Below are 57,671 nucleotides of genomic sequence, written 5' to 3'. Positions count from 1 at the left end.
CAATTTGGACAACTAATGAATTTACGCAGAGTGCATTGAAAGATGGAAAAAGCGGACAGACGGTGCTGACTATTTCTATTACGGATAAAGGCCTGGAGAAGATGAATTATCCGGAACAGGGCTTTTCTGATTATTATATGGTGGTCTATTATACAGCAAAAGTCAATTCTGACAATACAACTGTACTGGGAGATGATGGAAATGAGAATGATGCTGTACTGACCTGGAAGCGTACGTCCGAGAAATACTTTAATACATTGGAAGATCGATGTGTGGTTTATGCCTTTGGTTTAAATTTAAATAAGACTTTCTCAGATGGCAAAGGAAATGCGGCAAAGGCGGCTTTTACACTTTTTAATAAGGACAATCAGGTCTATGTTGTGGCTGAAGAAGCTGCGGGCGGCACATATTATGTGACAGGAAAAACAAACATGAAGGAGCAGGCAACAATTTTCAGACCTGCAGAATCCGGAAAACTGCTGATCAATGGCATTGAAGGTGATAACTATCAGTTGACGGAGTGTTCAACTGATAACGGTTACAGTATTCTTAAAGAAGGCATTATGATCACAATCAATAGTACAACAGAGACCATTATTCCGTCAGTGGCCGGGACAACAGGTCTTGAGGCTGCGACGGATGCAGGGCAGGCGATCAATAAAAACTATAACGGCGGAATTGTGGATGCAGAGGGTGTCAATGTTTCTGAAAGCAAAGGTGTTCAGCGGCTGGAAAATGCCAATGGTCGGACAATTGGCAAAACAGATATGTATGAGGGGGATAAGATCAGTGCATCAGCCTCTGTAGATGGTATTGATGCAGCAATGAGTGATGCAGATGGATCCGTTAATGCACGTGTGAATCTGAACATCCTGAATAGTAAAACGTTTTTATTGCCGCAGACAGGCGGTACAGGTTTATATGCGGCAACCATTATCGGGGCAATTGCAATCGGATTGGGATTTGTACTGACAAGAAAGAAGAGACAGCAGGCTTAGAGATGCGTTATGGGACGAAAGAACAGAAAACGATTTGAATGGGTACCGTATTTGTGTATTGCGGCAGGTCTATTATGTATGCTTTATCCTTATTGCAGTGAATATATTTTTCAGAATAGAACAGCTTCTGTTATTTCGACCTATGAGCGTGCCTCAATGGCGTTGGAAGAAAGTCAACATCAGGAGATGCTTGAGCAGGCACAGCGCTATAATGAGTATTTGGCCGGCAGCCAGGAAAAATTGACAGATCCGTTTCAGATGAAAAAGGGTGAGGCCAATGATCTGATGTATGATCAATTACTGAGTACAGGCGGCTCGGATGTGATGGCTTATATCGAAATTCCAAAAATCAATGTTATATTGCCGATATACCATGGAACGTCATCACAGGTCTTGAGTAAAGGGGTCGGACATCTGGAAGGCACGTCGCTTCCGGTAGGCGGTCAAGACACGCATACAGTTTTAACCGGGCATACAGGGCTTGATCAGGCCAGGCTGCTCAGTGATTTAAATGAAATTGAAGAGGGGGATGTATTCTGCATTTATGTGCTGGGAGCGTGTTTAAAATATCAGGTGTTTGATGTTGAAACGGTCCTTCCGGATGATACAGATGGTCTGCAAATCATAAAAGGTGAGGATAGAGCAACGTTGGTAACGTGTACACCATATGGAATTAATACGCATAGACTTCTGGTACATGGGAGGAGAATGGAAGAAGGTTTTGCAGATGTTGAGGCTCCGGGTGAGAAGATCGAACACAGCAGAGATTCACAATGGCAGAAACGATATCAATACGCAGCTTTGATAGGAGGTCTTTTGATTATAGGTATTATTCTGCTTTTTTCACAGGATATTTTAAAAATTGCAGGCATTTGTCTGATGATATCAGGAACATTTCTATTTATATCACCTGAACTTATGCAGACCGCTCAGAAAGTGAAGATGCAGATTGTGATTCAAACCTATGAAAAATCAGAAGAAACGCAGAAACAACATCAGGAGGAAAGTGCGCTGTATCAAAAAATGGTTACCTACAATCAGACAATTTATCGTGAGCAGCAGAAAGGACTCGACAATTTAGGCGAGGATGGGGCAATGGAGAACTTTGAAAATGAAATGATCGGGGTCCTCGAGATACCTGCTATGAATCAGGATTTTCCGCTTTATGCGGGTGCAACAGCAGAGCATATGTCGGAGGGCGTGGCCGTGATGAAAGATACATCGCTTCCAGTTGGCGGAGAGGATACAAATTGTGTGATTGCCGGACACAGAGGATATAACAGAAGTAAGACATTTTTTAAAGATATAGAATACCTATCTGCGGGTGATCGGATATATATTAAAAATTCATGGGAAGAATTAGTCTATGAAGTGGAGAAAATCGATATTGTAACGCCAAATGATGTAGATGCAGTAAAAATTCGGCCCGGAAAGGATATGGTGACATTGTTGACCTGTCATCCGTATGGTTCGAATGGAAAATATAGATATCTGGTTTATTGCAGCAGAGTTAAGGACGCAGGGAAGGATGACCGTAAGAAGGAAGTATCTTATGCTTATAAAGATCATATTGTTGCTTCGGATGGACAGATTTATTCGTTATCATCAAAAGATATTCAGAAAGAAAAATATTTTAGATGGTTATGTGCAATTATTTTGTTTTTGATAATGGCAGCCATGAAAATAAAAGATATGTGGAGGAAAAGGAGGCAGACATAGATTGCGAAGAAAGAAAAGAACAGGAATATTGACTTTTTTGGTTTTTCTCATTTTTGTTTTTTCCATGGTTGTTTGGGCGTCAGATGGAATCGAAGGAGAACGGATGGATACAGAAGATACAGAGACAGAAAGGGTGATTCGGGAAAGTGAGGACAGGGAAAGTCAGATCCAGGAAGAATCTGAAGGCATAGCCGGTGAAACATTTACGGAAAACGATGTGGAAACAGAAACAGGGATTGAAGATTCCTATGTGTATGATGGAGAAGTTTTCTCGGAAGTGAATGAATACAGCGCACGTGCGGTGACAAAAGGTAAAATTGATTATACATATTGGGCGATTCATCAGGGAGCAGGTTTTGGAAATATTCTTGAGGATGGACGTGACCTTGATCATGTCGGATGTATTATGCTGAAGGTGGGAAATACCTGGAAAACGGCTTACTGTGTCCATCATAATGCTGATTTGAAGGGTGGCCATGAATATGCGGATACAGCGTCATATTTGACAGATTCGAATAAAAAGAGACTGACAGGTCTGGCTTTATATTATGGTTTTCGTTTTTCTGGTTGGAATCCGGATAAAAAAACTGTTCCGGGGGATAGCGATAAAGGAAAATATACAGCAACGCAGGTGATGATATGGATGATTGAAAGAGGCTGGTATACGTATGATGCGAATACATATGCTTTTCAATTGAATACAAAGGCAATCAATGCAGCAAAGAAAATCTGTGATAAATCGGATCAGAGCCCTGTCGGAAGTTCCTATGACTATTTTAAAACGATATATAGTAAAATGCAGACATTTGGTACAGTGCCGTCTTTTACTTATCGGAGTGAGAACAGTGCGCAGGTCAGGAATATGGGGTATGACTTTCAAACAAACCAATATGTTCTCAAACTGACGGATACGAATAACGTTTTATCCATGTATGATGTCAGTGAAGTGCCGAATGGTGTAACAGCCCAAAAGACGGGAAATACACTTAATTTATATTCATCAGTACCAATCACATCTGCGGGGGTGATAAAGTTGTCAAAGAAATCCTTCAAAGCGGAGAAAGCTGTGACTGTGTGGTCAGACCAGACAATAAGCGGTTATCAGCAAATTGGAACTTACAAAGAGCCGGAAACGGCAGATTTGAATACCTATCTGAAGATAACAGCGCAGTCTGTAACGATGACGGCTGAAAAAGTATGGAATGACAGTGATAATATTTATGGGAAAAGGCCATCAGAACTGATGGTAGATTTGTATCGAGGCCAAAGTAAAGGGGATAAAGCTGTGCTTGTAAAAACGGTCATATTAAATGCGGAAAATGAATGGCAGTTTACAGTTTCAGATCTTCCGCAGAAAGATTCCGCAGGCGGACATATTTATTATATGTTTACAGAGCGAGAGGCAGCGGGGTATACAGCGGAGACAACAGAGAGTACAGCCGGGACGCGTCATTGGAAGTTTACGTTCACCAATACATTAAATAGCGGTCATCTGCAGCTGCTTAAGAAGTCATCTGATGAGGCACTTACAGGTGGGAATCCCTGTTATACACTGTTAAATGCAGAATATGGGGTTTATACAGATAGAAACTGTACCAATAGTGTGGGTAATCTGATCACGGGTGAAAGTGGATGGTCCAATACACTGACATCACTTGCTGCGGGAACATACTATGTCAAAGAGAGAAAGAAGCCTTCCGGGTATAGAACAGATGATGCTGTTCATGAAGTAATGATAAATGAGGGTGAGACAACCGTGATAACATTGACAGATGAGCCAATCATCAGCTGGGGACAGTTTCGAATTGAAAAATCAGCATTGGATGGTGCATCAGTATCTGATACAATTCCATTAACAGGAGCGGAATTTACCATTGATTATTACAGAGAAACAGGGGTAACAAAGGAAAACATTTCCGATAAGGTACCATTAAAGACCTGGGTTGTTGCTGTGAAAAAAACATTTGATGGTCAGAACACTTCGTATAAGGCGGAATTAGAGGATACATATCTGATTGCAGAAAAGAGTGACGAACTTTTCAGGGATAGGATGGGGAAGGCGGTACTGCCTCTTGGAACAATTGCAATTCGAGAAACAAAGGCAGCAGAAGGCTATTTGCTGCAGGGGTATGTCGATGATGCTGATGGAAGACGGCTGAACAATTACCCTGGGGAATCAGTTATCATCAATCTGGCAGATGGCGGTGAAAGTGCATCGTTTTTGGGAGAAGACGGATTGAAATACAGTAATCCTGTTTTCAGGGTGACAAATGAATTGCATAAATGTAGTATACAGATTATGAAATCCTCCGCAGATGGAAAGCCGTTGGAGAATGTGATATTTGGTCTGTACGATGAAAGTCGACAGAAAATCCTGGAAAGTCAGACGAGTCAAGATGGTAGGATAATATTTTCGGGGCTGCTTCCGGGGAAATACTGGTTAAAGGAAGAAAAAACAGGAAACGGACAGCAGCTGCTGAAAGAACCAATGGAAATCGTGCTGCCGATGGTATTAACAGAGCAGGACGTTGAAAAACTAAAAATTGATAAAAGTCAGCTGGTCTATGATGAAAATCAGCAGGTATTTAAATTGTATGACAGAATTTTTGAGATATCAAATGCAGGAAATTTAGTATTACCGATGACAGGCGGTGATGGATTGGTCTTACCTGACATTCTGTTTTTGGCAGCCGCTCTGCTGCTGATCGGCGTCTGCTTGTTTGTATATCGTAAGGGGAAAACAACTGCCCGATGAGTATTCGACAATTGTAAGCGAATATGGTATGATTCTTCTATATCATCTGAAAATTCAGGCAATCAATGATGGAGGAAAGTATGCAGCAATATGATCGAGGATATAGAAGAAACGCTTTATGGCAGATGTCACCTGTGAATACATTGATTATTGTGATTAATGTACTGGTATTTGCGGGACTCAGTTTTCTGGGAGATACAACAGATGTCCGATTTATGTATAATCATGGTGCCAGTTTCTGGCCGGCAATTATTGAGGAACATGAGTATTACAGACTGCTGACATGTACATTTATTCATTTTGGAATCAGTCACTTGTTGAATAATATGCTTGTATTGGCCTATATTGGTGATAATCTTGAGAGAGCACTTGGGAAGATTAAGTATTTAATTGTTTATCTGGCAGCCGGTGTGGGATCAAGTGCAGTGTCAGCAGTCTGGAGTATGATGAAAGATGAATACAGTGTATCGGGAGGTGCTTCCGGGGCTATTTTTGGTGTTGTCGGTGCACTTTTGGTTATTGTTATAAGAAACAGAGGACAACTGGAAGATTTAAATAGTCATCAGTTGATGTTGTTTGCCGGATTCTCGATTTATCATGGTGTGATGAGTGCAGGTATTGATAATATGGCACATATCAGTGGTTTTGTGATCGGTGCTTTATTGGGCGGACTTCTCTACAGGAGAAAGCGGTATCGGAAGCAGAATACAAAACGAGCTGCCGGAACCTGGTAGGGATTTTACAGACAGGTGACCGTGATGGGCAGAAACGATGGATTGAACGATTGCAAGTCCAAGCCCGGTGCCGCCTGTCTTATAGGACACAAAAGGCTCAAAAATGTGGGCCTGCTGTTCGGGTGTCATGCCGTTGCCGGTGTCACTGACAGAAAGCATAAGATGATTGCAGTCATCGGAGAAAGCAGATAAGGTAATTTGACCGCCGTCAGGCGAAGCTTCGGCTGCATTTTTCAGAAGATTAATGAGTGCCTGTCGAATCAGTGACAGATCAGCCCGTATGGCAGGCAGATTGGGAGCAATGTGAAGATATAAGGCAATATGCTGTGCGTGCAGAACGGGCAAAAAGGATGTATAAAGCTCATTAAGCAGAGGCTGCAGACTGCATAGTGTCAGTTGGGGCTGACGTGCAGTCCGGTCGTAATTCAGCAGACGTTGGATATCTGAAAGATCATTCTGGATTTCAGTGAAGTCTGAATCTTCTTTCAAGAAATCGTATCGGGCTGCAAGCAGCTGAAGCCGGCTGGAAATCAGTGTCAGAGAATTATTAATTTCATGTCGAAGTGAAGCATTGCCTCTGGTGGAATCGTAAGTCATCTGAAAACCTCCTTTGTGATGATTTAATAAGGAAAAAGTATCTATAATAATAAAAGCCTGTTTCCGCTTTTTTGTGACAGAAAATTAAAAAAAAAGCTGTTAAGATTTTTCAGTCGTGGTAAAATGGAGATTAAGAGCATTGAAAATGCAAAAATATCAGGAGGTAATCAAGATGATCGACAGAGATTGTATTTTTTGCAAAATAGCAGGTGGTGATATCCCTTCATCGACGGTATACGAGGATGAACAGTTCAGAGTACTGTTGGATCTGTCACCGGCAACAAAGGGACATGCCCTGATTTTGCCTAAACAGCATTATGCTAATATTTTTGAGATTGATGAAAACATATTAAGAGATTTGATTGTTCTTGCTAAGAAAGTGGCATCTGCCATGAAAGAAACTTTGAATTGTGATGGCGTGAATATTGTACAGAACAACGGCGAAGCAGCAGGCCAGACTGTGTTCCATTTTCATATGCATATCATTCCGAGGTACAAGGATGATGGTCAGGTAATCGGATGGGAGCCGCATACTTCAGATCCTGAAGTACAGGCACAATTGGCAGAGAAGATTGGTCAGGCAATCCATTAAATAAAAATGAATCATTAGATATAAGCAAAAGCACGACAGAGAAAATGATAATCAGGAATAAACAGTGACTGATCATTTCTGTCGTGCTTTTTAGATTCGGTATTCAGGATCAGACAGAGGCTAACTGATCGATCAGATCAGCGATAATTGGAATTGCCTGATTTTGCTGACTTGATGCCATTTGCTTCTGATAATTCTCACGGTCGGAGTAGACCTGATGAATTGTGTCAAGGAATTTCTCGTTTGTAATCTCTTCTTCAGGGAGAAGATAACTAAAGCCCTGTTTCTGGAAAGATTCTGCATTCAGAATCTGGTCGCCTCTGCTGGCAGCTGCTGGCAGAGGAATCAGAATATTCGGTTTGCGGAGTGCGAGAATTTCACATATGGCATTGGCACCTGCACGGGATATAATGAGATCTGCAGCAGCAAGAAGATCGCGAAGTTCTTCTTTGATGAATTCATACTGCACATAACCGGTCACATTGTTGAGCGATTTGTCAGTTTTGCCTTTGCCGCATAAATGGATCACCTGAAAATCTTTTAATAATTCCGGAAGTACAGCGCGAACTGCTTCATTGACAGCAACGGCACCAAGGCTCCCACCCATAATCAGGATAACCGGTTTATCAGATGTCAGGCCACAGAAATGAAGTCCGCGGCTGCGGTCACCTTCAAAGAGTTCACTTCTGATGGGAGAACCGGAGAGAACAGCCTTATCGGAAGGCAGATACTTAAGCGTCTCTGGAAAATTGCAGCAAACTTTGGAGGCAACAGGGATACAGAGTTTGTTGGCCAGGCCGGGTGTCATGTCGGATTCGTGAATGATCACAGGAATCTTCAGGGCATGTGCAGCGCGGACAACAGGAACGGCAACAAATCCGCCTTTTGAAAAGACTACATCCGGATGAATCTTCTTCAATCGGGAACGTGCCTCGAAATAACCTTTGATGATTCTAAAGGGATCAGTAAAGTTCTTTAGGTCGAAATATCGGCGGAGCTTACCGGTGGCAATTCCGTAATAGGGTGTCTTTGTCTCCATGATCATGCCTTTTTCCATGCCTTCATAAGACCCGATATAGGAAATATCGTAGCCGCGTTTTTTCAGCTCCGGCATCAGAGCAATATTAGGCGTAACATGACCGGCCGTTCCACCGCCTGTTAAAACTATTTTTTTCATAATTCACGGCTCCTTTGTGATGATAATTTATAAAATTATGGTAACTGTTCAGAGCTAACCTCCAAATGCTTCGCATTTTGTCGGTGTGGCGTATCCGCCAAATGGATTTATGTTCAAGAGTGTTCATTCATGCAAGCATGCTTCGCACTTTTGAACATAAATCCGCTTGGCTCTGAACAGTTACAAATTATGCCTGATGGCTGGCTTTGTAAGCCTTTAAGGCCTGAGCAAGCTGATCCGGACATGATGTACCGCGATTACCGCAGTTGATGCCTTCAAGTGTCTTGATGACGTCGTCAACGCTACGGCCAACAACAAGACGTGCAACACCCTGTGTGTTTCCCATACATCCGCCGATGAATTCACAGCTTGTTACGATGTTGTTGTTATCAACTTCAAAATCAATTTCACGGGAACATGTTCTGCTTGTAGCGTATTTCATAATTAAATAACCTCTCTTTAAATATTAATGTATTTTTATTTGGTTTCTAATGCATTATATCAGATAATGGCGCAAATTCAAAGCGGTCTTTGCAGTTTTTGAATGGCCAGATTGTTCTCTTGACTTCCTGCACTTTCATAGTAAAATAGGATTGAAAGTTTGAAAATTTGGAGGATTTCAGAATATGTTAGGTATTATAGGTGCAATGGATCAGGAAGTGAACATCCTGAAAGAGAAAATGGAAGTGAAGAAGATTGATAAGAGAGCTTCCATGGAATTCTATGTCGGGATTTTAAACGGCAAAGATGTTGTTATTGTAAAATGCGGTGTCGGCAAGGTCAATGCTGCTGTCTGCACACAGATTCTTGCAGATTGCTATCAGGTAGAAGCGGTGATCAATACAGGTGTGGCTGGCAGCCTGAGAGCGGAGATTAATATTGGTGACATTGTTGTTTCAACAGATGCACTGCAGCATGATATGGATGCAACAGGATTTGGGTATGAACCGGCTGAGATTCCACTGATGGGTAAGAAGACTTTTGAGGCCGATGCTTCACTGCGCAGTCTGATCGCAGAAACATGTCGTGAAGTGAATCCTGAAATTGGTGTATTTGAAGGTCGTGTTGTAAGTGGTGACCAGTTTATTTCCGATGGCGATGTGAAGGACAGACTGGTCAGAATGTTTGCACCATACTGCACAGAGATGGAAGGCGCAGCGATTGCGCAGGCAGCATGGCTGAACCAGATTCCTTTTGTTATTATCAGAGCAATTTCAGATAAAGCTGATGGAAGTGCACATATGGATTATTCCGAGTTTGAAGCCAAAGCAATCGAACATACCGTGAGACTGGTGGAAGCTGCCGCTGCAAAGCTTGCATAGGTATTATTCCAGCTTCAATAATTCAGTCACGATTTGACGAAGTATTAGGCTTATGGACAGCAATGTCGGGAAGACGACAGGAAAAAGAAAGATTCCGTCAGGTTATGTTGATGAATTGCAAGTGGCAAAGGGCACAATATTGATTATAATTAAGTGCAAATAAAATGAAGGGGGCACTTAATTATGAAAGAATGGATCGTTTTACAGGGATGGCCATTGTATCTTATGCTTGGGATGACTGGATTAGGTCTGTTGGGAAGCATATTGAGCCGTATATTTTATGGAAGGCTTGCAAGAGAGGCACAGTTGTGTGGAACATCGGATTATCCGATGCTGCATTATATAAGGCAGAAGTACAGCAGTTATTATAAGCTGGGTATGCGTCCGGGCAATGCGGAGGCACTTGTAAAAAGATATCTTGCATTACATAGGGTTGGACCGTTGGCATTGTACAGCTGGAATGAAGCAGGGAACTTTATGATGGGTGCCGTTATGCTGACGGGACTTATCCGCGGTATTTACAGATTTCAGGCGACCATGCAGACGGGGCCTGCATTGATGGATATTGGCATAGGACTGGTTCTGGCATTGGGATTGCGGTTGACCGGGAAGATTTTTAGTGTTGAACGTCTGCAGGTGATCACGCTGAATGCGATTTGTGATTATCTGGAGAATTATTTGAAGAGCAAGCTGGACGGAGAATATGGTTATGGTCCACAGACAGAAACACCGGATCATTATGCCCGGGCTTTGAAAGAAACAGCAGCATCCCGAACAAAACCGGGACTGCGTCCGACAACTGTTCGACGGATGCCGGCTGAACGTTCGGAAACGGTCGACAGTACAGTGGATGCGAAGATTGTAGAAGATGTGCTGAAGGAGTTTCTGGGCTGAAAATATAGTCCGAATTATTGATAAATAGTATCTGATTTGGTATGATTAAATAGAATTAATTAAAGATAAAATTGGAGGAAGAAAAATGGCAAATAAGGTTACATTTGATTATTCAAAAACTGCCGAATATATTAGTGAGGGCGAGATAACAGCCATGAAGCGTATTGCGGAGGAGGCGAAGAAGCTTCTTCTGAGCCGTGAAGGCGAAGGCAATGATTTCCTTGGATGGATCGATCTTCCGGTGGATTATGATAAGGAAGAATTTGCACGTATTCAGAAAGCGGCGGCAAAGATACAGAGCGATTCAGATGTCCTGCTTGTTATCGGTATTGGTGGTTCATATCTTGGAGCTAGAGCAGCCAATGAATTCCTGGGACACAATTTTTATAATATCATTCCAAAGTCAATGAGAAAGACACCTGAGATTTATTACTGCGGTAATAATTTAAGCAGTGCGTATATTAAGGGATTGATGGATGTTATTGGAGACAGAGATTTTTCTATCAATATGATTTCCAAATCCGGAACTACAACAGAACCTGCAGTTGCTTTTAGAGTTTTCAAGAAGATGCTTGAAGAGAAATACGGCAAAGAAGAAGCTGCGAAGAGGATTTATTGCACAACAGATAAAGCAAGAGGCGCACTTAAGAGCCTGGCAACAGAAGAGGGATATGAGTCATTTATCGTGCCTGATGATGTAGGTGGTCGTTTCTCTGTTCTTACTGCGGTTGGTCTGCTTCCGATTGCAGTCAGCGGTGCAGATATTGAACAGCTGATGGCCGGCGCTGCATCCATGCGAAAAGTCTGCCTTGAGAATGCCTTTGAAGAAAATGATGCACTGCAGTATGCAGCAGTCAGAAACATCCTTTTAAGGAAAGGCAAGAGTATTGAGATCACAGCAAGCTATGAACCTTCCGTCCAGTATATCGGAGAATGGTGGAAACAGTTATATGGTGAAAGTGAAGGTAAGGATAAGAAGGGAATCTTCCCTGCCTCAGTTACATTGACAGCGGATCTGCATTCCATGGGACAGTTTATTCAGGATGGTTCTCGTCTGATGTTTGAGACAGTACTTTCAGTAGAAGATCCGGGAGCAGAGATTATTCTTGAAAAAGAGGATGTCGATCTGGATGGATTGAACTATCTGGCTGGCAAGTCTGTAGATTTCATTAATAAGAGCGCGATGAACGGTACAATTCTGGCACATACAGATGGACAGGTACCGAATCTGATGGTGAAAATACCGGCGCAGAATGAATTTTATCTTGGTGAGTTATTCTACTTCTATGAATTTGCCTGCGGTGTCAGCGGTTACATACTGGGTGTGAATCCATTTAACCAGCCTGGTGTTGAAAGCTACAAGAAGAATATGTTTGCATTGCTTGGTAAGCCGGGTTATGAAGACATGACAGAAGCTTTATTAAAGAGATTATAAATCATTTTTAAGAGGGCGCAGGGAATGATTTCTCTGTGCTCTTTTCGTGAAGAAGAGAGATTCTCTGACAGCAAAGAAAGTCGGATATTCAATGGAATCAGAGAATATATATGGGTGTGAAATGCAGGAGGACAGAATGAAGAAACTGATAAAAAACGGAACCATTGTATTGGAAGATAAGGTTATACAAGGGGATTTACTGATAGAGGATGAAGTGATCGCTGAAATCGGACAGAATTTAGAGGCGGAGGGCGGACAGATCATCGACGCGACCGGGCTGGTTGTATTGCCTGGCGGTATTGATGTGCATACACACTTCAATATTGATGTTGGTGTAAGAGCTGTAGATGATTTCAGTACGGGAACGATAGCGGCAGCTTTCGGCGGTACGACGACAATCGTTGACCATATGGGATTCGGTCCGAAAGGATGCAATCTGCATCATCAGCTGGGGGTTTATAAGGGGTATACGAATGGCAAGTGTGTAACAGACTATGGCATTCATGGTGTTTTCCAGGATATTAATGAGGATATTCTGAAAGAAACGGAAGTGATGATGGCAGATGGTGTATCAAGCTTCAAAATGTATCTGACTTATGACTACAAACTGGAAGATGCAGATACCCTCAAGGTGTTGAAGAAACTTAAAGATATTGGCGGCATTACAACCGTACACTGTGAAAATGATGCGATTATTCACTATCTGAGAGATAAGTTTGTTGCTGAAGGAAAAACGGAGGCAAAATATCACCCACAGTCCAGACCGCCATATTGTGAGGCAGAGGCTGTGGACAGAATGATCGCACTGGCAAAAGCAGCAGGAAAGGCTCCGCTGTATATCGTACATGTTTCGGCAAAGGAGAGTGTTAACCTGATCAGGGAGGCAAGAAAAGCAGGGGATACGGTCTTTGGAGAGACTTGTCCGCAGTATCTTGTATTAGATGAAAGCCGTTATGATGATCCGGTGGAAGGATTAAAGTTTATTTTGAGCCCGCCGCTCCGGGCTAAGGAGCATCAGGAAGCTATCTGGCAGGGAATCAAAGATGGGACGTTGCAGGTGATTGCAACAGACCACTGCAGCTTCGATTTCCATGGAGATAAACAAAACGGCAAAGATGATTTCACAAAATGCCCGAATGGTGCGCCGGGAGTAGAGACACGAATGCCAATTGTTTTCTCGGAAGGTGTATCGAAAGGCCGATTGAGTTTGAATGAATTTGCAGCAGTGACAAGTACGAATCCGGCCAAAATTTTTGGTATGTACCCAAAGAAAGGTGTTCTGGCGCCAGGCAGTGATGCAGATATTGTGCTGATGAATCCGGATATGGAAGTAACGATTACGAAGAATATTTTGCATGAGAATGTAGATTATACACCGTATGAAGGCATTCAGGTTAAAGGATGGCCGGTGATGACAATGGTTCGGGGGCAGGCAGTGGTAGAAAATGAAAGACTGCAGGTTCCGCTGGGATTTGGACGCTACATTAACAGAAAACCTGTTAAATATACGGAATTATTAAAGTGAACGGCCAAGCGTGCAGACGGCATTCCAGATAAAAGCATGAATGGTATATGGTAAGTGCAGCAATGGAGATATGAAAATGGCAGAAAAAAAGGAAAAAATAATTTATATAAGTGGACATAGAAATCCGGATACAGATTCCATCTGTTCAGCCATGGCATTAGCAGATCTCAAGAACAAGATTTCAGCCAGACAGGTGGCAGATGAGCATGCAGATAGAGTTGTGTATAAAGCTGTTCGGGCGGGACATTTGAATCAGGAAACCCGATATGTGATGAAGGCATTTGATGTGACGGCTCCAACCTATATGAGAGATGCCAGAACACAGATTAAAGATATATTTGATGATAAAACACAGAGCGTCAGCGGTAATATTTCCCTGAGACAGGCATGGAAGACAATGCGTGCAGTCAAAAAAGCGACCCTTGCAATTACAGACAGCAAGGGACACCTGGAAGGTCTGATTTCAACGGGAGACATAGCAAAGTCCTATATGGCTGTTTTTGATAACTGCATTCTGGCACAGGCGCATACACCTTATGTGAATATCATTGATACAGTTGAGGGCGAATTGCTGGCCGGTGATGCAAAACAATGTGTAACTTCCGGAAAGGTTGTTATTTCAACGGCCAATACAGAGATTATTAAGGACCATATTGATGCCGGTGATGTCGTTATTCTGGGAAATCGGTATGAGGCACAGCTGTGTGCACTGGAGCAGCATGCCGCCGTCATTATCGTGTGTGATGGTGCCCCGGTTTCACGAACAATCAGAAAAATTGCCGGAGACAATGGATGCGCGGTCATCAGTACGGCTTATGATACATATGCAGTAGCAAGACTGATCAATCAGAGCCTCCCGGTTTCTTACTTTATGACAAAAGAGAATCTGGTGGTTTTTAAAGAAAACAGTTATGTGGATGATATCAAGGATATCATGATGAAAGAAAGAATCAGAGATTTCCCTGTTGTGACGGAAGATGATTGCTATGCAGGGATGATCTCCAGGCGTAATCTGATTGATATGAACAAGAAAAAATTTATCCTGGTGGACCACAATGAGGCAGATCAGGCCATCAATGGCATTGAAGAGACTGAAATTGTGGAGATCATCGATCACCATAAACTTGGAACGATTGAGACGATTAAACCGGTGAATGTACGAAACCAACCGGTTGGATGCACAGCAACAATTATTTATCAGATGTATATTGAGAATGATATAGAAATTTCAAAGACAGTGGCCGGTCTGCTTTGCTCAGCCATTATATCGGATACGCTGCTGTTCCGTTCACCAACCTGTACACCGCTGGATGAGCTGGCGGCTGAAAAGCTGGCTGAAATTGCCGGATTGGATATGGAAGCCCATGCGGTAGCGATGTTTGATGCAGGCAGCGATTTGAAATCGAAGACGAATGAAGAAATATTATATCAGGATTTTAAGAAATTTAAATCCGGAGATACAACATTTGGTGTGGGCCAGGTGACATCGATGAATGCGGAAGAACTCAAGAAACTGAAGGATAAGATGAAACCGTTCTTGGAAAGTGCCCGGACAAAAGAGAATATAGATATGCTTTTCCTTCTGCTCACAGACATTCTGAGCGAAAATTCTTATGTGATTTATACCGGTGCGGAGGCAGAAAATATTCTTTCCCAGGGATTTAATCAGATGCCGGTGGATGGAGAAGCCCTTCTTGAGGGTGTTGTATCACGAAAGAAGCAGTTTGTGCCTGTAATGATGGGTATGTTGATGGCATAGGAGGAATCGGAAATGAGCAATGAAAAAGAAATATTTGTCATAGGTCATAAAAACCCGGATACAGATTCAATCTGCTCAGCAATCGCCTATGCATATTTTAAGAACCAGATTAGCAAAAGCAATTGTTATAAAGCAAAACGCGCCGGGGAAGTGAACTCAGAGACACAGTATGTTCTGGACAAATTTGATGTGAAGGCACCGGAATATGTGGATAATGTCAGAAATCAGGTCAAGGACAGTGGATTAAAAGAAGCTGAACGTGTCTCAAAGGATATGTCGGTCAAAAAAGCGTGGGAATTACTGAGCAGCAAGCGTGAATCTACATTGACGGTTGTGAATGATAATGGCGGCCTGGAAGGACTGATGACAATCGGAGATATTGCCAAGTCCATTATGGATGTGTCCGGTGGAAGGGCATTGGCGGATGCAAAGACATCTTACAAGAATATCGTTGAAACATTGAAGGCAGAAGTCCTTGCAGGCAATATTGACCATAAAACGGCTACAGGAAAAGTAATTGTTGCAGCTGCAAATCCTGATCTGATGGAGGAATCCATTGAAGCCGGCGATATGGTCATTATGGGGGATCGCTACGAATCTCAGCTGTGTGCGATTGAAATGCAGGCGGCGTGTCTGATCATCAGTATCGGATGTGAGGTTTCACCGGCGATTATACAGCTGGCAGAGGAAAAGAACTGCATTATTTTAAGAACTGCGTATGACACATTTATCACTGCAAGGCTTTTGAATCAGAGTATCCCGATTGGCTATTTTATGATCAAGAATAATCTGACTTATTTCAGAACCGATGATTACACGGAAGAAATTCGCAGTATCATGGCTAAGATGCGTTATAGAGATTATCCGGTCCTGGATAGTGAGGGCAGACTTGTCGGAATGATGACGCGTCACAGCTTGTTGGAAATGGATAAGAAAAAGGTCATTCTCGTGGATCATAATGAGAGCGGACAGGCTGTAGACGGACTGCATGAAGCAGAAATAGAAGAAATCATTGATCATCATAAGCTCGGATTTGTGGAAACTATTCGTCCGATTATGTTCAGAAATCAGCCGGTAGGATGTACAGCTACCATCATTTATATGATGTTTAAGGAGAAAAAGATGGAGATTCCTGAAAAGATTGCAGGTTTGATGTGCTCTGCTATTATTTCAGATACGCTTTTATATCGTTCGCCAACCTGTACGGCCATCGACAAGATTGCAGCAGAAGAACTGGCAGCCATTGCAGGGATAGAAACTGAGGTACATGCCAAGGCAATGTTTGCAGCAGGAAGCAATCTCAGCAAAAAGACAACAGAAGAAATTTTTTATCAGGATTTCAAAAAATTCAAATCCGGAGATATTTCTTATGGAATTGGTCAGATCAGTTCAATGGATCATGATGAACTGACGGCAATTGTCGACAGGTTGACAGAATTTATGGAGAAAGTACGTCCGGAGACCGGATTGAATATGCTTTTCTTCATGCTGACAGATATCCTTCAGGAGTCGACAACATTGATCTGTGTAGGACCGGATGCATTGACAGGCGTTGCATCTTACAGTGGTTGTCCGGTTCAGGGCAATACGGTCATTATGGAAGGCGTTGTATCGCGTAAGAAACAGGTAGTACCAACATTAATGCAGGCATTTCAATCTTAATTGCTGCAAGTGTTGAATGAAGTCACGAACAATAGAAAGGCAGAGAAAATGAGCAAACAATTGTGGAAGCCGGGAAATATGCTGTATCCGCTGCCGGCTGTTCTGGTATCCTGCGGGGATAAAGCCGGCAATTATAATGTGCTGACGGTTGCATGGACAGGAACAATCTGTTCGGATCCTGCGATGGTGTACGTTTCTGTAAGAAAAAACAGATATTCACATCATATGCTAGAGGAAACCGGAGAATTTTATATTAATCTGACAACAGAGGCATTGGCATTTGCAACAGATTACTGTGGTGTGAAATCAGGAAAGGATTTGAACAAATTTGAGGAGATGCATCTGACCCCTGAGATGGGGATGCTGTCATGGGCACCAATGATCAAAGAGAGCCCGGTATGTATTGCCTGTGAAGTTGTGAGAATAGAAGAACTTGGCAGTCATGATATGTTTATTGCCAATGTCAAAGGTGTTTATGCTGATGAGGCCTATATGGATGAAAAGGGCAAGTTTGATCTTATCAAAGCGAAACCGATTGTGTATTCACACGGGCAATATTACGGATTAGGACGTTACATCGGCAAGTTTGGCTATTCTGTGCAGAAAAATCCTGCAAAAGTCAAGAAAGCCTCAGTGCATAAAACAAAGGCCAAGAATAAAAAAGCATGATTGATTACAGGAGGAAAACAGTCATCAAAGGTCAGCAGGAATTAAGATGCGGCTATACAACCGGAACATGTGCGGCAGCTGCTGCCAAAGCCGCCGCGGTTACTTTGTTGAGCGGCGAAATTTGCAGGGATGTTTCCCTGCAGCTTCCGGGAGGCGAGCATATTATTCTTGAAACTGAGTTCCTGGAATGCAATGAAAATTGCGTGAAGTGCGGAATGATAAAAGATGCCGGAGATGACCCGGATATTACGAATGGACTGCTCATATGTGCAGCTGTTGAGAAAACAGAAGGAAAAACAATTCTCATAGATGGCGGAATGGGCGTCGGACGCGTGACAAAACCAGGGCTTGATCAGCCTGTGGGTGCAGCGGCAATCAATTCTGTGCCAAGGAAGATGATCCATGAAGCAGTGGAAGATGTGCGCAGGCAGTATGCCTGGGAAAAAGGACTGAAGGTCACTGTTTTTATTCCAAATGGGAAGGAAAAGGCAGAAAAAACACTGAATCCGATGCTTGGCATTGTAGGGGGGCTTTCTGTGCTTGGAACAACAGGTATTGTTGAACCGATGAGTGAGAAAGCATTAATTGATACAATTGCAGTGGATATCCGAATGCACCGGGCACAGAATGAAGATATTCTTCTTATGGCTCCGGGCAATTACGGACTGGATTATCTAAAGGCGGCTTATCATATCCATCCAGATCAGGTGATAAAAATCAGCAATTTTATTGGAGACAGTATTGATCTGGCGGTTTGTGAAGGGGCATCGGGGATTGTCCTTGCAGGGCACATTGGCAAGTTGATCAAAGTTGCCGGAGGAATTATGAATACCCATTCTCATCAGGCGGATGCCAGAATGGAGATAATGACAGCCTATGCGGCAATGGCCGGAGCGGGGAATGATATTTTGCGTCAGATTATGTCTTCAGTAACGACGGATGCCGGGATGGAAATTCTGCTGCAGTGCGGACTTTTAACAGAGACAATGCAGTTAATTCTTGAGAAAATAGAGGCACATGTGAAAAAAAGAGCCGGAAGCCAGATTGAGATTGGCATTATTATATTTTCAAATGTATTCGGGATGCTGGGACAGACAGAAAATGTACCGAATCTGTTTAAGAAGATGAATGCTGCACAGCATAAGGAGGAATAAGGGTGAGCGGCTGTTTGTACAGTGTGGGTGTAGGTCCGGGAGATCCGGAACTGATGACTTTAAAGGCAGTTAAGATAATCAGGAATTGTCAGGTTCTGGTTTTGCCGGCGGAAAGTAAAGAAAAATGTGTGGCCTATCAGATTGTGAGGCGGGCAATACCGGAAATTGAAGATAAGACAACTGTCTGTCTTGTCATGCCAATGACAAAAGACAAAGACAGGCTTGAAAAAAGCCATAGAGAGGGAACCCAAAAGGTGGCAGAGGTCCTGGATGCAGGGAAGGATGCAGCCTTTTTGACGTTGGGCGATCCGACTGTATATGCCACATCCATGTATATCCATCAGCGGATTGCCGGGATGGGGTATCGGACATCCATTGTCAGCGGTGTGCCTTCTTTTTGTGCTGCGGCGGCAAAACTTGGCGTTTCTCTTGGCGAGAAGCAGGAACAGATCCATATTATCCCTGCAAGTTATGATGTTGAAGCGGCGATACAGCTTCCCGGAACCAAAATCCTCATGAAAGCAGGGAAAAAGATGCCGGTTGTCAGACAGTGCGTCAAAGAACATCATGGATGGGCTGCAATGGTGGAAAATTGCGGCATGGAAGAAGAACATCTGTGGATAAATGTAGAAGATATGCCGGAACATCCGGGGTATTATACCCTTGTCATTGTGAAAGATCGGAAGGATGAAGAAGAATGATACATTTTGTAGGAGCAGGACCGGGAGCGCCGGATTTAATTACAATAAGGGGACAAAAGTTGCTTGCAAAGGCCGATGTGATCATTTATGCCGGTTCTCTGGTCAATCCGGCATTGCTGGAAGTAAAAAAGCCGGAATGTGCAGTTTATAACAGTGCCCATATGACCTTAGAAGAAGTTCTGGATGTGATGAAGAAAGCGGAACAGTCAGGAAAGACAACTGTCCGGCTGCATACGGGAGACCCAAGCCTTTATGGTGCGATTCGTGAGCAGATGGATGCTTTGAAAAAGATGAATATTGCATATGATATTTGTCCCGGTGTCAGTGCGTTCTGCGGCACGGCATCGGCACTGGAATTGGAATATACATTGCCGGGAGTGTCCCAGACGGTTATTATCAGCCGTACAGCGGGAAGAACGCCGGTGCCGGAGCGGGAATCTATTCCTCAGCTGGCAAGACATCAGGCAACGATGGTCCTTTTCCTGAGTACAGGCCATTTGCCGAAACTTCAGAAAGAGCTGATAGAAGGCGGCTATACAGCGGCTACACCGGCTGCAATCTGCTATAAGGCGACATGGCCGGAGGAAAAAAGATTTTTTTGTACGGTGGGGACGCTGGCGGAGACGGCAGAACGGGAAAACATTACAAGTACAGCATTGATTGTGGTGGGCAATATCATCGGAGAACAGTATGATCGGTCCCTTTTGTATGACCCTTCGTTTACGACGGCATTTCGAGAAGCAACAGAAACCACGAACGGATCTGATACAGATAAAGCCGGTATGGATCAATAACAGTATGAAAACAGCGGTTATTAGTTTTACACAGAATGGCAATGCCTGCAATCGGAGAATTATAACCGGCCTGAAGATGGCAGGCTATACGACGGAAGGGTTTTACGGCGGCCGTTATAAAGAGAATGACAGTTTAGCAAAAGAAATTTTGCGTCCTGCTGCCAAAAAGGTAGCTGAATGGACAAAGGATGCTTTTGAAAAGTATGATGCTATTGTATTTGTCGGGGCAGCGGCGATAGCTGTGCGCAGTATTGCCCCCTGTCTGAAAGATAAATTAACCGATCCGGCAGTCTTAGTTGTGGACGAAAAAAATCAGTATGTCATTCCGATACTTTCAGGTCATGTGGGAGGAGCCAATGCACTGGCAGTTCAGCTGGCAGCGTATTTGCAGGCAATACCTGTTATCACAACTGCGACCGATATTCAGGGTTTGTTTGCCGTTGATGTGTTTGCAGTGAAGAATCATTTGCTGATAACGGATCGAAGAAAAGCAAAAGAGTTATCTGCTTCGATCCTTGAATATGAACAGAAATTGGTTTATGCGGATGCCATGCTGACACATGAAGCGGTGCTACCGAAATACCTGAGTATAACAGATGAAGTTGAAAAGGCGGATATTATTATTGATTATCATCGGTTGTCCGGCAATATGAAAGGGCTGCAGCTGATACCTGAAAAGACAGTATGGATTGGGATCGGGTGCCGTAAAGGTACAGAGACTGACAAAATTAAAGCAGCAATCAGATATTTTTTGACGGAACATGCGATTGATGAACGGTCTGTTGCCGGGATAGCTTCAATAGATGTAAAAGCACAGGAACAGGGGATTCTTGATGCGTGCAGAGAATATAACTGGCCTTTTATCACATTTTCAGCAGAAAAACTGTGTGCTCTGGAGGGTGACTTTACAGCGTCTGAATTTGTTAAAAGTCATGTTGGTGTGGATAATGTCTGTGAGCGGTCTGCATTTTGTGCGGCCGGGGAGAATGAAGAAAACGGCATCATCGGACATGGAGAGACCATACTTCTTATCAGAAAGGAAATTATGCCTGGGATTACACTGGCTGCGGCCGGTACAGGCAGGAGGTTAAGATTTGAGTAAGTTATATGTAGTCGGCATCGGACCGGGCGGTTATGAACAGATGACAGTAAAGGCCGTTAAGGTGCTGGAAGAATGTGATATCATTGTGGGGTATACGGTATATGTGGATTTAGTTGCGGAGCATTTTGCAGGAAAAGAAATGCTGACAACACCAATGCGCCAGGAAGAGAAACGCTGCAGAATGGCATTTGACGAAGTCATGAAAGGTAGAAATACAGCCATGATCTGCTCTGGAGATGCTGGTGTATACGGCATGTCAGGCCTTATTTATGAAATCAGTCGTGATTATCCGGGGATTGAAATAGAAATTGTCAGCGGTGTGACAGCAGCCTTGAGCGGCGGTGCCGTACTTGGAGCGCCTCTGATGCATGACTTTGCGGTCATCAGTCTCAGTGATCTGATGACACCGTGGGAATTGATCCAGAAGCGCCTGGCAGCTGCAGCAAGTGCCGATATGGCTATCTGTCTTTATAATCCTTCCAGCAAAAAGAGAAAGGATTATCTGAATAAGGCTTGTCAGATTGTCATGCAGTATGCTTTGCCGGAAACAGTCTGCGGTATTGTCAGACAGATTGGAAGAGACGGAGAATTTTTTGAGGTCATGACGCTTCAGGAATTGTCGAATTATGAGGCGGATATGTTTACAACAGTATTTATCGGAAATAGTACAACTAAAGTCATCAATGGCAAGATGGTGACGCCAAGAGGCTATAAACTGAGTGAATAGCGGTAATCGGAGAGATTGAGGGGCGTTTACCTGCGGAGCAGGCCGCTGACAAGAACAAAGTAGTGAGGAAGTCGGCCTTCTTCCATCCATTCAAGGTCAATGCCCATGCATTGACTGAGGGTCAGACCGACATTGCCGCCAAGAGATTCGATGGAATAACGGAGTTTGTCGGGATAACGGCATGGCAGGCCGTCGGGACGTGTACAATTGTCATGGCACAGGCTACAGGAGCCGGCTGAAAGACTGACGGAGCCGGGGTATTTTTCTTCAAGTCGGAATAATTCCCGGCTGATACGGGCTTTTTCGACATTGAGGGATTGACGCATAATATCGGCAATTTTGTGTTCCGAGAATTGTTTTCCGGCATAGTCATCATTATAGAGGATTTTGACCGCAAATAGATCCAGTGTCTGAAACTGATTCCAGAAAGCCTCCACATCGAAGGTGTAGGAAGGACAGGACCAGAGTCTGTCATAATTGGGACAGGCTTTGCAGTATTCAGTGAAAGTGGGAATATCGATATATCTTTTTTTATAATCACTGACAGCGATGCATGTTGTGTAGGATTCGGTTGTGTACATGGCTGATTCCTCCTTTTTATCTATCATACCTTAAAAAGTGAAGAATGTATAGGATACTTTTGGTTAAGATGCCTATTTCACTTTTGAAAGCGGTAGGTTATACTATCACGAGATAAACGCAAATAAACAGTTACAATAATTGTTAAAACAATAGAAGATAAAGATACATACAATGAAGGAGATGCTTTGAAGATGGAAAAATCTAAAGTTTTTTTTACTGATTTCAGAACACCGGCTTATGGAGATGGCTTAACAACAAAACTGCAGAAACTGCTGAAAAAAGCAGGCATTGAGCAGTTGGATATGGACGGTAAGTTCGTAGCCATTAAAATGCATTTTGGTGAATTGGGCAATTTGAGCTTCCTTCGCCCGAATTATGCCAGGGCAGTGGCTGATCTGGTAAAATCTTTGGGTGGCAAGCCGTTTTTGACAGATTGTAATACGATGTATCCGGGCAGCAGAAAGAATGCCCTTGAACATATGGAATGTGCATGGCAGAATGGTTTTACACCGCTGACGGTAGGATGTCCGATCATTATTGCGGATGGTCTTAAAGGCACGGATGATATTGATGTACCTGTAGAAGGTGGTGAATATGTCAAAGCAGCCAAGATCGGACGTGCAGTGATGGATGCGGATGTCTTTATCAGTCTGACACATTTCAAGGGACATGAAACGACAGGATTTGGCGGCACGATCAAGAATATTGGTATGGGCTGCGGTTCAAGAGCAGGAAAAACGGAGCAGCACAGCAACGGTATACCAACAATTTCATCACGCAAATGTGTAGGCTGCAAGCGCTGTCAGAAGGAATGTGCCAACGGCGGACTTGTATTCGATGCAGAAACAAAGAAAATGACTGTAGATACAGAACATTGCGTAGGTTGCAGCAGATGCCTCGGCACATGTAATTTTGATGCTATTACATTCAGAAATAGCAATGCTAATGCTATTTTGAACTGCAAGATGGCAGAATATACGAAGGCGGTTATTGACGGAAGACCGAATTTCCATATTTCTCTGGTTCTTGATGTTTCTCCGAACTGCGACTGCCATGGAGAAAATGATGTGCCGATTCTGCCGAATATCGGCATGTTTGTTTCTTTTGATCCATTGGCCCTTGAACAGGCCTGTGTAGATGCCTGTCTGAAGGCAGAACCGATGCCGAACAGCCAGCTTTCGGATAACATGAGTCGACCGGATTTTGTCGATCATCATGATCATTTTACGAATTCCACACCGGAATCAGAGTGGCAGTCATGTCTGGAACATGCAGATAAGATTGGCCTCGGCAGCAGAGATTATGAGCTGATTGTCTGTTAATAGGCACAGAGATGATAAGGTTTCCGAAATTCCAGTCGGCGTATGCTGACTGGAATTTTGTGACAGGTTTTATGGATATTTGAATGACCTTGAGGGAGGATGAAGATGAGCAGAAATGCTACAAAAGATTTGACAACGGGTTCGCCGATGAAGCTGATTCTCGGTTTCGGCATTCCGCTTTTGTTTGGTATGCTGTTTCAGCAGTTTTACAATATGATGGACACGATCATTGTCGGAAAGTTTCTGGGTGTCAGCGCCCTGGCATCTGTTGGAGCTACCGGGTCTATTAATTTTATGATCATTGGTTTCTGTATGGGTGTCTGCAATGGTTTTGCTATTCCTGTGGCCCAGCGTTTTGGTGCAAAGGATGAGCATGGTATGCGAAAATTCGTGGCTAACAGTGTCTGGCTGTCGATCATATTTGCAGTGGTTATGGCTGTATTGGTCTGTGTTTTCTGCCGCCAGATCCTTGAACTGATGAACACGCCGGAGGATATTATTGATGGTTCCTACAGCTATATTTTTGTTATTTTTCTTGGTATACCGGCAACTTATATGTATAATCTCCTGTCAGGCATTATGCGTTCGCTGGGAGATAGCAAGACACCACTGTATCTGCTGATTTTTTCATCAATCCTGAATATTATACTGGATTTGCTGTCTATTATCGTTCTGAAAATGGGCGTGGCAGGTGCTGCATGGGCGACAGTGATCGCACAGGCCGTCTCAGGTTTTTGCTGTCTGGGTGTTATCTGGAAGAAATTCCCGATTCTGCATGTTCAGAGAGAGGAATGGCAGCCGGATAAATTTTGCATACTGAATTTGTGCAATATGGGTATTCCTATGGGATTGCAGTATTCCATTACAGCCATCGGAAGTGTCATTATCCAGGCGGCAGTGAATTCACTGGGATCTGTGGCAGTCGCTTCTGTGGCAGCGGCGGTCAAGATCAATATGTTCCTGTGTTGTCCGTATGATGCGATGGGTTCTACCATGGCGACCTATGCGGGGCAGAATGTAGGAGCCGGCAAATTTGACCGACTGAAGCAGGGAGAAAAATCCTGTACGCTGCTGGGACTTGTTTATGGTATTGCAGCCTTTATATTTATTCTGCTCTTCGGTAAATATCTGGCATTACTTTTTGTGGATGCCAGTGAGGAGGTCATTATCAATCAGGCACATCTTTTCCTGATGTGTAACTCTGCGTTCTATTTTCCATTGGCATTGGTGAATATTTTCAGATTTACCATACAGGGCATGGGATTCAGCCGTCTGGCTATTCTTGCAGGCGTGTGTGAGATGATTGGCCGAACAGTAGTAGCCTTTGTGTTTGTACCAATTTTCGGATATCCGGCAGTTTGTTTTGCCAGTCCGGTGGCATGGATATTGGCGGATTGTTTCCTTGTACCAGCTTTCTTTTTCTGTGTGCGCAGTCTGGAAAAGCGGGCGGCATTGGAAGATAGACAGGCGGTATTAGAAGATAAGCAGGAGGATAAAAATTGAAAAAGATATTAATGATCGCAACAGGCGGTACGATTGCGTCAAAAGGAACAGCAGACGGGCTGGCACCGGAGCTGACATCTCAGGATATTTTGCATTACATTCCGTCGTTGAAGGACATCTGTGAAGTGGAAACACTGCAGTTGTGTAATCTGGACAGCACCAACATTTCCATGGAACATTGGATGATGATGGCCAATGCGATTGAAGAAAAATATGAAAAATACGACGGCTTTGTGATCTGCCACGGTACAGATACCATGGCTTATACGGCTTCGGCTTTATCTTATCTGGTGCAGCATTCACCAAAACCGATTGTCCTGACCGGTTCACAGAAACCTGTGGATATGGAGATTACGGATGCAAGGGCCAATCTTCTGGATAGTTTTATCTATGCATCTTCAGATGATGCCTGCGGTGTTCAGATTGTCTTTTCCGGAAAAGTTATTCTGGGAACAAGAGCCAGAAAAGTCCGGACAAAGAGTTTTCAGGCTTTTACAAGTATTAATTATCCAAGTCTTGCAGTGATTCAGGATGGACGTAAGATTCAGTATATCCATCAGGTAAAAGCTGCAACGGCGGAGTTTTACCACAAAATGGACTCGAAAGTCGGACTGCTGAAGCTGATTCCGGGGATTGACGGGGACTATCTGAGGTATTTCCTTGAACGTAATGATGCCATTATTATTGAGAGTTTCGGTGTGGGCGGTCTGCCAATGGGTGAGCGTTATCATTTCGGTGAGGCGATTGAGTGGGGCATCAATCGGGGCAAGACCATTGTTATGACAACACAGGTGCCGAATGAGGGCAGTGACATGACCATTTATCAGGTGGGACATCATCTGAAGCAGTACGACAGTGTGTTGGAAGCTTATGATATGACAACAGAGGCTGTGGTCACGAAGCTGATGTGGATTCTGGGGCAGACAAGGGAGCCTGCGGGAATACGGAGATTGTTTTATACCACTGTTGCGCAGGACATTCTGTACAATGAAAGCAGATAGAAAAATGCAGCATGACTTTATTTGAAAAAATAAGATGTATAAACGGAAACAACAACTTAAAAAAGAGGAATCCTGTTTATACAAACGATAAAGTATAGACAGGATTCCTGCTATATTAGCTACAATAACTAAAGAAAAGATTCAAGATAAAATGCGACACCATCTTCGTTATTAGAACGGGTGACAGCCGAAGCGGCTTTCAGGAGATTGGATGTCGCGTTTTGCATTGCGACACCGCATCCGGCATAAGATAAAAGCTCGATGTCGTTATCACTGTCTCCAAAGGCCATAACTTGTTTCGGGGTAATATGAAACTGCGCAGCCAGCGCATGCAGGGCAGAGGCTTTGCTGACAGAGCCGGAGGCCATTTCTATGTAATAGCTTTCAGAAGATGTGATGTAGAGATTCGAGATTTGGGATAAGGCAGTGATCAGCTGCTGTTTCTTCGGCATATCAGGAACAATCATATCAATGCCTTCGATTTCGTTACAATGTTTCATCATAAAGTCCGGCATATCAGAAATCGGGGTGCGGGTTGTTTGGACATAATGATTCATTCGTTCGGGAACGCCGAAATCAGTTGGACAATCGTAATAAGCCTGCATCGTATAAGCATGACCGCCGATAAAAACTTCAAAGGGGAAATGTGTATCCTGCATAATGGCAAGGACGCTCATTACGACACCGGGTTTCATATCATTGGCATAAATTCTGCGGCTGTCCGGCAGTTCAAAAATACTGGATCCGTTGGAAGTAATGATATATTTTAATCCGCGAATGTTCAGAATATCCTCCGGAATGGCGGATAATGCACGTCCGCTGGCAATGACAACGAGAATGCCTTTTGAAAGTGCTTTTTCTAATATTTTTTTTGTATAAGGGCTTACTTTTCCCTGACTGTTCAAAGTGGTCCCGTCTAAATCCAGAGCAATTAATCGTAAATCCATAATATTTATTTCTCCGCAATCATTTTAAAATTCTATTTATTTCATTATAATTGAATCCCGGGTTTAAAACAAGTGCATACCTGCCCCATACCGCACATATGATTAAAAAGTAGTCAGCGATTTGCAGCGGGTATGGGAGGGCGAGTGTGTGGAAGAAAAAATCAAAGATGTTCTGGATGCTTATACGTTTCAGACAACCCGGGTCTGTCGTGGGAGAGGTGCATTTATCTGTGACACGGACCAGGGAATGAAAATTGTCAAGGCGTATCACCGGTCACCCCAGAGACTGGAGTTTGAACAGCTGGTCAAATATACAATCCGCGACAGAGGGTATTATTACGTGGATCAGTTGCTGCCGAATAAAGAGGGGCAGTATCTGAATAACAATAAGGACGGTCAGATGTACACCGTGAGAGACTGGTTTGAAGGACGTGAATGCGATGTGAAAAATGCAGCAGATGTCCTGGCAGCGGTGCGGCAGCTGGCCGTTTTGCATATGCTGATGCGACGGTGTGATTTGTCGGAGGATCGGGTGGAACAATTTAGTTTTCAGGATACCAGACAGATTTTTCTGAAGAGGAGAAAAGAATTGAGAGCTATTTACAGCTATATCCGTCAGAAAAAACAATGGAATGATTTTGAAAAATTGTATATGCAGCTGTATGGTGATTGCATGAAAGAGGCAGATGCGGCCCTTAGTGAATTAAATCAATTCGACTTTGATGGTCTGCGAAAGAAAGCTCTGGATGAGCGGACACTGTGTCACGGGGATTTTAATTATCATCAGGTGATCTTAAACCGAAAATATACGGCAGTGGTGAATTTTGATAAAATGCATTATGATATCCAGGTGAAAGATCTGTATCAATTTCTGAGAAAGGTTCTTGAAAAAAATAACTGGGACAGTTCCCTGGGAACAATGATCATGGATACGTATCTGTCTGTCAGAACACTGTCGGAGGAGGAAAGACGTGTACTGTATGCGATGTTGACTTTTCCGGAAAAATTCTGGAAAATATCAAATCGTTATTACAATTCGCGGAAAAGCTGGATTTCCAGCGTCAATTATGACAAGCTTTGTCGTTTTAAGAAAACGGAGGGACAGAGGCAGGATTTTCTGAATACATTCAAATATGCCTTTATTTTTTAGGCATCCTGGAGTATAATAAAACCAAATAAAGATAAAGGGAGGTCATTCCGATGGAGTATAAAGAAGTCTATGAAAGCTGGCTTGCGAATCCTTATTTTGATGAAGCAACAAAGCAGGAATTATTAAGTATCAAGGATGACGAGAATGAGATAAAGGAACGTTTCTATGCAGATCTGGAGTTTGGTACAGCAGGTTTGAGAGGTGTTATCGGAGCCGGAACCAACCGTATGAATGTTTATGTTGTCCGCAAGACAACACAGGGTCTGGCTAATTACATTATCAAGCAGAATGCGGCAGACAAGGGCGTTGCCATTGCATTTGACTCCAGAAGAATGTCCACGGAATTTGCCAATGAAGCAGCCTTATGTCTTGCAGCCAATGGCATCAAGGCTTACATATTTGATGCACTGAGACCAACGCCGGAATTATCTTTTGCAGTCAGATATCTTGGCTGTACAGCCGGCATCAATATCACAGCCAGCCACAATCCACCGGAATACAACGGTTACAAGGTTTACTGGGCAGATGGCGCGCAGATTACACCGCCGCATGATTCAGGGATTATGGCGGAAGTGAAGGCTGTCACAGACTATAATGAAGTAAAGACAATGAATCGTGATCAGGCAATTGCTGCCGGATTATATCAGGTGATCGGAAGTGATGTGGATGATGTTTATATCGCTCAGCTGAAGAAACAGGTGAAGAATCCGGAGCTCATCAAAGAATATGCAGATCAGATTAAGATTGTATACACACCACTGCATGGTACAGGCAATATCCCGGCCAGAAGGATCATGAAGGAAATCGGTTTCGAGAATGTTTATGTTGTACCGGAACAGGAACTGCCGGATGGTGAATTCCCGACAGTCAGCTATCCGAATCCGGAATCAGATGAGGCATTTGTCCTTGGATTAGAGCTGGCGAAGAAAGTAGATGCAGATCTTGTTCTTGCAACAGATCCTGATGCAGACCGTCTCGGTGTCAGAGTGAAGGACAGAGAAGGTATTTACCATACGCTGACAGGCAATATGTCCGGCTGTCTTCTGGCAGATTACACAATCAGCCAGATCAAGGAGAAACAGGGACTGCCTAAAGACGGCGCACTGATCAAGACAATTGTTACAACCAACATGGCGGATGCCATTGCGAAGTATTACAATGTGAATCTGATCGAATGCCTGACAGGCTTTAAATATATCGGACAGCAGATCCTGAAGTTTGAGACAACAGGTGTCGGTACGTATCTGTTTGGTTTTGAAGAAAGCTATGGCTGTCTGATCGGCACACATGCCCGTGATAAGGATGCGATTGTAGCCACAATGGCCCTTTGTGAAGCAGCTGCTTATTATAAATCCAAGGGTATGAATCTCTGGGATGCCATGGTAGATATGTATGAACGCTATGGCTACTATAAGGATGATATCAAATCTATCTCCTTATCCGGTATCGAAGGCCTTGCCAAGATCCAGTCTATTCTTGAAGTACTGCGCCAGAATCCACCGGCAGAAATCGGCGGTTATAAGGTTGTATCCAGAAGAGATTACAAGAAGGATGAGATTGTTGATCTGGCCACAGGTGAGACAAAGCCGACAGGTCTTCCGTCATCCAATGTTCTGTACTATGACATGACAGATGATGCATGGTTATGCGTCAGACCATCCGGTACAGAGCCGAAGATCAAATTCTATTATGGTATCAAAGGAACTTCCCTGGCAGATGCTGATGAGAAGTCAGAAGCACTCGGCAAAGCCGTACTGGCCATGATCGACAAAATGATGTAAAAGAACGCGCGATTCAGAACTTAAAGAAGGGATTCAAAAAAGTTATTCCGCACAGGAATAAGCTTTTTTGAATCCCTTTTCGTAGTTTTTGATTTCGCGCATTTCAGTTTGTTAATTTATAAAAACTTCTGAACCGCATTCGTAGGTTTATTGCTGCGTGTCTGTCTCAGGCCATGGCAGGAGTGTATTCTGAATTGCTGTCAGAGTATCTTCGGAAATGGTATATAGGCCGTCACTATTCTTTTCTAAGGGGATATCCAATGTTGTGGCTTCACCAAAGGTCATGTCTGCCAGATGACTTTCAAGGATGGTCAGTATCCCATCAAGATAAGTGTCGTAGTAGGCTTCTTCTGTCAGGTCGGCATAGGAGAAGTCGGCGTTTTTTTCGTTAAAAGAATGAACATAGACCTGAATGGCATCGTAATTGTCCTTCAGGATATTCAGCGGCCGGATGGACAACTGCACAGTCTGGGGACTGCCGTCTGAAGCGGGTGTTTCAGCGGTTACCTCATAGCTGGCATTAGCATAGAGCTGGTTCAGCAGAGCGATGATCCGGTCTGTGGTTTCTTCGGATGGCGTGCCGGCGCCAAAAGCTGTCATAAAAGCTTCCGCAGAGGATGTAAGCCATTGATCACGGTAAAGAGAAACATCCGAGCGGGAGACGCCGGTAAAATCCATATAGGATGTATAGTTACCTTTGTACAGGGTATCCATGATTGAAGTCACGTAGCCGCTGCTGTCAAAATTGTGCCCGCATCCTGTCAGCATCACAACCAGCAGAAGCAGACAGGGCAGAGAATATTTGAATTTCATAAACAACCTCCTTTATCATGCAACACTGCTCATTTTATCATAATTTTATGGGTGATGTGAATAAAATACCATCAATTTACATAAACTTGTCAATATAAGATAGTCTGACAGGCGTATCGGAGGGAAACATGGCGGGAAAAGTATGGAAGATAAGTATATGTATGATGCTGACGGTTTTATTATGTGCATGTACGGGAAATGACATGATGGAAAAAAAGGTGCGGGATTTGGATTTTACAGTTGTGAGTGCAGAGGATATCAGTGAGGAACTGAAGTCACATATTGATGAGCGAAAGGAAGAAACCTTTACACTGATTTACAGAGATGGTGAGAATATGTATCTGATTGTCGGATATGGCAGTCAGGAAGGCGGCGGTTACAGCATTAGAGTCAATGATCTGTATCTGGGAGAGCAGTCAGTCTGTGTCAGTACATCCTTGGAAGGCCCGGGATCCGGCAAAAACACGGAGAGCGAGATCGGAGCGGGAACTGTATCGTATCCGTACATTGTGATTAAGCTGGAGACATTGGATGCTCCCGTCATTTTTGACATATAGAGGCCGGGATATATAGGGAAAATGCTGTCGAATTTTGCGTATACGATGAAATTATGAAGAATAAAGTACTAAAAAAATCGTGAAAATCTACAAAATAAACACGTATATTGAGAAAAATAAGTCTTTTTACTGTGCAAATTGACTTTTGATGAAAAAAGAGTTAAAATTATTACAGGAGTTTTATACATTATTACCAAACAGTAGTGAAAGTCCTTTGAAAGAGGTGAACGGATTTGCAGCAGAAAGATATTATGAACGTCAGGAGAGCAGTAGATGCGAATATCGGACGCAGAGTACGTGTGAGAGCGAATAAAGGCCGTCATAAATACTCAGTTGCCGAAGGTGTGATACAGGAGAGCTATCCAAGCATATTTACGGTAAGAATCAATGCAGATGAAGATAACGCTGAGAGAGTGGTATCGTATAGCTATACAGATGTTCTGACCCGTGATGTGCAGCTGGTTATTTGCAAGTAATCCGCAGATTTCATATATAACGCATAAATCCTTTCTTACAGGCATATCAATAGGATATGGATGTGAGGAGGGATTTTTTATGTTGACAGATACACAGATGCTGCAGGCGATGCATTTCAGATCCTCAGTGGCTTTACAGGTGACACTGGATCAGGATTATAACGTGCCGGATAATAAATCGGACATTGAAAAAGTGATTGTGGAGAACGGCGAAATACAGATACAGAATATAAAGACGATGCCGGACAAAATGATTTTAAAAGGCAGTCTGTTCTGGAGAATGGCTTATTTAAAAGACCGCCAGAATTGTACACTGGATCATATGGAAGGTGAACTGCCTTTTGAAGAAGTTGTCAATATGGACGGTTTGACAGAAGAAGCGAGAATACGGGTGGATTGTGAGATGGAAGATCTGAGAGTGACCATGATCCACAGCAGGAAAGTCAGTGTCAGATCCGTTGTCAATGTAAAGGTCCATGCGTCTGCGGTGGAAGAGATACCTGTTGTCAGTGAAATATCGGATACAGAGAAACATTTATGTCTGCAGCGACGGACACTTGATGTCAGTGGGATCGCTGTACGGAAAAAGGACACAATCCGTATACGGGAAGAAATGACGCTCCCGGGTAATAAGGCCAATATGCTGGAACTGATCTGGGGTGAGGTCCAGAACCGACGCGTGGATATACGGCCCCAGGATGATAAACTGCTGCTGAGGGGAGAGGCTTCTGTATTCTGTCTTTACAGCGGGGAAAATGAAGAAAATCCTTTTGAATATGCAGAAGCAGATCTGCCATGGCAGGCAGAGCTTCCATGCAGCGGCATGAGAGAAGATATGATCGTCAATAGTCATTTACATAAAATCGCTCAGTCCCTGGAAATGAAAGCGGATATGGATGGCGAAATGCGTCTGGTGATGGCAGAGATGGTTCTGGAGATTGATCTTGAAGCGTATGAAGAGAAAAAACTGCAGACTGTATCGGATGTGTACAGTCTGAAACGTCAGTTGGTGCCGGTTTATCAGGAGGCAGCGATGCGCCGGGTATGCATTCGCAATCAGACAGAGTGTAAGTTGTATGAAAAGGTGCGCATGCCGGGAGAACATGCCGGGTTTCTGCAGCTTTGTCATCCATGGGCAGAAATCAGGATGGACCGTCTGGAACTGACGGAAGAAGGTATAAGGGCAGAGGGTGTGGCGGATGTGCATATTCTCTATGTTAATGAGGATGACCATCTGCCCCTGGATATTGCCGGTGTGATGATCCCTTTTGCCTGTATGATTGAGACCGGTGTATTGCCGAAGGATGTTTGTTTTGAAGTGCAGCCGTATCTGGATCAGATCAGTGCCGTGATGGCGAGCGGTGATACGGCAGAGGTGAAAATGACGGTTCGCCTGGATACCCTGGTCTGCCAATATATGACGCTCCATGTGATGATGGAAATCTCTGAGGGTGAGGCCAATGACGGATATATGGAATCTCTGCCGAATATGACAGGCTATGTTGTTAAAAAGGGTGATACATTATTTTCCCTGGGAAAACAGTTTTGTACAACAGCCCAGGAAATCCGGCGGCTGAATCATATTGAAAAGGAAGAGATCTCTGAGGGGGAACGTCTGCTGATCATGAAACAGATGCGTTTTTGAAAGATTCCGAAAAAAAGTATTGCAAAATTGCAGATTGTATTTTACAATTATATTGTATACACGATACACAGAGAAATACATAAGATGGGAGTTGAAACCACCTCTAAGGGGAATACAGGGGGAATCATTATGGATACGATCAGACTAAAAGCCAGAGCGAAGATCAATCTTGGATTAGATGTAGTCAGACGCAGAGAAGACGGCTATCATGAAGTTCGAATGGTTATGCAGATGCTGAAGCTGTATGATCAGATTGATATAGAGAAAACAGAGACACCGGGCATCCGGCTGACATGCAATTTATCCTTCCTGCCGACGGATGAGCGCAATATTGCCTACAAAGCGGCGAAGGTTATGATGGAGCAGTTTGACATAAAGCAGGGTGTCTGTATCCGCATTGAGAAGCATATACCGGTGGCTGCAGGAATGGCAGGCGGAAGTACGGATTGTGCTGCTGTTTTATACGGTATGAATAAGCTCTTTGATTTGCAGCTGAGCCAGAAGAAGCTCAGGGAGATCGGCGTGAAGCTGGGGGCAGATGTTCCGTATTGTCTGATGCGCCGCACTGCATTGTCGGAAGGAATTGGTGAGATTCTGACGCCGGTGGCGCCGCTTCCGGATTGTCCGATTTTAATTGCGAAACCATCCATCAGTGTGTCCACCCGTTATGTTTATGAGCATCTGAAATTGAATGAAGAGACCCTGCATCCGGATGTGGATGGCATTGTATCAGCGCTGAAGGTGAAGGATCTTTATGGTGTCACGGATCGTCTTGGCAATGTACTTGAGACTGTGACGATTCCGGAACATCCGGTCATTGCAGATATCAAGCAGCAGATGATGCAGTCGGGGGCAGTGAATGCTTTGATGAGCGGTAGCGGACCGACTGTATTCGGTATTTTTGATGATGAAGACAAGGCGAAGAAAGCCTTTGAAGATATGAAAGCCAGCGGCTTGGCGAGACAGATTTATCTGACCAGACCATTTAATCAGAAAATAAAAGGCACACGTAAGAATCAAAGAAAGAGGTAGGCAGGATGAAGGACTTTGAAATGACAATTGATGAATATCTCCCATTAAGAGATGTTGTATTTAATACATTGAGAAGAGCGATTCTCAAAGGAGAACTGGAACCAGGAGAACGTCTGATGGAGATTGCACTGGCCAACAAGCTGGGAGTCAGCCGAACACCGATCCGTGAAGCAATTCGTAAGCTGGAGCTGGAAGGCCTTGTTGTGATGATTCCGAGAAAAGGTGCAGAGGTTGCACGGATTACAGAGAAGGATCTGAGAGATGTATTGGAAGTCCGTACCTCCCTCGAGAAATTGGCGATCGAGCTTGCCTGTGACAGAATTACAGAAGATGATATCTATGATCTGAAGCTTGCATGTAAGAATTTTGAAGAGTCTTTTGGTAAGGATGATCTGACAACCATCGCAGAGAAGGATGTGGCTTTCCATGATATTATTTTCAGATCAACGAAGAATGCCAGACTGATCCAGATTTTAAATAATCTCCGGGAACAGATGTATCGTTACCGTCTGGAATATCTGAAGGATACACAGTCCCATGACAGACTGGTGGAAGAGCATCAGAGGATTGTGGATGCCATCATTGACAAGAACAAAGAAGAGGCAGTTCGCCTGATCCAGGAACATATTTATATCCAGGAGCTGACGGTAATCAAGAAGCTTCAGGAGCAGGAAGCATAAAAAAGCAGCATTTGCAGAGAATAAAGATATTGCAGCAGACAATGGTCTGCTTGCGGTATCTTTATTTTTTTAGGAGGCTTTGGAATGCACAATAAGATTGAAACTGAGCTGGAAATAAATATCCGGTATATAGAATCCCGTTTTGAAGGCTGTGCCGATGCCGTCATGCGCCGGATTCTGGTGGGTGATGAAAAGCTGGGAATGTATGTTGTTTATATGGATTCCATGTATGACCGGGATTTTATAGATGGTGTTGTGCTGAAAAGTCTCCTTTTTGATCGGATACAGCTGCCAGATCAAAATGCCGGGCAGGTTATTTTTAATAAATATCTGGCGACAGCAGATGTGAAGGAAACCAATCAGATGGAGATGCTGATTGATGAGGTCCTCAAAGGCAATACGGCGATTCTCATTGACGGCATGGCAAAGGCCATGATTGTTTCCAGTAAGAATCTGCCGGGGCGCGGGGTATCAGAGGCGGAAACAGAAGTGTCTGTCAGAGGTTCCAAGGAAAGCTTTACGGAATCTTTCAGGGTGAATACCGTGCTGATTCGGCGGCGGATCAGAGATACACGGCTGAAGAGCCGGCAGATGACCATCGGTGTCCGTTCAAAAACAGATGTGGCGTTGATGTATATGGAGGATCTTGTACGGCCGGAAATGCTTAAGCAGGTTATCAGAAAGCTGGAGAGTTTCAAAATTGATGCGATCCTTGACAGCAGTTATCTGGAATCCCTGACGGAAGAAAAATGGTACTCGCCGTTCCCTCAGTATCAGGCCACAGAACGGCCGGATAAGGCGGCCTCAGCCATTTTAGAGGGCCGTATTGTGTTGGTTGTGGACAATTCCCCCATGGTTCTTTTGCTGCCGACTGTGTTTGCATGCTTTTTTCAGGCATCGGATGACTACTATGACCGTTGGGATGCAGCGAATTTCGTACGGATACTGCGTTATGCGGCGGCATTTTTTGCAGTTCTTTTGCCGGGAATGTATATTGCACTGGCAGGCTTTCATCCGGAGGCACTGCCGCTGAGTTTTGCACTGAGTTTTGCGGCTTCCAGGGAGGGTGTTCCGTTTACGCTGCCGGTGGAGGTGGTTGTGATGGAACTGGCATTTGAATTGCTGCGGGAGGCAGGCATCAGGCTGCCGGGACCTATGGGGAGTACTTTGGGGATTGTCGGCGGTCTGATTATCGGTCAGGCGGCGGTTGATGCGCATATTGTCAGTCCGGTGGTTGTTATTCTTGTGGCTCTGACTGCGTTGTCTGCTTTTACTATTCCGAATGATCTGTTTGCATCTGCATTTCGGATGATTAAATTTTATTTTATTGCTGCAGCATCCATAGGCGGTTTTGTGGGACTGACAGCGGCCGTACTGACCGTATTGACCCATCTGTCCGGCCTAAAAAGTTTTGGTATTCCCTATATGCTGCCCTTTGTTTCGGCAGAGATGGCTCCGAAAGGCAAGTGGCAGGACAATATCTGGCGTATGCCATTAGGAAAAATGTATGAGCGGCCGTATTTTACACGGAAAGGACACAGACGCAGACTGAGAAAGGAGAAGAAAAATGATATCAGATAATCAGATGATCTCCGGGCGTCAGGCATCCTGGATCTTTATGCTGGATATGCTGGCAGCGGGGCTTTTTTCACTGACAGCAGCAAAGGAACAAGCTTCATCGCTGACAATGCTTGTGGGCAGTCTGCTGACAATTGGTCTCGTGCTGATTTATTATAAGGCATCTTTTTGTATGTTTGATCAGTATGAAAAAAAGACAGGCATCAGACTCTCAGAACAAAAGCTGCCGGGAATACTCTGCCTGCTGTGGCTGATTTTTTATCTGGCAGGACTGATATGGGCTTTGCGTTTTTATTGCGCTGTGATCGCAGACAGAATACCGGTTGCGTATGGCCGTGTGCTGCCCATCATTTTTCTGATGGCAGCGTTGATTTATGGCGCCGGAAAAGGTATGGAGGTGCGGGGGAGAATGTCAGAACTCATGGGATGGCTGATCTGTCTGCCGTTGATTCTTCTTTTTATATTTGGTCTGCAGCAGGTGATCCAAAGCGGCTGCTGGCGGTATCTGATGGTTGAAAGCGTGAAGCAGGAAGGTGGCATCAGCCTGCTTCTGATGCTGAAAAACGGTTTGGCCGGTGCGGCCTTTTTTATGCTGAGTGACCAGCCGCTGCTGTTGTGGCGGTGCATTCAAAGACAGAATCGGCGAAAAGGCATCTATCCGGTGGCCTTTGCCGGTGCAGGACTCATGCTGTTGTTTAGTACAGGGCTGACAGTCTGTCTGCTGAGTCCGGAGGGCATTGCGGGTGAGCGGTATCCATTTGGGGTGGTGCTGCAGCTGATCCGATTTCCAGGAAACTTCATCTCACGTTATGATATCTTCTTTGTCATGCTGTGGATGATGAGTTTTTTTGTTTTTGCCGGCGGCATGCTGATACATCTGACAGTGGCTGCAAAAGGACTGATCCGGACAGAAAATAAAGATGCAAAAATGGATAGAAAACTGGCACTGCTTTTTGGAATATTGATCACAGCGGGGCTTCTATGCGGCTGTTATGCAGAGCGAGAGCCTCAAAACCGCAATTATATTATGTGTATGGGCATAGACAGTGATCCGGAGGGCGGTTTAAAAATCAGTTATGGTTTTCCGGATCTTTCTGCTCTGACAGGGACGGATGCAGGGGAGGCTGAGCCGATGCGGGTAATTGCGGCAGCATCTGTTTCAGAAGCATCGGAACTTCTGAATGCATCCTCGGATAAAACAACGGATTACAGCCAGATGCCTGTTATTTTGATGGGAAAAGATTTATTTGAGGATCAGGAAAAAAGAAGCCAGGTGATGAATGAACTGGCAGATGAAAAGACCATACGAAGAACGGCACTTATTGCTCGTGCCGAACATACTGCAGAAGATATTTTACAGCTGGATGACGATGTGCATGGCTCTGTTGGGGTTTTTATCTATGAACTCTGCCAGAATAATTATGAAAATAAAGGCTGTACCATGAGTATTCTGGAAAATTTTATCGGCGGCAGGGCAGGAGATGAAACCGTGATCCCTGTGTTTGAAAATAACAGCGGTATTCCGGAAATAATCGAGCTAATTAGCTATAAATAATTCAAAAACAGAGAAAGATATGGTATAATTTCGATATAGGCTTTTATTTCCATGTGTCATTTCCGACATGATGCAGTCTGTGAAAATTGTACGCAGAGTGAATGAAATAGCCGGGAGAGAATAACGTCTGAAAGAGAAAGGAATTGATATGACAGAGAACGTCATTTTGACAGTCAGAGGCCACCAGACAGATCTTGGTGAAGATGCAACTACCGAGCTGATCGCCGGGGCGGCTTATTACTATAGAAACGGCAAACATTATATTCTGTATGATGAGATTGATCCTGAAAGCGGTGAGCAGTCAGGCAATACGATCAAGATCGGCGAGGATAGAGTAGATGTGATCCGACGCGGTGCGGGCAAGGTCCATATGGTATTTGAGAAGGAGAAGCAGATTTCTTCCCAGTACCATACACCGGCCGGAGTCATCCAGATGGAGATATTTACATCCAGACTGCGGACAAGGCAGGAAGGGGAGAACATTGAGACAGAGATTGTCTATGATCTTCATATGAATGATGTATTTATTTCAGAATGTCGTGTTGTGATCAGGGTTGCGTCTAAAGAGAAGGCCGAGCTGCATATAATATAATTATAATATAGGAGTAACAGAAGATGAAACAGAATGGAGCCGTTTATTTTTATAATTTGAATTCGGAAAGAGGGCGGCAGATCCGCATGTTGTGTCTGACACTGGGATTGAAGATCCGTGTTGTGGACCGGGCGCAGTACACAGAAGCCATCGGTGCGATTGCCGGTGTGCCGGGATATTCCCTCAGCGGAGAGACTTATAAAGGCGAAGGTTTTGAAGATGAGATGCTGATCCTGAAGGGATTTACCGGCGGTATGCTGGATAGTTTTCTTCACGGCTTCAGAAAGATGAAGATTCAGCCGGTTGCGTTGAAGGCGGTTTTGACAGAGGCGAATTGCGGCTGGAATTCACTGGAACTTCATGATGAGCTTGTGAAAGAGCATGAGAGTATGCACAGTCAGACACCGTCCGAAGTGACAGACAATAAAGAGACAGAATAGGGGGAGTTAAGATGTCGGATCATTTAATTATTGCTTTAAACAGAGAGTACGGCAGCGGCGGTAAGGAGATTGCCGAGAAGCTTGGCAAACGTCTTGGCCTTAAGGTCTATGATGAAGATATTGCGGATCTTGCGGCAAGACGAAGCGGTATCAGGAAAGATTATTTCGAGAAAGTCGATGAGAAGCCGACAGACAGTTTTCTGTATATGCTGGCGATGAATACTTTTACGATGAATACATCCATGAATCCTTTTGAGAATACTTTGTCCAGTGACAAATTGTTCAACAAGCAGGCAGAGGTTATTCAGGAGATCGCTGACAAGGATGACTGCATTATTGTCGGACGATGCGCAGGCTATATTTTGCGTGATGAACCGAAGTGCGTCAGGATCTACATCAGTGCAGACAAGGATTTCAGAACGAAGCGCATCATGGCTTCGGATCATCTGGATGAGAAGGAAGCACAGAAGAAGATTCATTCCATGGACAAGAAGCGTGACAGCTATTTTGGCTATTATGCAGGACAGGATTGGAAGGCGTGCCATACATATGATCTGTCGATCAGCACCAGTTCCCTTGGCATTGACAAGGCAGTGGATCTGATCTGTCAGTACATTGATATCAAGTTTAAGTAAATTACCATTTACTTTTTATGAAAAAAGGGCTATAATAACATTGTCATGACCGATATTGACTGGTTGTGACCGACAATGATCGATAATGATCGACACAATCTATGGAGGAATTTTTTATGTTAGTATCAGCAAAGGAAATGCTTCAGAAAGCGAAAGCAGGTCATTATGCAGTAGGACAGTTCAACATCAACAACCTTGAGTGGACAAAGTCTATTCTGCTGACAGCTCAGGAGATGGATTCACCGGTTATTCTCGGTGTGTCAGAAGGTGCAGGCAAGTACATGTGTGGATTTAAGACTGTATCTGCTATGGTGAAGGCAATGATAGAAGAACTGAATATTACAGTTCCGGTAGCTCTTCATCTTGACCATGGCACTTATGAAGGCTGCTATAAATGTATCGAAGCCGGTTTTTCATCTATCATGTTTGATGGTTCAAGCTACCCAATCGATGAGAATGTTGCCAAGACAAAGGAATTAGTCAAGATTTGTGCTGAAAAGGGTATGTCTCTGGAAGCAGAAGTTGGTTCCATCGGCGGCGAAGAAGACGGTGTTGTTGGTATGGGCGAATGCGCAGACCCTGATGAGTGCAAGGCGATTGCAGATCTTGGTGTGGACATGCTGGCTGCAGGTATCGGCAATATCCATGGCAAGTATCCGGCTAACTGGCCTGGACTCAGCTTTGAGACACTGGCAGCTGTACAGGAGAAGACAGGTGCGATGCCTCTCGTTCTTCATGGCGGTACAGGTATTCCTGATGATATGATCAAGAAAGCCATCAATCTTGGCGTAGCAAAGATCAATGTTAACACAGAGTGTCAGCTTTCATTTGCTGCTGCTACAAGAAAATATATCGAAGAAGGCAAGGACCTTCAGGGCAAGGGTTACGATCCTCGTAAGCTGCTTGCGCCGGGTGCTGAAGCAATCAAAGCAACTGTCAGAGAGAAGATTGAATTATTCGGTTCTGCAGGCAAGGCATCTGAATAACACAAATAATAAAGGCGGTTTAGAAGCATCGCAATAGAGAAATCCCAATCGATTATTCGGTACATGTGTGTCCGGATGATCGATTGGGATTTTTAGCTTTTCAGGATAATTTGAATGCCGCTTACATATGATGGATATGTATAGAGCGGGAAGTGACATTTGAAATGAGACGTAAGACAGGTCTTCTGTTTTTTATTTACGCGAGCAACGAGCCAAAGTCCGTGCTTGCACGAGACTTAGGCGACCGCCGCGATAACTTGAGAAACTCGCGGAGCGTGTTCCTCATAGTTGTATTGACAGCAACAGTGATCATAACATGTGCGGGCTGTTTGGGCGGACAGCAAAAATACAATGGTCATTCAGTTTTAGGCGGATTTTCAAAAGTGTCTCAAAAAGCATTTTCAAAAGTTCTTTTTCATCCGGATTTACAGAAAAAACCAATGATCGCCCTGACTTTTGATGACGGACCAAAAGCCGGAGTGACAGATTGGCTTCTGGATGAATTGGAGAAACGAAATGTGAAAGTGACATTTTTTCTCATCGGCAGTCAGGCAGATCTTCCGGAAAACAGGGAGACTATCCGGCGGATGGCAGAAGACGGACATCAGATCGGGTGTCATACCTATCACCATGTGCAGATGACTACATTGTCTGAAAATCAGCAGAAACAGGAAATCCTGCAGTGGTATCAGGCTGTTTCGAGCATTATCGGAGATTTCAGTTATGCAGTCCGTCCGCCCTATGGCTGTGTCAATAATGCTGTCTGCAGAAGTCTGAATGTGCCGGTGATCCTGTGGTCGGTGGATACCGAGGACTGGACGGGAAAAAGTGCCGGTGAGATCGCAGATTATGTGATTTCCGAAGCAAAGGACGGCGACATTATCCTGCTGCATGATATCTTTGAAGAAAGTGTTCAGGGGGCGGTGATGGCGCTTGACGATTTAATGCGCAGAGGCTATACTTTTGTTACAGTGAATGATTTGCTGGCTGACAGGGATATTGCCATTCAGAGCGGAAAGGTCTATCGTCAGGCGGCACAAGGAGGAAAATGATGAAGATTGGTTCACATGTGGGAATGAGCGGCAAGGAGATGTTTCTTGGTTCTGTGAAGGAGGCATTGTCTTACGGGGCGGATACATTGATGGTTTATACAGGTGCACCGCAGAATACAAGGCGCAAAGCGATAGAGGAACTCCGGGTGGAGGAGGGCTGGAATCTGATGAAAGAGAAGGGAATGGATGAGATTGTCATCCATGCACCGTATATTATTAATCTAGCCAATACAGTGAAGCCGGAGACCTATGAACTGGCGGTAGAGTTTCTTGCCAAAGAGATTGAGCGGACGGCTGCCATGGGGAGCAAGGTACTGATCCTGCATCCCGGGGCTCATGTGGGGGCCGGTGAGGAAGCAGGCATCAGGCGGATCATTGAAGGACTGAATACCGTGCTGACGGCCGATACGCCGGTGAATATTGCGCTGGAGACCATGGCGGGAAAGGGCAGTGAGATTGGACGGAATTTTGAAGAACTGGCAGCCATTTATGAAGGTGTTCGATACAATGATAAGTTAAGAGTATGTTTCGATACCTGTCATGTTCATGATGCTGGCTATGATATTGTGCATGATTTTTCAGGTGTGATGTCGCAGTTTGACAAGGTGATCGGGCAGGATCAGATTGCGGTTTTCCATGTCAATGACAGCAAGAATCCATGCGGCGCCCATAAGGACCGTCATGAGAATTTTGGTTTTGGAGAGATTGGTTTTGAGGCACTGATGCAGGTAGTGAACTGTCCGGATTTTGAGCAGATACCGAAGATACTGGAGACACCGTATATTCCGGATGCTGAGAACAAGAAGAAAAGTTACGCACCGTATAAGTTTGAAATCGAGATGATTCGAAAGGGACTCTTTGATGCACAGCTCAAAGAGAAAATCCTTCAGGCAGCGAAGTAGGAAGGTAAATGTTAGATGCATCAGATGAGGGAGAGAATTTTATGGAGAGATTATCGATGAGAATTCCTGAGAATGCCGCAGTAATTTTAAAGGGATTATCTGAGGCGGGATATGAAGCCTATGTGGTAGGAGGCTGCGTAAGGGACAGTCTGCTTGGTCGTGAACCGAAAGATTGGGATATTACCACATCCGCAAGACCGGAACAGGTAAAGGCCGTATTTGCGCATACCATTGATACAGGAATTGAGCATGGTACAGTGACAGTGATGATAGGCAAAGAAGGTTATGAAGTTACGACGTACCGTATTGACGGAGAGTATGAGGACAGCCGTCATCCGAAAGAAGTCCAGTTTACCAGTCAGCTTTTAGAGGATTTAAAGCGTCGCGATTTTACGATTAATGCCATGGCGTACAATCCGGATAGAGGAATTGTGGATGCCTTTGATGGTATCGGCGATTTGGAACGAAAGATCATCCGCTGTGTCGGTGTGCCTCAGGAACGTTTTGATGAGGATGCATTGCGTATCATGCGTGCAGTGCGCTTCTCTGCACAGCTTGGTTTTGAAATTGATGGACCGACAAAAGAAGCGATTACAGAGAAGGTACAGCAGCTTGAGAATATCAGCGCGGAGCGTATACAGATGGAACTGGTGAAGATTCTTGTGTCGGACCATCCCGAATACATGCGCCTGGCCTGTGATCTTGGCATTACAGCGGTTGTTCTGCCGGAATATGACAGAATCAGGGGTGTCAGCCAGCATACGCCGAACCATATCTATGATGTGGAAGAACATACCCTTCGGACGATGATGAATATTGTGCCGGACAAGGTTCTGCGTTTGACCATGCTGATGCATGATTTTGGCAAGCCAGATGTGAAAAAGGTGGTTGAAGGCGGTCGTGAGATTTTTTATAAGCATCCGGAGGTTAGTGCCGCCTATGCAGAGAAAATCATGCGCAGACTTAAATTTGACAACGATACCCGGACAAAAGTTGTACGACTTGTCAAGTGGCATGGCTTGAAATACGATGCTTCCGAAGTCAGTGTCAGAAGGGCACTAAACAGAGTCGGACAGGATATCTTTGAGGATTTCATCAAAGTCCAGCATGCAGATATTGAGGCAAAGAATCCGGCAGTTATTCCGGGCAAACTGGCTTTACTGGCAGAGAAGGAGAAAACATATCACAAAGTGATCGCGGAAGGACAGTGCTTTACCGTGCGTCAGTTAGCCATCGGTGGATTGGACCTGATCAGGGCCGGCATCGAACCGGGACCGTTGCTTGGAGCAGTACTGGACAAACTGACAGAGGCTGTCATCGATGACCAGAGGATGAACAACAAAGAAAAACTGTTGGAATTGGCCGAAAAGCTTAAAGATGATCCGGCCGTATTTACTCCAAAAGAGGATTTCTTTATGTAAAAATGCGCGCGGTTCAGAGGTATTGAGTTGCGAAGCGTCTGACATAAAAAAACTGTCGGATTTCGAAAAATCCGACAGTTTTTTTATTCGGCTTTGCTGAATTTACCTTTGACTTTCTGCCAGAAAGTCTTCTTAGGTGGTGTTACCAGTGCAGGGCCTCTTAAGCTCTTCACACTGAGAATGTAGATACCGCCGACCATGGCTCTGATCTCCTGTTTCACAGGAATCATATCAAAAACCTTCTCATCACACATGAATGTCATGATACGCGGACCGACCTTAGCTTTAACAATCGGGACCTTGGAACGGCGCATCATCTTCGGTACGTTGTCGATGACAACCTTCGGAAGATTGGCCTCACTGATCTTCATGCGCTTTTTATCAATAACCAGTAATGTCATTGGCTGGGCAGCGTCCTGAAGCTGCTGCTGGGCATCTGCTGATTTCTTCTGCTGCTTGTTTCCCCATACACCAACAATTACAAGTGCGATAATCAGAATGGCAAGAATAACCAGAGTGACGATCCATGCGGTGCCAAGGGCTGCAATAGGTGCTATTGTCACGTTACTTCCTCCTTTAATACATTTCAAATCAATCGAATTTAAGTGTAGCATTTTTTCGCCAAAAAAGAAATAGTTTTTTGAGAAAAAAATAAGTTATTGTCAGGATTCGACATTGGCAAGGCTGTTTTCTTTCAGCATACCGCCGATGATGCCCTGAACCTGACTGCCGATATGGCGGCGTTCCTCCTTCGGCATGGCATTGAGATCGATCGGGTCACCAAATTCAATGATAACAGTGGAAGCCTTGATAAAAGGAATATGGTTCTCAAAAACATTTTCCGTATTGGTAATGGCTACCGGGATGATCAGACAGCCGGATTTCTCGGCAATCTTGAAGCTGCCTTCCTTAAATTCCAGCATGTCATCCCCCGGGGTACGTGTACCTTCCGGGAAAATGCAGACGGAACAGCCGCCTTTGACGGTGGCAATACAGTTGAGGATCGTCTTTAACCCTTCTTTGATATTCTCACGGTCAAGGAACTGACAGTTCATATAGCGCATCCAGCGTCGGATAAAAGGAATCCGTTCCAGCTCTTTCTTGGCAACAAAACCGGTGGTATTGTTGGTCAGGGGGTACAATGTTACGATATCGAAATAGCTTCGATGATTGGAAACATAGAGGACCGCCTGATCCTTTGGGACTTTTTCCTGGCCTTTAACAATCAGATGAATACCGGAGAGCCAGATAATGATCTTCAGTGCCGTTGTGACAATGACAAAAGAACTGCGTTCTTTCTTATGGATGTCGAAATGTCCGATGATGGCTTCAATCAGGTACAGCGGGATGCTGATAATGAAGAAGCAGAGCAGGAACAAAAGGACAAGGATTGTACGAATCATGCGTGGACCTCCATACGTGCGCGGTCACGGCCGTAAACTTCGCTGATGGTCTTCAGTGCTTCTGCCAGTTCCGGTGAGAGTCTGTCTGCTGTGTAGCGCCATGCCCAGTTGCCTGAAGCAGCACCCGGTGTATTCATACGGCAGTCGCTTCCGAAACCGAAGAGATCCTGAAGTGGGAAAATCGCGTAGCGGGCAGTGGAGCCAAGGGCTGTACGGATGAAATCCCAGTGGATGTTGCTGCCGTCACAGTTCATATAGCGGCGGACCTTGTCACGGTATTTCTCATCCAGTTCAAGATACCAGCCAACCGTTGTATCATTGTCATGGGTACCTGTGTAGCAGATGCAGTTTTCAGGGTAGAGATAAGGCAGAAAATCGCTTTCTGCGGTGTCATTGAAGGCAAACTGAAGCACCTTCATACCCGGGAAATGGAAGGTATCACGGAGCTTCTCAACCTGCGGGGTGATCACACCGAGATCTTCTGCAAAAATCGGCAGGTCTTTGCCGAGTTCCTTTTCGATTGCACGGAAAAGGGAAGCTCCCGGGCCCTTGATCCATTTGCCGTTGATAGCTGTTTCGTCGCCGTACGGTACGGACCAGTAAGCTTCAAAACCACGGAAATGATCAATACGCAGATAGTCCACAAGCTGCAGCTGCTGACGGATACGGGAGATCCACCATGCATATCCGGTTTTCTTGTGTTCTGTCCAATTGTAGAGTGGATTGCCCCACAGCTGACCGGTTTTTGAAAAATAATCCGGTGGTACACCGGCAACGGCTGTCGGGAAGCCTTTGCTGTCAAGTTTGAACAGAGACTGGTTCGCCCAGACATCGGCACTGTCCGGTGAAACAAAGATTGGAATATCACCGATGACGGAGATTCCCTTCTTGTTGGCATAAAGTTTCAGTTCATGCCACTGTTTGAAGAAAATAAACTGAATAAACTGATAGTAAGTGATGCTGTCGGCCAGTTCGGTCAGTGCGGCCTTCCGGGTCCTGGTATCCAGAACCTGATACTGAGGCGACCATTCATGCCAGGAACGACCCTGATGCAGATCTTTGAGAGACATAAACAGAGCATAGTCTTCCAGCCAATCCTTCTCGGTTCGGCAGAAGTGGTTGAAAGCTTTATGCAGGGCTTTGTCCTCCGATGCAGTAAAATGTGCACAGGCTTTGCGGAGCAGAGCAGCCTTATAAGTGATCACATTGCCGTATTCAACAGAATAATCGTTGAAATCTGGTACATCGGCCAGGTCATCCTTCTCAAGAAGACCGTCCTTCAGCAGCAGATCCGGGCTGATGAGCAGCGGTTGACCGGCAAAAGCTGAAAAAGCCTGATAGGGTGAATCGCCGAAACCTGTCGGACCAAGGGGCAGACACTGCCAGAGGGTCTGTCCGGCGTCATATAAAAAGTCGATAAAAGCATAGGCACCATCACCGAGATCACCGATTCCATAAGGGCTCGGGAAAGAAGTCGGGTGAACAAGGATACCGCAGTAGCGTGGACGCGGTGTTTTTTTTATTTCCTGAACATTCATTCTATATTACCTCCAAATTCAAATTCCTGCACCTATTATACACGATAAACGAATAAATGCATAGTCTATAATCAGAAGCCTATCAGCAGGGGGAAAAACAGATGGCATACAACTATCAACGAAATTGTCCGCCATGCGGCGGGCGACCGCCGTACAGGGATCCATGGGGATCGCCACCGCCGGGGGCTGGCCGACCGCCTCATCAGGGACCATGGGGACCGCCACCGCCGGGGGCTGGCCGACCGCCTTATCAGGGACCATGGGGACCGCCGCCACCGGGGCCTGGCCGACCGCCTCATCAGGGACCATGGGGACCGCCGCCGGGGCCTGGCCGACCGCCTTACAGGGGATCATGGGGAACTGCGGGAAAAAATAACAGACTTCAGTCTCAGTCATGTGCGCAGGAGGAAGAACAGGAAGCGGATGATCTGTACATGACTGATATGCCGGAGCCGGGGCAGATGGAAGAAGACTGGCTGTATATGCAACAGCTTTACCCGAATACGGCCCGCAAACTGGTGTATTATATTGAGGATGCGGCCGACCGGCTGGAATATGAGAACAGCATGATGTTTGACAATTACCCGGACCGGATCGCGGTGGAGCAGGTTGTCAAAGAGATTATTGCGGTCATTCAGGAAAATGACCCGGCGCTTATAACGATGCCTGAAGATACGGCTGTATCAGAAAGAAAGGGGGATCAGACCTGGGATAGCTGCATGGAAGAAATGATACAGATCATGCTGCTGGGTGAGATGCATCACAGGAGATGGCGTTATCAGCAGATGAATCGCAGAAATTATTGAAAAATACCTGTGAATCGTTATAAAAATGGTTTACCGCAATTTACAGACAGAAAATGTTATGTTAAACTATAGAATTGAATAATAATCATTGCGCCGGCGCTCTGAGGAACTCCGGCGTTTCTTATAAAACATAGATAAGGTGTTTAGATGAATCAGATAGAAGAATTATTGAAGCGTGTGCTGACATCGCTTCTGGTAGATATGGTCATTAGCGGTGCAAGAGGCGGCGGTGACTTTATAAAGATAAAGGTACGGCCTGTTATGATCCGGGATAGTCTGTATTTTCAGGTATCCAGGTATACGGACAAGCAGGTTTTTCATGAGAATATGACGGCGGAGAATGCTTTGGAGACATTGTCTGGATGGATACTGCATGATTTCCGACAGGCGCAGATCCGGATGCAGGATGAAATGGTGACGGTGCTTGTCAGCAAGAAGGGCAAGGCAACAGTAAAGAGCAAAAAAGCAGCCTGCATTGAGACACAGAATCTGGAGCATAATCGCAAGAAGCAATATATCATCGAAGAAGGAACGGCAGTGCCTTTTATGATTGATCTGGGCGTTATGACAGAAAGCGGGAAGATTATCCGTACACGTTATGACAAGTATCGACAGATCAATCGCTTCCTGGAGTTTATTGAAGATATTCTGCCGGAACTGCCAACCGACAGAACCGTGCATATCATTGATTTCGGATGCGGCAAGTCTTACCTGACATTTGCCATGTATTATTACCTGAAGGTGCTGAAGCATTATGACATCCGGATCACGGGACTGGATCTGAAGCAGAAGGTTATCGAAGACTGTCAGGCATTGGCCGACCGGTATGGTTATGATGGGCTTCAGTTTTTATGCGGAGATATTGCGGATTATAACGACACAGATGAAGTGGATATGGTTGTGACGCTTCATGCCTGTGATACTGCAACCGATTATGCCTTATATAAGGCTGTTAAATGGCATGCATCGGTGATTTTATCCGTGCCGTGCTGTCAGCACGAACTGAACCGAAAGATGCAGTGTGAAACTTTGTCCGGGGCTTTTCAGTACGGGCTCATCAAAGAGCGGACAGCTGCCCTGATGACAGATGCCATGCGTGGACAGCTGTTGGAAATGAAAGGCTATAAGACGCAGCTTCTTGAATTTATCGATATGGAACATACACCGAAGAACATTCTGATCCGTGGGGTGAAGTCCAAGGGACTTTTGCCGAAGGCGGCCAGAAAGCAGCAGATGGAGAATTATCAGAAGTGCAGAGATTTCTTTGGTGCAGAGCTGACCCTGGAGAAACTTTTTAAGGAGATGGAAGGGGAGATGGCGTATGAGCAGAACTAAGAAGATACTATTGACGCTCCTGGCCTATCTTACCGCTTTTATTGCAGCAGTCTGTGTCAGCAGCTTTGTGCTTAATCAGGGGAAGGTCAGCGGTGAGCAGCAGCGTTCAAGCGCGGATCTGCCGCTTTTGTATGTGCGTACCGGCGGTGAACTCATGAATGAAATGCATGGGTATACAGAGCCGGTAGACGGCGGTTACTACAGAGATACGCTAACACCTGTAGGTGAGAGCAAGACCATCAATCTGAGTATGGATACCTATGGACACAACATTTCCTCTGTCAGTTTTGAGCTGTACAATGATCAGTATACAGATCTGATCGAAAGCGGAGACTGTACCGACATGGAAAAGGTCAATGCTATGGTTCAAATGCAGCTCCAATTCAAAAACACACTGTATTCCAACAGGGAGTATTGTCTGCATCTGATGCTGAAAAACGATCAGGATCAGGTTTATCATTATTATACAAGAGTCCGTTACGGATCGGATCTGAAGGTAGCTGAGAAACTCAAGTTTGTCCTGGATTTCAATGAAACGACTTTCAATAAGGACAGTGCAGATGCTTTGAGCAGTTATCTTGAATCAACATCCTCTTCCTCGAGTTCAGACAAGAGTTTGGTGACGCTGTATTCATCATCGGATACGGTGACATGGGGAAGTATGGCGCCATACCGAACAAGCGAGATCGCTATTCGTCTGAAGGAGATTAATACGGAGACGGCGGCTTTTACCTTGTCCTATACGATAGAATCTTCAGCCGGAGATATTAATACATTTTATAATGTCAATGAGTATTACAGGCTGCGATGGACAGATTCAAAGATCTATCTTCTGGATTTTGAACGGCGGATGGCAGAGAATATCGGACTGGCAGATATAACTGTTTCTTCAGGAGCACTCAGGCTTGGTATCGGAGACGCTTCAGATATCGACTATGCCTCCTATGGAACAGACCAGCAGCAGTATATCTGGGTAACAGGCGATCAGCAGCTGTGGCTTTATGACAATACCAACCGTATTATGACCAAGGTTTATACGGAGGAGGATGACAATCACAATTGCGGACGACAGGATGAAGCCGGCATAAAGGTTGTTCATGCGGATCCTGAAACCGGAGATTTGTATTTTATTGTGTATGGTTATATGCATTCCGGTAATTACGAAGGCCGGGAAGGCGTGATGGTTTATCATTTCAGCCATGAAGATGTTCTTCTGGAAGATCTTGTTTTTATTCCTTTTAATAAAGGTTTTGAGCAAATGCGGTCAGGCCTGGAGGAACTGGCTTATATGAATGATGACGGCACACTGTATCTTTTGCTGGAAGATACCGTTTATGCCATCGATGTCAATATGGGCAAAATGGATGTGGCCTACAAAGACCTCAACAGCAGCAATTGTACAGCATCGGGAGACGGCATTTTTGTTATGTGTGACGGCGGTGATGAAAATGCCGGAGAACGGCTGAAGATCGTTGATCTGAATTCCGGAAAGGAAAGAACCATTGAAGGCGGCGACTGGCGGATTGTTCCTCTTGGCTATGCGGGAAAGGATCTGATCTATGGTCTGATCGATCCACAGATGTTGACAGAGGATTCCTCCGGTGTCATTCGCACACCGATCAGCGAAGTGCACATTATGGATGAGAATTATAATGAGGTCAAGACGTATCAGAAGAGCGGTGACTATGTGATGCGGCTGACCATCAGTGACGGCAATATATCCATGAAGCTGGCCAAGGCTGTAAAGAACGGCAATTATACGGATTATCAGGATGCTGGTGAAGATTATATCATCCGTAATATCGAAAATGATGACCAGAAAATTTATGTGGATAAACAAAAAGACAGTATCAGAGGACAGCAGAACTGGCTGCATCTGAATACATCCGACAGTTTTGTGCCGATTTCACAGAGTGCCCGTTACCTGGATCCGGGTTATGATATTTCAAGGGAATACGAAGATACGGATCAGGTGGAAATGCAGTATTATGTTTATACAAAGGGACGCATGGATGCGGCATTTGCGACGATCCAGGAGGCTGTGGATTATGGTACGACCTACGCCGGCACGATTATGACCAGCCACAAGCAGGTGATCTGGCAGAAAGCCGGAAGAGCTTATATCTGGGATCTGAATATTGACAGTATTGACAAGACCAGCAATACACAGAGCATGAACAGCATTTTGATCAAGACGATTGCAGATTACGAAGGTTGGGAATTAAATGGCACGATCGATGATGCAGAGCCGTTATTTGCGGCGATGACAGCGGTACTTCCGGCGGAGACGATTGATCTGAGCGGCCTGAATCTGGATGATGTGCTTCATTTTGTTTACCGCGACCGTGTTGTGGCTGTCAAACTTTCAAACAACAATTACGGTCTGATCACGGCTTATGATAATGATTATGTCTGGATTGCGGATCCTGCAAAGGGAGAAGTATATTCCATGACACAGACAGCAGCAGAAAAGCTTTTTGAGCAGAATGGAAAAGTCTACTATAGCTATATGGATTAACTTTAAAAAGTCATATGGACAGACAGAGTGCCCTGTGCAGTTGCTGTAAGGAGATGGAGCAGGGAGAATAAAGGAGGAGATATCAAATGGGTGAGATTAAGACAATTGGCGTTTTGACCAGCGGCGGAGATGCACCGGGGATGAATGCGGCTATTCGTGCGATCGTGCGTACAGCTATCGCCAGCGGCCTGAATGTGAAAGGTATCATGCGCGGTTATGCCGGCCTTTTGAATGAAGAGATCATTGATATGGACAAGCAGAGCGTTTCAGAAATTATGCGGCGCGGCGGTACAATTCTGTATACTGCCAGATGCAAAGAATTTATGACTGAGGAAGGACAGCAGAAAGCGGCAGAGATCCTTACGAAGCATGGCATTGACGGACTGATCGTCATCGGCGGTGATGGCTCCTTCAGAGGAGCACAGAAGCTGTCAGCTCTGGGCATCAATACCATTGGTATCCCAGGAACCATCGATCTGGATATTGCATGTACGGATTATACCATCGGTTTTGATACGGCGGTCAATACGGCTGTGGAAGCCATTGACAAGATCAAAGATACATCCATGTCCCATGAGCGATGCAGCATCATTGAAGTTATGGGCAGAAATGCAGGTTATATTGCCCTTTGGTGCGAAATTGCCAACGGTGCGGACGGCATTCTGATACCTGAAAAGGAACAGTTCGATGAGCAGGATCTGATCGAGACAATCCTCTCAAACCGTTTGAAAGGCAAGAAACATCATGTTGTCATCAATGCGGAAGGTATCGGGGATTCGAATCGACTGGCCAAACGTATAGAAACGGCCACAGGTATTGAGACAAGAGCCACGATTCTTGGTCATATTCAGAGAGGCGGTTCGCCGACAGCTAAAGACAGGGTATACGCATCCACAATGGGTGCTTATGCCGTTGACCTGTTGTCCGGCGGTGCGACCAACAGAGTCATTGCCTATAAAGCCGGTCAGTTCACGGACTTTGACATTGACGAGGCATTGGCAATGAAAAAGACCATCGACGAGTATCAGTTCCTGATTAGCCGTCTGATGGTCATGTATTAAATATATTTAAGCTCTTTGGGGTTCAGATAAAACCTCAAAGAGCTCTTTTTATATTGATGGATAGGGAATGAGATGAATAATGCTGTTGATGAGTTCTTCACGGTCCATGCCCCATGCAAGGCAGCTGTCCAGGTTCTCAAGAAGCTGATGACTGTTCTGAAGTGCCTGTTCAAAGATCTCTTCAAAGGAGAGATAGGAAGCTTCCGGGCAGCCGGGATAGGTGTACCACGGCTTTTTGTCAGTGTTCATATAATCATGTTCATCAGACAGATAATCCTGATAGACCTTCTTCTTCTGAGCAGGGAGGATTGGCAGAGTGCCTTCAATCCGGTATCTCAGCAAATGATAAAAACGGTTGTTCGGGCGTAAATGAATGTTCTGACGCTGCATATTGCGGACGCCTGTACTGATTTCATTCGCGGAGATCCGGTACTTGTAAGTGGTCTGGATCGTCTGACGCATCAGATAGGCAATGGCTGACAGGTCTTTGCGGCTGACAAAGGTCAGTGCTTCAAAATTCAGCTGGGAAGGTTCCATATGGCAGCGACTCCGAAGCAGCACTGTGTCAATGGTTGTCTCAACCTTCCGACGGTGACATGTCATGCGGGATGAACTGCACTTGGCCGGAAGATCCTGCCAGACCCTGAAAAGAATATAGGGTGAAGCAGACTGATCAATGGTAAAAAAGCAGAGATAGCCTGCCATATAGGCGATGCAGACATCGCGCTCCTGATCGGCCATGCCACTTAATGTATCCAGCATATTATTAAAAAACGCAGCGTATTCCTGGTTGCGCAGCGTCAGGGAAGCTGTACGATAGGACAGTCCACGCTTGGATAAAGTATGAGGATTAAAGGAGAGCAGATTGTTCCCTTGAAGACCCAGAAGAAAAGCATGGTTATTCTTTTTAATGACTTCATGGATATAGTTGTCGGAAAGCATATCACAGGATTCCATTCCAAACAGATAATATGTTAAAAATCCAGCCATAGGGTTTCGTCCTTTCTAATAAGCGTTGTACATACGGATATCAGTATATACAATAGATATCATACATGATTGGGACTGGATGTTCAATGAATTGAGTGTAAACTTTTCTAAAAGGTTTATAAACTTGAAAAATAATAAAAACAGAACACTTGTTTCTTTTCGCTATATGTGGTAAGATTTTGCTATATGGAGGTTGTGACAGTGGATTTATTTGATTATATGAGAGAAGACAAAATGGAGAAAGAGTCGCCCCTGGCTTCAAGGCTTCGTCCGAGAACGCTGGATGAGATTGTAGGACAGCAGCATATTCTCGGACGGGACAAGATGCTGTATCGGGCGATCAAGGCTGATAAGCTCAGCTCGATTATTTTATATGGGCCGCCGGGAACAGGCAAGACAACGATAGCGAAGGTGATCGCCAACACTACCAGCGCGGCATTTACACAGATCAATGCGACTGTAGCCGGCAAGAAGGATATGGAGCAGGTTGTTCAGGAAGCGAAGGACCGTATGGGAATGTACGGCAAACGGACCATCCTTTTTGTTGATGAGATCCACCGTTTTAATAAGGGTCAGCAGGATTATCTGCTGCCTTTTGTGGAGGACGGCACGCTGATCCTGATCGGCGCAACAACGGAGAATCCGTATTTCGAGGTGAATGGCGCTTTGATATCCAGATCGGTTATTTTTGAACTGAAACCGCTGTCAGCGGAGGATATCGGGGTGCTGATCAGGCGTGCGGTTTATGACACAGAGCGCGGTATGGGCAGTTATGGAGCTGAGATCTCAGATGATGCGGTTGATTTTCTGGCGGATATATCCGGCGGTGATGCACGCATGGCATTGAATGCGGTGGAATTGGGTGTTTTGACAACAGAACCGTCAGCGGATGGGAAGATTCACATTACGGTTGATGTGGCATCAGAATGTATTCAGCGCCGTGTGATGCGTTATGACAAGAACGGAGACAATCATTACGATACGATCTCAGCTTTTATTAAGAGCATGCGGGGATCGGACCCGGATGCCGCTATTTATTACCTTGCAAGAATGCTGTATGCGGGGGAGGAGCCGGCTTTTATTGCCAGAAGAATTATGATCTGTGCATCAGAGGATGTGGGCAATGCAGATCCTCAGGCACTGCAGGTGGCTGTTGCCGCATCCCAGGCGGTTGAAAGACTGGGAATGCCTGAAGCCCGGATCACATTGGCCCAGGCAGCAGCCTATGTGGCCTGTGCACCGAAGAGCAACGCAGCAATCATGGCAATCGATGAGGCGATGGCCCTGGTGCGTTCAACCCAGGCAGCTCCGGTACCGCCTTATCTGCAGGATGCCCATTACGGCGGGGCAGCGAAGCTTGGACATGGCATTGGCTATAAGTATGCCCACGACTATCCGAATCATTATGTCAGACAGCAGTACCTTCCGGATGCTTTTAAGGATCAGAAGTTCTATCACATGGGAGATCTGGGCTATGAGAAAGAGATGAAGGAACATATGCGGCGTATCAGAGGAGATGAATCGGATGAAGAGTAAGCGATTGATCGTTATTTCACTGGATGCCTTGGGCAGCACGGACTTTGAGATGTTTTCGCAGCTGCCGAACTTTAAGAAGTTTATTGACCATGCGGCTTTTTGCAGGCAAGTCCGTTCGGTGTACCCGTCACTGACCTATCCGGCCCATACGACGATCGTGACCGGCAGGCCGCCGGCAGAACACGGAATTGTGAACAATATTCTGATTCAGCCGGAACGCTCATCGCCGGATTGGTTCTGGCAGCGGAAGTATATTCAGGGGACGACATTGTATGATGAGGCATTGAAGAAGGGCATGCAGGTGGCGGCCCTTTTATGGCCGGTGACGGCGAAGTCTGATATTACATGGAATCTTCCGGAAATTTTTGCCAACCACAGGTGGTCGAATCAGATCATGACATCGGCGGCCAATGGCACATTGGGGTATCAGTTGACCTTGAACCGGAAGTTCGGCAGCCTCAGAGACGGTATTCGACAGCCGGCCCTGGACAATTTTGTACAGGCTTCCATGAATTATACGATCAGGACTTACAGACCGGATATGATGTTTGTACATCTGACAGATCTGGATACACAGCGGCATCATTTTGGTGTGCATTCGAAGGAAGCCCATGCGGCGATAGAGCGACATGACCGGAGAGTCGGAGAACTGATGCATTTGCTGCACAGGTGCGGAATGTCCGTGAAGCGGGATACAACGGTAGTGCTTCTCGGTGATCACAGTCAGCTGGATGTTCAGAATATTATATTGATCAACCGATTTTTGCGTGAGCAGGGATATATCAGGGTACAGCATGGGAGAATTACAGACTGGAAGGCTTACTGTCAGAATTGTGATGGTTCAGCTTATATTTATATCAGGAAGAACGGACTGGAGAAGTCTGAGCAGATTCGGATCAAGAATGAAATCTATGATTGGCTGTGTGCCATGAAGAATGATCCGGATAATGGCATTGCGGCCATTTATTCATCGAAGAAGGCGAAGGAATTGGGGGCAGACCCGGAATGTACTTTTATGTTGGAAGCACGGCGCGGATTTTATTTTCAGAATGAGCTGGATATGGGAGAGATTCCTGAGGTGCAGCGGGCAACCCACGGTTTTCACCCGGGAAGGAAAGACTATCAGACTGTTTTCATGGCTGTTGGACCGGATATTATGCCGGGAGTGGAGATTGAAGAGATGTCTCTGATGGATGAGGGCCCGACCATGGCCGAGATCATGGGACTGGAGCTTCCGGGGGCAAAGGGAAAGGTTCTGCGGGAGATTTTCCGGTAGTTTGATCCGGCGGCAGACAGAAGGACCGACGGAGCGGCCAATGTATTTTTCAAATTAGTAGTTGACATTTCAGAAATATCATTGTATCATTCCTTAATGAAACTTGGTTCCATTAAGGAAAGACTAACTATTAAAAGTCAAGTCTAAAATGAAAATTTTTTGAATGAATTGCAGAAATGCATTTCAGATATATTTGAACCTTGAAAACTGTATGACGAAAAGAGCATCATTATTGGTGCTCA

52 protein-coding genes (1 of these 52 running past the window's edge) are annotated in these 57,671 nt (G+C 44.9%); 42 read left to right on the top strand and 10 right to left on the bottom strand.

The window, feature by feature from the left end; all coding sequences use genetic code 11:
* The 4 genes from NBH03_RS00260 to NBH03_RS00245 all read left to right on the top strand — a co-directional run.
* Positions 1 to 998 carry the end of a SpaH/EbpB family LPXTG-anchored major pilin gene (locus NBH03_RS00260; RefSeq protein ID WP_250795409.1) on the top strand. The gene continues 1,075 nt to the left of window position 1, outside the view, so 998 of the gene's 2,073 nt are visible here — the last part of the coding sequence; the start codon falls outside the window, past its left edge; the stop codon is at positions 996 to 998.
* A 9-nt stretch (positions 999 to 1,007) separates the two neighbouring features.
* Complete coding sequence (locus tag NBH03_RS00255) at positions 1,008 to 2,717, top strand: class C sortase (protein ID WP_250795406.1); 1,710 nt, start codon at positions 1,008 to 1,010, stop codon at positions 2,715 to 2,717.
* Positions 2,718 to 2,820: 103 nt separating this feature from the next.
* On the top strand, positions 2,821 to 5,472 hold the full coding sequence (locus NBH03_RS00250) for a SpaA isopeptide-forming pilin-related protein (protein ID WP_250795397.1): 2,652 nt from the start codon (positions 2,821 to 2,823) through the stop codon (positions 5,470 to 5,472).
* A gap of 80 nt (positions 5,473 to 5,552) precedes the next feature.
* On the top strand, positions 5,553 to 6,206 hold the full coding sequence (locus NBH03_RS00245; RefSeq protein WP_215689698.1) for a rhomboid family intramembrane serine protease: 654 nt from the start codon (positions 5,553 to 5,555) through the stop codon (positions 6,204 to 6,206).
* Here NBH03_RS00245 and NBH03_RS00240 read toward each other — a convergent pair.
* Positions 6,132 to 6,803 (bottom strand): sensor histidine kinase, encoded by a 672-nt coding sequence (locus NBH03_RS00240; RefSeq protein ID WP_250795387.1) that lies wholly within the window; start codon positions 6,801 to 6,803, stop codon positions 6,132 to 6,134. The genes NBH03_RS00245 and NBH03_RS00240 overlap by 75 nt on opposite strands.
* 172 nt (positions 6,804 to 6,975) lie before the next feature.
* On the opposite strand from NBH03_RS00240, the gene NBH03_RS00235 reads away from it, so the two are divergent.
* The gene (locus NBH03_RS00235) at positions 6,976 to 7,395 is read left to right on the top strand and encodes an HIT family protein (protein WP_215689700.1); all 420 of its coding nucleotides are present in this window, start codon (positions 6,976 to 6,978) and stop codon (positions 7,393 to 7,395) included.
* Positions 7,396 to 7,504: 109 nt separating this feature from the next.
* Here NBH03_RS00235 and murG read toward each other — a convergent pair whose 3' ends face one another.
* The gene (gene murG / locus NBH03_RS00230; protein ID WP_215689701.1) at positions 7,505 to 8,572 is read right to left on the bottom strand and encodes an undecaprenyldiphospho-muramoylpentapeptide beta-N-acetylglucosaminyltransferase; all 1,068 of its coding nucleotides are present in this window, start codon (positions 8,570 to 8,572) and stop codon (positions 7,505 to 7,507) included.
* Positions 8,573 to 8,759: 187 nt separating this feature from the next.
* The gene (locus tag NBH03_RS00225; RefSeq protein ID WP_215689702.1) at positions 8,760 to 9,014 is read right to left on the bottom strand and encodes a TIGR03905 family TSCPD domain-containing protein; all 255 of its coding nucleotides are present in this window, start codon (positions 9,012 to 9,014) and stop codon (positions 8,760 to 8,762) included.
* A gap of 184 nt (positions 9,015 to 9,198) precedes the next feature.
* Here NBH03_RS00225 and NBH03_RS00220 point away from each other — a divergent pair, with 184 nt between their 5' ends.
* The 12 genes from NBH03_RS00220 (at position 9,199) to cobJ (ending at position 22,316) form a co-directional block, all read left to right on the top strand.
* The gene (locus NBH03_RS00220) at positions 9,199 to 9,894 is read left to right on the top strand and encodes a 5'-methylthioadenosine/adenosylhomocysteine nucleosidase (protein WP_215689703.1); all 696 of its coding nucleotides are present in this window, start codon (positions 9,199 to 9,201) and stop codon (positions 9,892 to 9,894) included.
* Between the two features lie 183 nt (positions 9,895 to 10,077).
* A complete protein-coding gene (locus NBH03_RS00215) occupies positions 10,078 to 10,788 on the top strand; it encodes a hypothetical protein (RefSeq protein WP_250795383.1) in 711 nt (236 codons plus the stop codon).
* Between the two features lie 85 nt (positions 10,789 to 10,873).
* Entirely contained in the window at positions 10,874 to 12,223 is a 1,350-nt protein-coding gene (locus NBH03_RS00210; RefSeq protein ID WP_250795381.1) for a glucose-6-phosphate isomerase, read from the top strand.
* A 136-nt stretch (positions 12,224 to 12,359) separates the two neighbouring features.
* The gene (gene hydA, locus NBH03_RS00205) at positions 12,360 to 13,748 is read left to right on the top strand and encodes a dihydropyrimidinase (protein WP_250795376.1); all 1,389 of its coding nucleotides are present in this window, start codon (positions 12,360 to 12,362) and stop codon (positions 13,746 to 13,748) included.
* 76 nt (positions 13,749 to 13,824) lie between these two features.
* Positions 13,825 to 15,507 carry a putative manganese-dependent inorganic diphosphatase gene (locus NBH03_RS00200; RefSeq protein ID WP_250795369.1) on the top strand — a complete coding sequence of 561 codons (1,683 nt, stop codon included), beginning with the start codon at positions 13,825 to 13,827 and terminating at the stop codon, positions 15,505 to 15,507.
* Between the two features lie 12 nt (positions 15,508 to 15,519).
* Positions 15,520 to 17,169, top strand: coding sequence for a putative manganese-dependent inorganic diphosphatase (locus NBH03_RS00195; protein WP_250795364.1), 1,650 nt, complete (start codon positions 15,520 to 15,522; stop codon positions 17,167 to 17,169).
* 48 nt (positions 17,170 to 17,217) lie between these two features.
* On the top strand, positions 17,218 to 17,838 hold the full coding sequence (locus NBH03_RS00190) for a flavin reductase family protein (RefSeq protein ID WP_215689707.1): 621 nt from the start codon (positions 17,218 to 17,220) through the stop codon (positions 17,836 to 17,838).
* Positions 17,835 to 18,992 (top strand): cobalt-precorrin-5B (C(1))-methyltransferase CbiD, encoded by a 1,158-nt coding sequence (gene cbiD / locus NBH03_RS00185; protein WP_250795356.1) that lies wholly within the window; start codon positions 17,835 to 17,837, stop codon positions 18,990 to 18,992. The genes NBH03_RS00190 and cbiD overlap by 4 nt, the downstream gene beginning before the upstream one ends.
* A gap of 2 nt (positions 18,993 to 18,994) precedes the next feature.
* Positions 18,995 to 19,693 carry a precorrin-2 C(20)-methyltransferase gene (cobI, locus tag NBH03_RS00180; protein ID WP_250795351.1) on the top strand — a complete coding sequence of 233 codons (699 nt, stop codon included), beginning with the start codon at positions 18,995 to 18,997 and terminating at the stop codon, positions 19,691 to 19,693.
* Entirely contained in the window at positions 19,690 to 20,487 is a 798-nt protein-coding gene (cobM, locus tag NBH03_RS00175; RefSeq protein WP_117527351.1) for a precorrin-4 C(11)-methyltransferase, read from the top strand. Before cobI ends, cobM begins: the two co-directional genes overlap by 4 nt.
* A gap of 4 nt (positions 20,488 to 20,491) precedes the next feature.
* On the top strand, positions 20,492 to 21,589 hold the full coding sequence (locus NBH03_RS00170; RefSeq protein ID WP_250795346.1) for a cobalt-precorrin 5A hydrolase: 1,098 nt from the start codon (positions 20,492 to 20,494) through the stop codon (positions 21,587 to 21,589).
* A complete protein-coding gene (gene cobJ / locus NBH03_RS00165; RefSeq protein WP_250795339.1) occupies positions 21,582 to 22,316 on the top strand; it encodes a precorrin-3B C(17)-methyltransferase in 735 nt (244 codons plus the stop codon). Before NBH03_RS00170 ends, cobJ begins: the two co-directional genes overlap by 8 nt.
* Positions 22,317 to 22,342: 26 nt before the next feature.
* Here cobJ and NBH03_RS00160 read toward each other — a convergent pair whose 3' ends face one another.
* Positions 22,343 to 22,897, bottom strand: a complete 555-nt coding sequence (locus NBH03_RS00160) for a DUF2284 domain-containing protein (RefSeq protein WP_250795336.1) — start codon at positions 22,895 to 22,897, stop codon at positions 22,343 to 22,345.
* 192 nt (positions 22,898 to 23,089) lie between these two features.
* Between NBH03_RS00160 and NBH03_RS00155 the strand changes: the two genes are divergently transcribed.
* The 3 genes from NBH03_RS00155 to NBH03_RS00145 all read left to right on the top strand — a co-directional run bounded on the left by NBH03_RS00155 (position 23,090) and on the right by NBH03_RS00145 (position 26,724).
* Complete coding sequence (locus NBH03_RS00155; RefSeq protein ID WP_250795330.1) at positions 23,090 to 24,220, top strand: DUF362 domain-containing protein; 1,131 nt, start codon at positions 23,090 to 23,092, stop codon at positions 24,218 to 24,220.
* 105 nt (positions 24,221 to 24,325) lie between these two features.
* Positions 24,326 to 25,723 carry an MATE family efflux transporter gene (locus NBH03_RS00150; protein WP_250795328.1) on the top strand — a complete coding sequence of 466 codons (1,398 nt, stop codon included), beginning with the start codon at positions 24,326 to 24,328 and terminating at the stop codon, positions 25,721 to 25,723.
* A complete protein-coding gene (locus NBH03_RS00145; RefSeq protein WP_250795322.1) occupies positions 25,720 to 26,724 on the top strand; it encodes an asparaginase in 1,005 nt (334 codons plus the stop codon). Before NBH03_RS00150 ends, NBH03_RS00145 begins: the two co-directional genes overlap by 4 nt.
* A gap of 128 nt (positions 26,725 to 26,852) precedes the next feature.
* On the opposite strand, the gene NBH03_RS00140 is transcribed toward NBH03_RS00145, so the two are convergent.
* A complete protein-coding gene (locus NBH03_RS00140) occupies positions 26,853 to 27,671 on the bottom strand; it encodes a Cof-type HAD-IIB family hydrolase (protein WP_117539951.1) in 819 nt (272 codons plus the stop codon).
* Positions 27,672 to 27,819: 148 nt separating this feature from the next.
* Between NBH03_RS00140 and NBH03_RS00135 the strand changes: the two genes are divergently transcribed.
* Positions 27,820 to 28,821, top strand: a complete 1,002-nt coding sequence (locus tag NBH03_RS00135) for a CotS family spore coat protein (protein WP_208728563.1) — start codon at positions 27,820 to 27,822, stop codon at positions 28,819 to 28,821.
* Between the two features lie 50 nt (positions 28,822 to 28,871).
* The gene (locus NBH03_RS00130; protein WP_250795318.1) at positions 28,872 to 30,602 is read left to right on the top strand and encodes a phospho-sugar mutase; all 1,731 of its coding nucleotides are present in this window, start codon (positions 28,872 to 28,874) and stop codon (positions 30,600 to 30,602) included.
* 147 nt (positions 30,603 to 30,749) lie between these two features.
* On the opposite strand, the gene NBH03_RS00125 is transcribed toward NBH03_RS00130, so the two are convergent.
* Positions 30,750 to 31,415, bottom strand: coding sequence for a hypothetical protein (locus NBH03_RS00125; protein WP_250795307.1), 666 nt, complete (start codon positions 31,413 to 31,415; stop codon positions 30,750 to 30,752).
* A 128-nt stretch (positions 31,416 to 31,543) separates the two neighbouring features.
* Between NBH03_RS00125 and NBH03_RS00120 the strand changes: the two genes are divergently transcribed.
* The 14 genes from NBH03_RS00120 (at position 31,544) to NBH03_RS00055 (ending at position 44,966) form a co-directional block, all read left to right on the top strand.
* Positions 31,544 to 31,972: a protease complex subunit PrcB family protein gene (locus NBH03_RS00120; protein ID WP_015513634.1), complete on the top strand. Its 429-nt coding sequence runs from the start codon at positions 31,544 to 31,546 to the stop codon at positions 31,970 to 31,972.
* A gap of 251 nt (positions 31,973 to 32,223) precedes the next feature.
* Positions 32,224 to 32,448 carry a Veg family protein gene (locus NBH03_RS00115; protein ID WP_147322299.1) on the top strand — a complete coding sequence of 75 codons (225 nt, stop codon included), beginning with the start codon at positions 32,224 to 32,226 and terminating at the stop codon, positions 32,446 to 32,448.
* A 79-nt stretch (positions 32,449 to 32,527) separates the two neighbouring features.
* On the top strand, positions 32,528 to 34,093 hold the full coding sequence (locus NBH03_RS00110; protein WP_250795303.1) for a DUF3794 and LysM peptidoglycan-binding domain-containing protein: 1,566 nt from the start codon (positions 32,528 to 32,530) through the stop codon (positions 34,091 to 34,093).
* 129 nt (positions 34,094 to 34,222) lie between these two features.
* The gene (gene ispE, locus NBH03_RS00105; protein ID WP_250795298.1) at positions 34,223 to 35,125 is read left to right on the top strand and encodes a 4-(cytidine 5'-diphospho)-2-C-methyl-D-erythritol kinase; all 903 of its coding nucleotides are present in this window, start codon (positions 34,223 to 34,225) and stop codon (positions 35,123 to 35,125) included.
* Between the two features lie 5 nt (positions 35,126 to 35,130).
* Complete coding sequence (locus NBH03_RS00100) at positions 35,131 to 35,805, top strand: GntR family transcriptional regulator (protein ID WP_250795290.1); 675 nt, start codon at positions 35,131 to 35,133, stop codon at positions 35,803 to 35,805.
* A gap of 84 nt (positions 35,806 to 35,889) precedes the next feature.
* Positions 35,890 to 37,386, top strand: a complete 1,497-nt coding sequence (locus NBH03_RS00095; RefSeq protein WP_250795288.1) for a spore germination protein — start codon at positions 35,890 to 35,892, stop codon at positions 37,384 to 37,386.
* Positions 37,373 to 38,938, top strand: a complete 1,566-nt coding sequence (locus tag NBH03_RS00090; protein ID WP_250795283.1) for a GerAB/ArcD/ProY family transporter — start codon at positions 37,373 to 37,375, stop codon at positions 38,936 to 38,938. Before NBH03_RS00095 ends, NBH03_RS00090 begins: the two co-directional genes overlap by 14 nt.
* Positions 38,939 to 39,086: 148 nt before the next feature.
* Positions 39,087 to 39,530 carry a YwiB family protein gene (locus tag NBH03_RS00085; RefSeq protein ID WP_015513640.1) on the top strand — a complete coding sequence of 148 codons (444 nt, stop codon included), beginning with the start codon at positions 39,087 to 39,089 and terminating at the stop codon, positions 39,528 to 39,530.
* A gap of 23 nt (positions 39,531 to 39,553) precedes the next feature.
* The gene (locus NBH03_RS00080) at positions 39,554 to 39,970 is read left to right on the top strand and encodes a DUF3783 domain-containing protein (RefSeq protein WP_117527371.1); all 417 of its coding nucleotides are present in this window, start codon (positions 39,554 to 39,556) and stop codon (positions 39,968 to 39,970) included.
* An 11-nt stretch (positions 39,971 to 39,981) separates the two neighbouring features.
* On the top strand, positions 39,982 to 40,605 hold the full coding sequence (locus tag NBH03_RS00075) for a cytidylate kinase-like family protein (protein WP_250795281.1): 624 nt from the start codon (positions 39,982 to 39,984) through the stop codon (positions 40,603 to 40,605).
* A gap of 116 nt (positions 40,606 to 40,721) precedes the next feature.
* Positions 40,722 to 41,591, top strand: a complete 870-nt coding sequence (gene fba / locus NBH03_RS00070) for a class II fructose-1,6-bisphosphate aldolase (protein ID WP_250795280.1) — start codon at positions 40,722 to 40,724, stop codon at positions 41,589 to 41,591.
* Positions 41,592 to 41,974: 383 nt separating this feature from the next.
* Positions 41,975 to 42,643 (top strand): polysaccharide deacetylase family protein, encoded by a 669-nt coding sequence (locus NBH03_RS00065; RefSeq protein WP_250795279.1) that lies wholly within the window; start codon positions 41,975 to 41,977, stop codon positions 42,641 to 42,643.
* The gene (locus tag NBH03_RS00060) at positions 42,643 to 43,545 is read left to right on the top strand and encodes a deoxyribonuclease IV (RefSeq protein WP_117539964.1); all 903 of its coding nucleotides are present in this window, start codon (positions 42,643 to 42,645) and stop codon (positions 43,543 to 43,545) included. The genes NBH03_RS00065 and NBH03_RS00060 overlap by 1 nt, the downstream gene beginning before the upstream one ends.
* Positions 43,546 to 43,553: 8 nt before the next feature.
* The gene (locus tag NBH03_RS00055; protein WP_250795273.1) at positions 43,554 to 44,966 is read left to right on the top strand and encodes a CCA tRNA nucleotidyltransferase; all 1,413 of its coding nucleotides are present in this window, start codon (positions 43,554 to 43,556) and stop codon (positions 44,964 to 44,966) included.
* Between the two features lie 83 nt (positions 44,967 to 45,049).
* Here NBH03_RS00055 and NBH03_RS00050 read toward each other — a convergent pair whose 3' ends face one another.
* The 3 genes from NBH03_RS00050 to malQ all read right to left on the bottom strand — a co-directional run bounded on the left by NBH03_RS00050 (position 45,050) and on the right by malQ (position 47,907).
* Entirely contained in the window at positions 45,050 to 45,529 is a 480-nt protein-coding gene (locus tag NBH03_RS00050; protein WP_227082133.1) for a hypothetical protein, read from the bottom strand.
* A 99-nt stretch (positions 45,530 to 45,628) separates the two neighbouring features.
* Entirely contained in the window at positions 45,629 to 46,369 is a 741-nt protein-coding gene (locus NBH03_RS00045) for a lysophospholipid acyltransferase family protein (RefSeq protein WP_015513646.1), read from the bottom strand.
* Positions 46,366 to 47,907, bottom strand: coding sequence for a 4-alpha-glucanotransferase (malQ, locus tag NBH03_RS00040; RefSeq protein ID WP_250795271.1), 1,542 nt, complete (start codon positions 47,905 to 47,907; stop codon positions 46,366 to 46,368). Before malQ ends, NBH03_RS00045 begins: the two co-directional genes overlap by 4 nt.
* 101 nt (positions 47,908 to 48,008) lie before the next feature.
* Here malQ and NBH03_RS00035 point away from each other — a divergent pair, with 101 nt between their 5' ends.
* From NBH03_RS00035 to pfkA, 4 genes are all read left to right on the top strand, one after another.
* Positions 48,009 to 48,713 carry a hypothetical protein gene (locus tag NBH03_RS00035; RefSeq protein WP_250795267.1) on the top strand — a complete coding sequence of 235 codons (705 nt, stop codon included), beginning with the start codon at positions 48,009 to 48,011 and terminating at the stop codon, positions 48,711 to 48,713.
* Between the two features lie 147 nt (positions 48,714 to 48,860).
* Positions 48,861 to 50,048: a class I SAM-dependent methyltransferase gene (locus tag NBH03_RS00030; RefSeq protein WP_250795265.1), complete on the top strand. Its 1,188-nt coding sequence runs from the start codon at positions 48,861 to 48,863 to the stop codon at positions 50,046 to 50,048.
* Positions 50,035 to 52,566: a hypothetical protein gene (locus tag NBH03_RS00025; protein WP_250795263.1), complete on the top strand. Its 2,532-nt coding sequence runs from the start codon at positions 50,035 to 50,037 to the stop codon at positions 52,564 to 52,566. The genes NBH03_RS00030 and NBH03_RS00025 overlap by 14 nt, the downstream gene beginning before the upstream one ends.
* 86 nt (positions 52,567 to 52,652) lie before the next feature.
* Positions 52,653 to 53,627, top strand: coding sequence for a 6-phosphofructokinase (gene pfkA / locus NBH03_RS00020; protein ID WP_177999704.1), 975 nt, complete (start codon positions 52,653 to 52,655; stop codon positions 53,625 to 53,627).
* A 48-nt stretch (positions 53,628 to 53,675) separates the two neighbouring features.
* Here pfkA and NBH03_RS00015 read toward each other — a convergent pair whose 3' ends face one another.
* A complete protein-coding gene (locus tag NBH03_RS00015; protein ID WP_117539974.1) occupies positions 53,676 to 54,617 on the bottom strand; it encodes a hypothetical protein in 942 nt (313 codons plus the stop codon).
* Positions 54,618 to 54,818: 201 nt separating this feature from the next.
* Here NBH03_RS00015 and NBH03_RS00010 point away from each other — a divergent pair, with 201 nt between their 5' ends.
* Complete coding sequence (locus NBH03_RS00010) at positions 54,819 to 56,153, top strand: replication-associated recombination protein A (protein WP_250795262.1); 1,335 nt, start codon at positions 54,819 to 54,821, stop codon at positions 56,151 to 56,153.
* Positions 56,143 to 57,429, top strand: coding sequence for an alkaline phosphatase family protein (locus NBH03_RS00005; protein WP_015513654.1), 1,287 nt, complete (start codon positions 56,143 to 56,145; stop codon positions 57,427 to 57,429). Before NBH03_RS00010 ends, NBH03_RS00005 begins: the two co-directional genes overlap by 11 nt.
* Positions 57,430 to 57,671: the final 242 nt, after the last annotated feature.

Origin of the sequence: Coprococcus intestinalis, assembly GCF_023656595.1 — a bacterium.
Classification (GTDB): Bacteria; Bacillota; Clostridia; order Lachnospirales; family Lachnospiraceae; genus Coprococcus_A; species Coprococcus_A intestinihominis.
Note: the sequence above shows the minus strand (reverse complement) of the source record. Positions and strands in the feature narration are given on the sequence as shown.

What these genes read in the sequence shown, in the direction of transcription:
- NBH03_RS00255 (WP_250795406.1), top strand. Translation starts at nt 1,008, where the DNA reads ATGGGACGAAAGAACAGAAAACGATTTGAATGGGTACCGTATTTGTGT.
- NBH03_RS00250 (WP_250795397.1), top strand. Translation starts at nt 2,821, where the DNA reads ATGGATACAGAAGATACAGAGACAGAAAGGGTGATTCGGGAAAGTGAG.
- NBH03_RS00245 (WP_215689698.1), top strand. Translation starts at nt 5,553, where the DNA reads ATGCAGCAATATGATCGAGGATATAGAAGAAACGCTTTATGGCAGATG.
- NBH03_RS00240 (WP_250795387.1), bottom strand. Translation starts at nt 6,803, where the DNA reads ATGACTTACGATTCCACCAGAGGCAATGCTTCACTTCGACATGAAATT.
- NBH03_RS00235 (WP_215689700.1), top strand. Translation starts at nt 6,976, where the DNA reads ATGATCGACAGAGATTGTATTTTTTGCAAAATAGCAGGTGGTGATATC.
- murG (WP_215689701.1), bottom strand. Translation starts at nt 8,572, where the DNA reads ATGAAAAAAATAGTTTTAACAGGCGGTGGAACGGCCGGTCATGTTACG.
- NBH03_RS00225 (WP_215689702.1), bottom strand. Translation starts at nt 9,014, where the DNA reads ATGAAATACGCTACAAGCAGAACATGTTCCCGTGAAATTGATTTTGAA.
- NBH03_RS00220 (WP_215689703.1), top strand. Translation starts at nt 9,199, where the DNA reads ATGTTAGGTATTATAGGTGCAATGGATCAGGAAGTGAACATCCTGAAA.
- NBH03_RS00215 (WP_250795383.1), top strand. Translation starts at nt 10,078, where the DNA reads ATGAAAGAATGGATCGTTTTACAGGGATGGCCATTGTATCTTATGCTT.
- NBH03_RS00210 (WP_250795381.1), top strand. Translation starts at nt 10,874, where the DNA reads ATGGCAAATAAGGTTACATTTGATTATTCAAAAACTGCCGAATATATT.
- hydA (WP_250795376.1), top strand. Translation starts at nt 12,360, where the DNA reads ATGAAGAAACTGATAAAAAACGGAACCATTGTATTGGAAGATAAGGTT.
- NBH03_RS00200 (WP_250795369.1), top strand. Translation starts at nt 13,825, where the DNA reads ATGGCAGAAAAAAAGGAAAAAATAATTTATATAAGTGGACATAGAAAT.
- NBH03_RS00195 (WP_250795364.1), top strand. Translation starts at nt 15,520, where the DNA reads ATGAGCAATGAAAAAGAAATATTTGTCATAGGTCATAAAAACCCGGAT.
- NBH03_RS00190 (WP_215689707.1), top strand. Translation starts at nt 17,218, where the DNA reads ATGAGCAAACAATTGTGGAAGCCGGGAAATATGCTGTATCCGCTGCCG.
- cbiD (WP_250795356.1), top strand. Translation starts at nt 17,835, where the DNA reads ATGATTGATTACAGGAGGAAAACAGTCATCAAAGGTCAGCAGGAATTA.
- cobM (WP_117527351.1), top strand. Translation starts at nt 19,690, where the DNA reads ATGATACATTTTGTAGGAGCAGGACCGGGAGCGCCGGATTTAATTACA.
- NBH03_RS00170 (WP_250795346.1), top strand. Translation starts at nt 20,492, where the DNA reads ATGAAAACAGCGGTTATTAGTTTTACACAGAATGGCAATGCCTGCAAT.
- NBH03_RS00160 (WP_250795336.1), bottom strand. Translation starts at nt 22,897, where the DNA reads ATGTACACAACCGAATCCTACACAACATGCATCGCTGTCAGTGATTAT.
- NBH03_RS00155 (WP_250795330.1), top strand. Translation starts at nt 23,090, where the DNA reads ATGGAAAAATCTAAAGTTTTTTTTACTGATTTCAGAACACCGGCTTAT.
- NBH03_RS00150 (WP_250795328.1), top strand. Translation starts at nt 24,326, where the DNA reads ATGAGCAGAAATGCTACAAAAGATTTGACAACGGGTTCGCCGATGAAG.
- NBH03_RS00140 (WP_117539951.1), bottom strand. Translation starts at nt 27,671, where the DNA reads ATGGATTTACGATTAATTGCTCTGGATTTAGACGGGACCACTTTGAAC.
- NBH03_RS00130 (WP_250795318.1), top strand. Translation starts at nt 28,872, where the DNA reads ATGGAGTATAAAGAAGTCTATGAAAGCTGGCTTGCGAATCCTTATTTT.
- NBH03_RS00125 (WP_250795307.1), bottom strand. Translation starts at nt 31,415, where the DNA reads ATGAAATTCAAATATTCTCTGCCCTGTCTGCTTCTGCTGGTTGTGATG.
- NBH03_RS00120 (WP_015513634.1), top strand. Translation starts at nt 31,544, where the DNA reads ATGGCGGGAAAAGTATGGAAGATAAGTATATGTATGATGCTGACGGTT.
- NBH03_RS00115 (WP_147322299.1), top strand. Translation starts at nt 32,224, where the DNA reads ATGAACGTCAGGAGAGCAGTAGATGCGAATATCGGACGCAGAGTACGT.
- NBH03_RS00110 (WP_250795303.1), top strand. Translation starts at nt 32,528, where the DNA reads ATGTTGACAGATACACAGATGCTGCAGGCGATGCATTTCAGATCCTCA.
- ispE (WP_250795298.1), top strand. Translation starts at nt 34,223, where the DNA reads ATGGATACGATCAGACTAAAAGCCAGAGCGAAGATCAATCTTGGATTA.
- NBH03_RS00100 (WP_250795290.1), top strand. Translation starts at nt 35,131, where the DNA reads ATGAAGGACTTTGAAATGACAATTGATGAATATCTCCCATTAAGAGAT.
- NBH03_RS00095 (WP_250795288.1), top strand. Translation starts at nt 35,890, where the DNA reads ATGCACAATAAGATTGAAACTGAGCTGGAAATAAATATCCGGTATATA.
- NBH03_RS00090 (WP_250795283.1), top strand. Translation starts at nt 37,373, where the DNA reads ATGATATCAGATAATCAGATGATCTCCGGGCGTCAGGCATCCTGGATC.
- NBH03_RS00085 (WP_015513640.1), top strand. Translation starts at nt 39,087, where the DNA reads ATGACAGAGAACGTCATTTTGACAGTCAGAGGCCACCAGACAGATCTT.
- NBH03_RS00080 (WP_117527371.1), top strand. Translation starts at nt 39,554, where the DNA reads ATGAAACAGAATGGAGCCGTTTATTTTTATAATTTGAATTCGGAAAGA.
- NBH03_RS00075 (WP_250795281.1), top strand. Translation starts at nt 39,982, where the DNA reads ATGTCGGATCATTTAATTATTGCTTTAAACAGAGAGTACGGCAGCGGC.
- fba (WP_250795280.1), top strand. Translation starts at nt 40,722, where the DNA reads ATGTTAGTATCAGCAAAGGAAATGCTTCAGAAAGCGAAAGCAGGTCAT.
- NBH03_RS00060 (WP_117539964.1), top strand. Translation starts at nt 42,643, where the DNA reads ATGAAGATTGGTTCACATGTGGGAATGAGCGGCAAGGAGATGTTTCTT.
- NBH03_RS00055 (WP_250795273.1), top strand. Translation starts at nt 43,554, where the DNA reads ATGTTAGATGCATCAGATGAGGGAGAGAATTTTATGGAGAGATTATCG.
- NBH03_RS00045 (WP_015513646.1), bottom strand. Translation starts at nt 46,369, where the DNA reads ATGATTCGTACAATCCTTGTCCTTTTGTTCCTGCTCTGCTTCTTCATT.
- malQ (WP_250795271.1), bottom strand. Translation starts at nt 47,907, where the DNA reads ATGAATGTTCAGGAAATAAAAAAAACACCGCGTCCACGCTACTGCGGT.
- NBH03_RS00035 (WP_250795267.1), top strand. Translation starts at nt 48,009, where the DNA reads ATGGCATACAACTATCAACGAAATTGTCCGCCATGCGGCGGGCGACCG.
- NBH03_RS00030 (WP_250795265.1), top strand. Translation starts at nt 48,861, where the DNA reads ATGAATCAGATAGAAGAATTATTGAAGCGTGTGCTGACATCGCTTCTG.
- NBH03_RS00025 (WP_250795263.1), top strand. Translation starts at nt 50,035, where the DNA reads ATGAGCAGAACTAAGAAGATACTATTGACGCTCCTGGCCTATCTTACC.
- pfkA (WP_177999704.1), top strand. Translation starts at nt 52,653, where the DNA reads ATGGGTGAGATTAAGACAATTGGCGTTTTGACCAGCGGCGGAGATGCA.
- NBH03_RS00015 (WP_117539974.1), bottom strand. Translation starts at nt 54,617, where the DNA reads ATGGCTGGATTTTTAACATATTATCTGTTTGGAATGGAATCCTGTGAT.
- NBH03_RS00005 (WP_015513654.1), top strand. Translation starts at nt 56,143, where the DNA reads ATGAAGAGTAAGCGATTGATCGTTATTTCACTGGATGCCTTGGGCAGC.